We start from the raw sequence: 57671 nt of genomic DNA on the forward strand, positions 1-57671 counted from the left end.
TTGCGCATTTTTAGTATAACATGAAGTGTTTTTTGATTATCAATGTTTTTCTTGACATTCTATTAGCTGGTTTAGTTGAATAAGAAAAGAAACGCTTATTCCACAATCGCACCCTTTAACGGAATAACACATGAGCTTCTATTAGCTAGTTTTCTAATAAGAGGCTCTACTACTTGGTAGAAGGTGACTGGCAGCCATAAGAGTATGCAAGACATAGAAAACCACACTTTTCTAGGATAGGCCTACTCATTGAACTGGCGTCAACAGTAAGGAAAGGATGCCCATTTTCATATGCTTTTTTTGCACGAGTAGCTAAAAGTGCTGTATAATAACCTTTTCCTCGGAACAACGGTAGTGTTGAACCTCCCCACAAGCTGGCAAAGGAGGAGTTTTTCTCCAAGTATATCCAAGCTGCACTTACAAGCTGACCATCTTCATAAATTCCATAAAGATATAGGGATTCAGGATTATTCTGTTTATCTCTCCAAAGTCTTTCTCCCAGCTCAGCATGCGGTACATTCCAGATGGCATCTTCTAGAACAATAATGTCTTGAATGCCTTGTTCATCCGTTATTTCCTTTAAATTGAAGTGTTGGTCATTATTAAGCAAGGGATGCTGTTCATCTAACTTCATGACCATTAGTGCTTCAGGATCTTCTATTGTGAATCCTTCTTGTTCAAGAATATCTTTCAAACTATCAGGCTTGTCGTAGTTATACACCTTCCACTCAAAATCCTGCTCAAGGTTACTAAAATAGTTTAACTCGTTCTTAATAATTTCTCTTACATCGCCTTCGTTTACATTAGATGAGACAATGAACCCTTTTTCACCAAACTGTGAAACGTGACGCACGACATGCTCTGTTTCCTCTCTTATGTAACCTTTTACTTGAGCCTCTTGTCGAAGTTCTTTGTGGAATAGTGAGATTAATTCATTTTTATCCATGGGCGACCCTCCTATATTTTAAAAATTCTTTTTCTAATGAATCTTATTCCATTAATAACATATTGATTAGTACCAATTATTTCAAAAGCAGACGCTCAACTCAATCTTTTTTTTCGTAAAAAAGATACTATTTGTTCAGTAACTATATAATCTTTGTTCCACCAAATATCTGTCACTTTAGCTGGAACATACAAATAATTTACAATTGTTTCATCATCAGATTGTACAGACTTATCTCCATAGATTGCGATTTGATGAGCTGATAGTCGGTCAATTCGATATCCATTTTCTAAATCGATTGTATAATCAGCCATCTCAGCACAGCCAGTTAAAAATAACATAGCAATATTAGTATTACTTTTTTTATCAGAATCACATCCCTCTCAAATATGTAACGACATATTAGACAATGGATTTCATTTCCACCTATACCCCTTATTTAACTAAACTGCCCCGTTAATTCAATAAAAAAAAGAGCTGCCTATGCAACTCAATGAACTTCAAGTAAAGCACCCGTTAGCACAATAAGGGGACTCGTCAGACTTATGCGGATTTACAACGATAGGACTTCAATTTATACACGATTTTATTCATCAAAGACGATGGTGCAAAATCACTTCAAATACTTCAAAACCTTTGCTATGACTGACTTTTAACAAAAGCACATAAAACAACGCATAAACAATGTTCATAAGAAAAGCCACGAACGTTGATCTAACAACATTAGTGGCCTTTGAGTTCGTCTCCAAACTTTGATTTTGGAACGTTTTTTAAATGTAAATCTTATAAATATTCATTGCAGAAATTATTCTACGGATTATGTGATATAGGTTTAAAAGTTAATACTAATTTATTCTTTATTAGTAAACCATTTTTCATTTAAGTATTGAGAAAACCCGAAAATAATCGTAAAACTAATGCCAATTAAAATAAATCGTATATCATTATTAGGGAAAATTTTATTTGCTATAAAAACAGAAATAAATAAAGTAAGTGCAAATGTAATTGTAAATAATATTTTTTTCAGCATTCGTTACACCAACTTTTTCGATATATTGTTTATCATACCAATTTTCGGGTTGTTTTTTCAATAGTATTTAGCTTCCCAAAGCGTCGTTTTGTAACATTTCATAAAAGGCTGATAGTATGGCCTATAAGTTAAACAACACTCTTCAACTAAACTGCACCGTTAGTACAATAAGAAAAAAAGAGCTGTCTAAGCAGCTCAATGGTCTTCAATTAAAGCACCCGTTACTTTAAGTACATTTTCTTCACAAACTACTTTATATTATTAATAAAATAGGTATCATAAGATTCTTTAAATATATAACCCAACTTTTTGGCTAATTCGGCAGATTCTGAATTCGCTCCATCCCAACTAGGGTAATGCCCTCTATCTAGACAATATAATATCAAGGCAGAGGCTGTGATAGTTGTTAAACCTTTTCTTCTATATTGAGGATGTGTAGCAATTTCAATCTCTATGCCATCATCATATATACTAAAAGATGTCGCCGCACAAACAACTTGTCCCTCATGTATTATTGCATAACCCACACCTCTATTGACAAAATCATCAATAGAATCAAATTGACTAACGAAGTCTTCGGATAGCTCATGGAAAGACGGTAAATTTACTATATTGTTATCAACCTTCTTAATTTCATAATCTTCCGGTAATGAAGTCAATATGTTCTGTAAATGTGTTCTATTGAAATGCTCTGGATCCTTTTTAAATCTGTATCGTTCAAATTTCTCAATCGCACCATTATGGACAGTTTCTATTCTATTTTTCCATTCATCTGAATCAACAATTGCAAGTGTGAATTCGGGGAGATTATAAAGCAATTCCTCAGCTTCCTTAGTATTGGGATCGCCAGCATAAAACACAAAAATCCCCACAGTTATCTGGGCAACTGTTGGATTCTCAAGGTTATCCACCCAAGCTGTTCCCATATGGCCTTGGAGATATGAAAGAACAATAGTGCTATCAATATTTTCAAACATAGGTACTAATTTTTTTCTTACTTCGTTATTCGCTTCATAAATCATTCAATTCCTACTTTCTTAATAGTATTATTACTTTCCATTCCCACCAATATTATCATAATAACCACACAACAAAAGGGTATTATTACCTCTTTTGAAATGTAATGTTAATTTCAGTGCTGCCCCGTTAGTTCAATAAAGAAAAAAGAGCTGCATATGCCACTCAATGATCTTCAAGTAAAGCCTCTGTTAGTTTAATAAGAACTGTGACGCTTATACAACAATCGCGCCCGATTGTGTTGCTTTAAAATAAAGTTTGATCAAAAATTCTTCACAAACCAGCATTTTACGATAAAAAAAAGAATCCATTTTGAAAAAGATTGATCAAAATGGATTCTTATCCCTCAAATTTAAGATTGGTTTTTATAAAAAAGATCGATTATTTTCTACCAATAGGCTTGGATCTACAGGTTTTTCTGGTTGCTCTGGCCCTTCAGGTGTTGGCTCTATTGCTACTGGTAAGGATTTCCGTCTTTTAGAACAAAAGCAGTTTTACTTTCCACACCTGTAGCAGATATAGACTTTATACCATATGTGTATACTTTACTATTATTTGCAATAGTATCTACATAAACAGTATTACCTTGTGTGTTATAAACCACGTCTACTATATTTTTAACGTCTTCATATGATCCTTCTTTTGTTCCATCAAATCGGTATATTACATATTTCCTTGATTGAGTACTATTTTCATCTGTAATAGTAAGCTTCATGCCGAAAGACTCTTTACTCAATTTAACATCAGTTGGACATAAAGGTATTGCAGAGCCTTTCCAATAAATTGTAGGTGTTAAAGCTTTATAATTGTATAGTTGCTGATTTAGATAAGAAGCATATCCAAGAGCGTTATTGTTAATACTTCTTAGAGAAAAATGCATTTGTCCTTGAGCATTTTTATTTGCTCTGTTGGCGATTACTTGGCTGATAAGTTCCGTCTTATTATTCCATGCAGTATCAGAATCATTTCCAACTTTATGATTGGCCATGCCAATATATAAATTAACAGGATGGACTTTTGCGTACGTTTGAACTTCTCTTCCCCACCAATCTAATAAAACAGAGTAATTTGCTGCTTTATGATTTCTGGACCAATAGATTTGAGGAGCAATATAATCGATACTTCCATCTTTAATCCACTGTCTTGTATCAGCATAAAGATCATCGTAGTTACTCATTCCATTCGTGTTACTACCAGTAGAATCTTGCCCTTTGTTTCGCCAAATTCCAAACGGAGATATTCCATATTGAACATGAGGTTTAATTGCCTTAATGCTTGCATAAACCTTTTTTACTAATTGATTAACATTATTTCTGCGCCAGTCTTCAATATTATTGAATGAGCCACCATACTTTTTAAAAGTTTGTTGATCTTGAAAAGTCTCTCCTTTTATTTTATAAGGATAGAAGTAATCATCCATATGTACAGCGTCGATATCATAGTTGCTTACTAATTCTTCTATGGTTGATAATAAGTAATTTTGAACTTCCGGCAAACCAGGATCTAAATAGTATTGTTTACCGTATTTCACTACCCAATTAGAATTTTTACGGGCTACATTATCGGCAGCAAGATTAGTCAAAGATTGCGAAGGCATAGTGACCCTATATGGGTTTACCCAAGCATGAAGTTCTAATCCTCGCTTATGTGCTTCGTCCAGCATTATTTGCAATGGATCAAAACCCGGATTGGTCCCTTGTGTATTGCCTGTTATATACGATGACCATGGAGCAAGCTTAGACGGGTACAGTGCATCATTTAATGGCTTAACTTGAAAAATAACTGTATTAAAGTTATCAGCTTTTAATTTGTCTAAGGTACTTTGAACCCATTGAGTATATTGGGTTTTACTCATACCTGCCTTCATATCAATATTAGATACTGTTGCAATCCAGGCTGCACGCATTTCATTTTGAGGTAGTGAATTAGCTGTAGCCTTTTGATTTGTAAAAACAGGAATAAGTAAAAGTAAAACAAAAAAAGTTACTAAGCACTTTCCAAAAAAATTTTTAAACATAAATAATGAAATCTCTCCTTTTAATTCTCAGCTATTAAAACCTAGCTGTTACTATAACCCAAGTAAATACCATTTCAGCCTATTCTATAAAAATAGGAACTGATTTATCCTTCCAAAAAGTGTCTTACAGTAATTAGGTCTGTAGCATTTTGTCGGCAGGACCCTCTATTGGTAATTTCAATTGTTTGCGAAGCTCGTTGGAAAATTTTATTCTGTTTCTTCGCTCACTATATAATACCACAAATCCCCAATTATTCTCCCTTCACCGGTAATTTCATTTATTTAAATTCTTGACGCCAATTTTATGATAGCGTTGAATAGCAATCATTTGGTCAATTGTTAAGTTCGTATGATAAAGTGGACAGATTGTTGAATAAACAACTGTATAATGTCTACGTATTGTTCAATAAACTACATCAACAATTATGAAACTATCTTCTACTTTCTTCGTATATTAACTAAGTCAACTAATTCTCGAGGTGATAATAATGTACGAATACCATTTCGTTAAAGTGGAACTAAATGCTTGGGGTAGTAAACCAAAAGAAGATTATCAAAATATAATTCACCAATACGCATCTGACGGATGGAGATTTGTTCAAATTTTCGCTCCTTCAACTAAAGGATATGGTTCCGCAGCCTATTTTGAATTAATTTTCGAGAGACCCCTTAATTAGATATGTCAGATAATCGTATAAAGTATTGATTTTGGCCGACGGTAACTATGTATTTTTTATCTGGTGAGTATCCTTTCTCGATTTTTTTTATAGATGAATACCCTTTAAGGCTCGATATGTGGTCTATTACACTTTCAATTAACACAGTCAATCCACCTTTCTCGCAACGAATAAGAATAAAAATGATACTATACGGTCGATCGACTGTCAATGTTATGTTATTTTGGTTTTATAATCCTTTTTTTAAAAAATTACTCCTTGAAAAACGTCAGAGTATATTAAGATCATCGTTATGACATACTTCAATTCATTATCGAGAGCAATAGCATTTGAAAAAAGTTGCTGTCTGTAAAATACAGGCAGCAACTTTCAACTAGAGTAGCTGTTATGATCTGTGCAAGCTACAGCAAATAATTTAATTTTCTATTAGTCTTTTGGCATACTCATTTTTTGAAATGCTTCTTTTTTAAAAAATTTCGTAACTAATAAACAGCGAGTGGCCCATAAGGACCTTCGATAATTTCTATTTTTGTTTCGAAAATATCTGTCAAAATTTTCGAATCCATAACCTCTTCTACTGTACCAAAAGCAGCAATTTGTCCATCTTTCATAGCACAAATTCTATCGGAATATTTGGCTGCAAAATTTATATCATGCATAACAGTCAGAATTGTTCTTCCAAATTCATTAGCCGCACGTCTCAAATGCTCCATCATTTGAACAGAACGAGCAACATCAAGGTTGTTCAGAGGCTCGTCCAAAAGTACATATTCAGTCTCTTGGCACAAAACCATCGCTACATATGCCCTTTGTCTTTGACCACCAGAAAGCTCATCTAAATATCTATTCTCTAAATCAGTTAAGTCTAAAAAATCGATATATTTAGAAATAATAACCTCATCCTCTATAGTTAATCTTCCCTTTGAATAAGGAAAACGTCCAAATCCAACTAGTTGTCTAATAGTAAGCCTAGTCACAAAATGATTTTCTTGCCGCAATATAGTCAAAATTTTTGCTAAGTCTTTTGATTTGGATCCGGAAATATCCATATTTGCCACCTGAATTTGACCTTCCTCCATATCCAAAAGTCTTCCAATCATCAAAAGTGTCGTAGACTTTCCAGCGCCATTTGGTCCAATTAAAGAAGTAAAACCCGCTTTTGGTATTTCAATATCCAAAGGTCCTATTTTTACCTTATCAGTATAGAACTTTTTAACATTATCAATTTTTATCATAAAGCCCTCTTCCTTAAAACTACAGTTAAAAATATTATTCCACCAAATAATTCGATAATAACTGAAACTACACCTTGTGCATGGAATACATGATACATTAAAAAGTATGCACTCGTTAATATCAAAAATCCTATAGCAAGAGCCATTGGAAAAATATATCTATGATCATAAGTTGACGCCGCCTGATAGCTCAAAGTTGCTACTAAAAAGCCATAGAAAGTAAGTGGTCCAATCAAAGCTGTTGAAATTGACATCAAAATAGCAACTAATACAAGCGTATAAATTACACTAGATTGATATTTAACTCCAAAAGAAGTAGCAACATCCTTTCCTAGTGACAATATATTTAGATTCTTAGTATGAGCAAGAAGTAATAATGCTACAATTATTACCATAGGAATTACAATAGGAAAATAGGCTGAATCCGCATTATTAACAGAGCCAAACAATCTTGCCTGTAAAATATCAAATTCAGAAGGCGCAAGTAGTCTTCTCATGAAAGTTGACACAGAATTTAGCCCAGTGCCAATAATAATTCCAACTAAAAGCATAAGTTGTAAATTCCCGTATTTACCAGAAAGTAGCCATCCATAAAGAATCAAACTCATCAAGACCATAACAACAACTTGAAATAAAAATGATCCAATTCCACTAAAATTTATTAATGCACTAGCACCAAAGAAAAATATTGTACTAGTATGAATTGTTGAGTAAAGTGCTTCGAAACCTAAAAGTGAAGGAGTAATAATCCTATTATTCGTAATTGATTGGAAAGCAACAGTCGACAAGCTCTGACAAACTGCAGCAATAATCATTGCCACAAGAGCTACTATCCTTCTCATAACAACCGGGATAAAAGAAGGTGAATCTACTGGAACTGGATTGTTATAAACTAAAAGTCCATATGAAGAAAGAATGCCCAAAGCAATCAATGTTATTAGCAAAATCCAATAACGTCTTTCTTCCTTCTTAGAACGAAAAGCCCTAGCTGATCTATTTTCATTATGAAGGCTAGAATCGATTTCGACATTTTCTTTATTTCTATCTTCCAATGTGTTCATCGGTGCCTCCTTGGTTTTCTTTGTCTCAATAAAATGGTAATAAACACGACTGACCCCACTGTTCCAAGTATTAAAGAAACAGGTACTTCAAAAGGCATTATAATTGTTCGAGAAATTATGTCACAGGCAGTTATAGTCCCCATTCCTATCAAACATACCCAAGGTAGATTACTCCTAAGATCATCGCCTCTAAACATTGCAACAATGTTTGGGACAATTAAACCCAAGAAAGGTAAGTTTCCAATAACAGCTGCAACAATTCCAACTGCAAAAGAAATGAGAACAGTACCGAAAAGAACAATCCTGTTGTAATTAACGCCAAGGCTTGTTGCGACATCTTCTCCTAGCCCAGCTAAAGTCAATCTATTAGCATAAATAAAAATAAACAAAGTAACGATAACAATTAGCCATAAATATTCATATCTTCCCACCTGAACAGCCGCAAAAGAACCTACAAACCAAGTTTCAATACTTTGCGTCATTTGAAAAAAGAGTCCCATAAAAGTGGACACCGCAGAAATGACAGCTCCAAGCATCAATCCAATAATCGGGACAATTAAAGACGAACGAAGTTTAACTCTTCTTAAAAATAAAAAGAAAATCATAGTTCCTATAAAAGAAAAAATGATTGCACCAGTCATTCTTAGAACTAAAGTCGGGGCAGGAAATAATAAATAAACAAAAAGCAGCCCTAAACCTGACCATTCAATAGTCCCTGTAGTAGTAGGTTCAACAAAACGATTCTGTGTAATCAGTTGCATTACGAGTCCTGACATTGACATTGCAGCTCCAGTAAGCATTAATGCAACTGTTCTCGGAACGCGAGTTATGAAAAACATCTCCATTCCATCCTCTTGTCCACGTATATCATAAACTCCAGTAAACAATGATATAATGCCTAAAATAATAACAACTATCATTGTTAATATTAAAGGTCTTGTCCATATTTTATTGTAGTTATAAAACTGGGGTTGAGAATTTATCTCAACCCTAGAAGTTACATTTTTCAGCACTTTTTATACTCCTTTACACTACTTAGCTAAAGTATTTGCAAGGTTTTCAAACAACTCTATATAAGTCTGAATTGATTCATTTGTGTAAGTATCTGCAGGTGCATAAATAATATGTTTTTTAGAAACAGCAGTTGTTTTTTGAAGAGCAGGTGCGTTAGCAATAACATCCTGAGCAGGAACTGAATCTTTTTCACCAGATATTGCAGCATCACGATCTAATACGAAAAGCCAATCCGGATTACTTTGTGCAATAGCTTCAACAGAAACTTCATCACCTTTATGATCTGAAGTAGAATCGGCAACTTCTAATGCTGGTGCCCAACCGAAAATTTCATACATTGGTCCCCAAACACGTCCAGAATGAGGAGCTGCAAAACCAATATCCCCACCACCAACGATAACACTCATCACTTTATCTTTTCCGTTATAAGCAGATTTAGCATTTTCAATAACTTTATCAAAATCAGCTACCACTTGTTTAGCTTCTTCATTTTTATCGAAAATTTTCCCTAAAGCAATTGTAGAATTTTTAAGTCCATTTACTAAGTTTTCCCCAGGCGTAGCAGTTTCCTCAGAAACATCTACATTAAGATCAATAACAACTGCATTTGGCACTAACTTTTTGATTTCTTCGTAATAATCAGCAAATCTTTGACCGACGATTACAAGTTCAGGGTTTGCAGCCGCTATAATTTCAAGATTTGGTTCACGGTGATTTCCAATATTTTGAACTGATTCATCACTTACATATGGTGAATCCGCAGGCATTACATCCTTTGGAACAGCTGCTAGTTCAATTTTCCAATCAGCTAAAGTTTCAAAAGTTCTATTATCCAAAGCAACTACATTCTTTGGGTTTACAGGAACAGTAACAGTTCCGTGGGCATCAGTGATTTCAACTGAAGCAGGTTTAGCAACTTCTTTACTTCCATTATCTTCATTAGGCTTTGACTCTTGATTAGATTTATTGCTTGAATCTGAACAAGCTACTAACATCAATGTCAAAACTGCGATAATACCAACAAATTTTAAAAACATAGATTTCTTCATACACATACTCCTTATTATGTAATTTATTTTGAAAATGATGAAGTCTATAGATTGAATTGGATAGTAATTGCTAGCCATCCCAATTGCTATTGATAATCATTTTCATTTAACCGTTCTGTGAAACAGTATAGTCTTTAATTCTGTGAAAATCTTGTGAAAAATGTAAGATGATAAATAAAGTTAATTTTTCACATTAAATATTGGATACAAGAAAGTAATGCGTGAAGTATTCTTTTTATAGTTTCCTTCTCTTCATTATCTTCCAGAAACTGTTTGGTTATCAGATTTTATAGAACAAAAAAACGAGCAAAACTAGTTGAAACTGTTTTTACTCGTTTTTTCGATTATGTTTAATATTAATTACTGTGACAAACTGTACACTATTCAATCATTGAATAGCCCCTGCCATGTATTGTTTGAATATATCGGTCTTTCTTCTCGCACTTTATCTTTTTTCTTAAATACCCAATATATAAATCCACTACATTTGGATTGACTGCTACGTCATATCCCCAAACCAGATTCAAAAGCATTTCACGACTTAATATTGTATTTTTATTCTTGATTAAAAATACAAGTAAATCATACTCGCGTTTAGTAAGCGGGAGATTTTCGCCATCCTTTGTCACAATATTACGGGATGAATCAACAAGGAGATCTTTAAACCGAAAGAAATCAGTGTCTTTTGGCTGGATACCGTCCCCTCTTCTTAAAATAACTTTTATCCTCGCTACTAATTCTTCTTTCACAAATGGTTTTCTTATATAATCATCTGCTCCTGCTTGTAATCCAGCTATGCAATCCTTGCTGGACATATTGTCGGTCACAATGATTATCGGTGTCGTTTTAACAACCCGTATTTGTCTGCAAATTTCCGGTCCAGATAGACTTAACGAATCCCAATCCAATATGATAATATCCCAATCTTGCTCATATACTATATTTAAACCTTTGTTTTCATTGTGAAGTGTTAAAATGAAATAGCCTTCTTGATTTAGGCCGCTTACGATTTTCTTTGCTAAAGACCGTTCATTCTTAATGACTAACACCTGCTTCACCTACTATTCACCTCTACTTCATTTCATAAAATAATTTATCAAAAAAAATATCGGATTTATAAATCTTAAATTTCTAATAAAGCTATTATAACAATTTATCAGGACGAATTTGGTAAAATTAACAATAAATATGTATAAAATACTAAACTTCAAAGTTAAACAGAAGAATACTTCAGTTATGTAACCAAAATATCGGTGAAACTGTTGACAAGACTTTCAATATGTTCGGTTGGTGAATTTTACTTTGTAGATAGTATAAAAAAGTAACTGGAATATCGCCAACGATATATAACTGTTTAAGAGAAGTTTGCTTTACAATTAAAAAGAACTGCGAGAAGCAAAACTAAATTTAATTATTGGTGTTATACGAGCGGACTTCTCCGAGCGAATGCTCTCTAATAACAAAATGCATCTGCAAGTATGTTCTCAAAGTATACCAAAGTTAAACACAGACCATATTTGGACTTTCAGAAAAAGGAAAATATAGGTATTGTAAATCTAAGTAAAAATATAACCACCAATCCATATGATTGGTGGTCCCTAATTTTTAACTATAAATAATTAAACTAATTTATTGCTTCGCAGGAATAAACCCAGCAGCTTCTGCTTCTTCTTTCGTACAGAACATCTCCTCTGCTACTGTATTCTCATAGTCACGTTGCCCTGGCATATGAAAAATTTTGTTACCTTTGGAGTTAATATTTCCTTTGATTTTACAACTTTCCTTGTTGTTATTAGTATTCGATTTATCCTCATTTATGTTAGACTGCTTTCCTTCTTTTCTTGCAGCATAATATACATCTTTATCGTATCCACGATTCGTTACATAGTCTTCAACTGACCAAATGCCAATAGCAGCCTTTTGCGCAGTTTTTTGAATAGATTTAAACCAATCTACATGCTTCGTATTTGGATTATAAATATAGGCCACGCGAGCTAATCCATTTTTCAATAGTTGCTCTTGGACACTAATACCATCTTTAGTATAAATATATGCTAGTAATCTTTTATATTTATCACGATATGAAACGTCAAATTCTAAATAAACCTTATCTTGACCAGCTAGTAGCTGCTTTACAAATTCTTTAGCTTCTGGCCCATAAGGTTGCTCCCCTAACGTTTCGTGATTCGTTTCAGGGGTATCCACAAGAAGAAAACGTACTTTTTCTGAGCTACCCTTATATTTTATTCTTATTGTGTCGCCATCAATTATGTCTTGTAGTTCGTATTCTTCAAATTTACTCACATCATGCTTTTCAGCAGTTTCCTTCGTTGAAGCTACAATTCCTTGTATATCTTCAGTTTTGATAATATCTGTGTTAGTTTCTTCCGTACATGCACTTAAAAGCAATGTAGAAAAGAACAAAGCTAAAAAGAATTTTTTCAAATCAGTATCCTACTTTCTTAAAGATAAAATATATTATTTATTTTCCTATACCCCCTTTTTTAAGAATTCAAGTTAGACAATACTTCCGTAATAAACTGACCTTATACCTCTGTCACCGATTTCTTCCAGCTATTTATAAGTTTCAACATTGCCTTCCCATCCTACCTATTCATAAAATCAAAAATCCCCAGTTAATTATAAACTGAAGACCAGAAAATTCATTTGAAAATTAAATACAATACAACAGCCAAAATAATTGTTCCGCTAGTGATTAACGTCTTTATATCTTTGTCACTCATTTTTATACCTCTTTTCTAACCTTTATTAATCCTTTATTTAAATCTATTATAGTCCGCTACTATCAAAATAAATTTGATTTGTTGTCAGCTGAAGAATTTTTCACTAGTAATTATATAGTATTACCCTACTCATTAAAAAATCTTCAGTTGCAATAACCGAAGATCATAATAACTATATAATTCACACTTGGTTCTACATCAGTTAATATACACTTTCGTACAAATTTAATTAAACAAGATATGGCCAAAATCCCTATTTAACGAAATTTATAATGTGTACACGTATATTTTGGAGACTCACTAATGTACAGTTTTATAGTGCTAAACCATCATTGCTTTAATATACTCTACATAGCGTTTATTTCCTGTTTTTTATGGTTATTCGGGGTTGCATTAACTTTTCTTGGGCTGGTGAGCTACCAAAAGCAAGAATGTTTGCACCACTCGTAATTAACGTTTTTATATCTTGCATTTTCATGTAGTAGGTCCTCAAACTATTCATCCCAAAGAAAGCTTCTAAAAGAATCTTTTACTCATCAAAAGTCCTTAAAGTTTTCACGATGTTTCTATTGTAAAATAACAGGCTACTACATTCAAGTTATGTAGTTGCAATAGCAACCCAATGATTTGGAGATACTTCAACAAGCTGACTATTTTCTATCTCATAGTGTGTTTGTATGTCCTTATTTTCAGTATCCATATATTTTTGCTTTTCTATCGCTGGATCTGGAATTGGTATTGAGTGTAATAAAGCTTGTGTATATGGGTGCAGAGGATTAGCGTACAGCTCCTCACTTTCTGCAAGCTCTACAATTTTCCCACCATACATAACAGCTACACGATCGCTAATATGTTTAACCATAGACAAATCATGAGCAATAAATAAGTAAGTCAATCCAAGACGCTGCTGTAAATCCTTTAACAAGTCTACAATCTGCTTTTGAATAGAAACATCAAGTGCTGAAAGTGGCTCATCACAAACAATAAAATTTGGCTCCACTGCTAAAGCTCTTGCGATGCCAATACGTTGTCGTTGTCCACCTGAAAATTCATGTGGATAACGCATTGCATGTTCTTTGTTTAAGCCTACAAGTTCAAGTAATTCCTCGACACGCTGTTGACGTTCTTCATTCGTTTTAACTAGTTTATGAATATCTAGAGCTTCCCCAATAATATCTACTATTTTTTTTCTTGGATTTAACGAGGAATATGGATCTTGGAAAATAATTTGCATATGTCGACGCATTGCTTTAAGCTGTTTTTTCGTTAGTCTTGTAATTGGTACACCTTGATATAAGACTTCCCCATTAGTAGGCTGATGGAGCTGTAAAATAGTTCTGCCTGTCGTTGATTTTCCTGAGCCTGATTCGCCTACTAAACCTAATGTTTCTCCTGGGTATATATGGAACGATAAATCATTGACAGCCTTTACCCTTTTCCCATGACCTAATGCGAATTCCTTTGAAAGATGTGTCACTTCGATTAATGGTTTATTTTTATCTATCCCAAGCTGTACATTTGCAATTGGTTTAGGCTGCTTCCTCTCATGGAGCTTTGGTAAAGCATTCAATAGCTTTTTAGTATATGGATGTTGAGCATTTTCAAAGATCGCCTCTGTTGTACCTTGCTCAACAATCTCTCCCTTCTTCATAACAATAATACGATCGCACATACCAGCAACAACACCTAAATCATGTGTAATTAATATGATGGAGGTACCCATCTTTTTTTGCATATCTCGCATTAATTTTAAAATTTGCGCTTGAATAGTTACATCAAGGGCTGTAGTCGGTTCATCTGCGATTAGTAAAGACGGACGGCAAGCCAGTGCCATGGCAATCATAACACGTTGGCGCATGCCTCCAGAAAACTCATGCGGATATTGTTTATAGCGTTCTTCTGCATTTCGAATGCCTACAAGCTTTAATAATTCTATTGTTTGCTTATATGCCTCAGCTTTGGACATCGACTGATGCTTTATTAAACTTTCAGCCACTTGTTCACCAATACGAATAGTTGGATTTATGGATGTCATTGGATCTTGAAAAATCATACTAATATCTTGTCCACGAATTCCCTCCAGTTGTTTTTCGCTCAATGAAGTAATCTCTTGCCCTTTAAACAAAATATTTCCTGATTTTAGATAGGAAGGTGGTGATGGTAATAGCCGCATAATGGAACGAGCCGTTACACTTTTCCCACTACCTGACTCTCCTACAATTCCGAGTGTTTCACCTTTATTTACATGAAAATTAACGCCTTTAACGGCTTCAAATTCTGTCTCTCCCGTCATAAAAGAAACACGAAGATTGCTGATTTCTAGTAGCTTTTCACTCATTCAATCCATCCTTTTGTAATTTTTGTGATTGACTTAATCACGAGTATAATCCATACTGTACAATACTGATAGGAATTATACAATATAATAATATTTAATCTCTCATCCTGCAATTCATTTAGTAGAATCTTACTAAAAATGAGTTGGCAACTATGGTGTGCTGATATGTTTTACAATCTATTATTTTACTTACGTCTGGAGGAAATGCATGGATATTTCAAAAAGTCATTCTTCAACTAAGGAGTATGTATTCTTTTTTTCAGTTTATCAAAAGCTCATGCACCACAAGTTTTACAATGCGCTACTCATTCTTTTAAGTATTTTAGTACACCCTTTTACATACTTATCCTATAGGAGAAGAAAACATTCACACCAATACCGTCAAGCTTTTGTGCAACGCAGTCAGTATTACAAAGAAAAGGATTTCTTTACACAATGGCAAGTTAAATTTGCTGAACAAGAGTTAGCCAAAGCAAAATTCTTTCATGAATGTGTGTCAGAAAAACAATTACAGGAAACTGCTTCGAAATTAGCACAAAAAAAAATTCAGCAGTTAATAGAGCAAGATTTATTGAAAGATGGTTTAACAAACCAATCCTATTTACAATTTTTTAGTCAGCAACTTAAAAATAAAAACTTTGTGATTCTTACTTTTATACCGGCTGTGTTTTTTTATGTAGTCCTTATCTTGTTTGCGAATCCATTTCTGCAATTTGTCATTGAACGAATACTACAAAGTTTCATTGTTATTGTAGGTGTCGCGACACTGGTTTTTACAATTTTGTATTTGTCACCATTCGATCCAGCGAGAAACTTACTTGGTGTTACGGCAACGCCTGAGCAAATAACTAACTTTAATCATATTCATAACTTGGATCTGCCATATTTATCTCAGTTATGGAATGCTTTATCGGGTCTATTCACATTTGATTTAGGTACTTCCTTTGCAGGGAAAGAAAATATTACACATAGTATTGTAAACAAATTTCCAGTCACACTTGAAATAGCTATCCTATCACTTTTAATGGCTATCGCTATTGCTATTCCGGTCGGCATTATATCAGCTGTTCGTTCGAATTCATATGTGGATTATACATTTATGTTTATTGCGTTGATTGGATTATCCATTCCAAGCTTTTGGCAAGGACTTATATTTATATTAACGTTTGCATTAAAGCTACAATGGTTCCCTGCTACTTATAATCCTCAAAACTGGCTATCTTTAATAATGCCAGTCATTGTTTTAGGCACATCCATTACGGCTTCTATCGCCCGTATGACAAGATCTAGTATGCTCGAGGTGATACATGAGGATTACATTATTACAGCGAGAGCTAAAGGCTTGAATGAATTTAAAGTGATTTCAAAGCATGCTATTCGCAATGCCATGATTCCTATTATTACAGTGATTGGACTTCTATTTGGTGGGATGTTAGGTGGGGCATCTGTTACAGAAAAAGTTTTCAATATTAGTGGGATTGGTAGCTATATTGTTGACAAGCAGTTTATTCCGGACATTCCAGCTATCCTTGGTGGGGTCGTCTATATTGCTATTACAATTTCGATTGTTAATTTATTCATCGATATTTTGTATGCCTTTTTCGATCCACGCATTCGCTCGAAAATGAAGAAGTCTTAAAGGGGGATCACCTGTGAAAAACAGCTTACATGTCAAACTACTTTTGAAGATTACACAGGAATATGTCAATTCACATTTTACATTTGTCTTTTCCTTACTGTTTTCTTTATTATTTCTAGCTTATAGCTATAATTTTTCTAGTCAAAGCTGGCGACCAATCGTCCTGATCTTTTTCGTCATTTATGCAATTACCACAGCTTATGTTAGTTTCCTAACTTTACGAATTAAACAGGATTTAGCAAGCCATAGTAGCATACAAAAAAGCACTCGATTACTTGGTTATCCACTGTTATTGACAATTATTTCAGGTAATATTTTTTCTACATCTTTTGCTTTTTTGCTTATATCAAAAAGTAAGACAGCTGAATATACTTTTGCAGCTTATGCATTGATCACTCAGCTTTTTATTATCAGTATTTCAGCACTGAACTTATTTAAACCATACGTAACAGATACGTTTTTACTAGCAATGGGTCTTTTCTTACTCCTTGCACTCTTTTATAGCGTAATGTTATTTCTATGTACAAAATTTGTGACTTCCGAGGCTGCGCCAAAATGGATGCTGTTACCTGGTATTTTGTTACTTATTGCCTCTTTGACCGGCAATCTATTTGCAACATTGCTAGGGTATAGCCTTATTCAAAAAGCTCGAAAGGCGAATCCTTCTACAATTGAAAAATGGCAAAATATTTTAGGAAAGATTTCACGCAATACGATGGCCGTCTTCGGGTTATTTTTCATCGTATTTATGTTTTCTTTGTCCGTAACAAGCTCTTGGACATTTGACTATGACTTCGCTATTGAAAATAACTACGGAGCATTGTTACAAACACCTTCGTTAGAATATCCACTAGGCACCGATAATTACGGACGTGATTTATTTTCTCGCATTGTTTTCGGTGCACAAATATCGCTTATTGTCGGACTTTTCTCAACAATCATACCTGCATTAATCGGCGGTACGCTTGGAGCACTTTCAGGCTATTACGGAAGAGCGACTGACAACATAATCATGCGAAGTCTTGATATTTTATATGCCATTCCTGGAATTTTACTAGCAATTGCCATTATCGCAGCATTTGGTGCCAATACCATTAACTTAATTATCGCACTAAGTGTTGGAGCAATTCCAACATATGCTCGTACTATGCGCGCTAATGTCATGCAGCTCTCTAATTTTGAATTCGTGGAATCAGCCAGAGCGTTAGGAGCATCTGATGCAGCAATCATTTTCAAGCATATTGTTCCTAACTCATTAGCACCGATGATTGTCAAAGCAACATTAACCATTGGTGGTGCTGTGATTTCAACAAGTAGTTTAAGTTTTTTAGGGCTCGGCATTGAGCCTCACATTCCTGAATGGGGCAATATTCTTAAGGTTGGTAGTACGTACCTGGAAACACATTCCTATGTCGCTATTTTCCCAGGTCTTTGTATTATGCTTCTCGTTCTTTCCTTTAACTTCTTAGGTGATGGATTACGAGATGCTTTAGATCCAAAATCAAATTAATAACGGAGGTTCTTACATGAAAAAATTACTTGTCTTCTTATTTATTACAGTATTAGCATTAGCAGGTTGCGTACAAACAAAAACTGACGTAGAAGGTAGTAAAGATTCAAAAGGCAAAGGTAAAAAAGAAATTGAAGTTTTAGGAATGGCCGCTTCTGAGGAAGATATGAATATTGTTCGTGACCAGCTAGTTAAAAATGGCTTTGATGTTAAACTAAATATTCAACCCGATTATGGTTCATTTTCAGCACAAAAAGAGGCTGGCAATTATGATTTAGCACTTTCAAGCTGGACAACAGTAACAGGAAACCCTGATTATGCTGTTCGTGGTTTATTTAAAACGGGCGGTGACTATAGTATTGTTTCTGATTCAAAATTAGATGCTCTCATCGACGAAGCAAGTACATTAACAGGTGATGAAGCTGCTGCAAAATATAAAGAATTAGAACAGCTTTTAGTATTCAATCAAGCTTATATTGCACCGTTATATATTTCAAATAAATATCAAGGCATTTACTCCGAATTAGTAAATCCAAAAACAGTACATCTACCAAAATCCCGTGCGCAAGTGTGGGAAAGCATTGAATTCAATGACGCATCTAAAAATGCAACTGAACCATTGATTTTACATCAATCAATTAGTTCGTTAACATCGCTTGATCCTATTAAAGGAAATGATGGTTCTATTAATACATTAAATACGAATATGTATGTACGACTTGTAAACTTAACAGATACAGACGACGTCGTTTCTGATGGATCATTATCTTACAATCATGCTATTGCTGAAGGTAATCAAGAATATTATTTCATTTTACGTGATGATATTAACTTCGCTGCTGTAAAAGACGGTGCCGCTGTTGATACAGGTGAATTAGTTTCAGCAGAAGATGTTGTATTCTCATTAAATCGTGCAAGAAATCCCAAATCAGTGCCAGACCATCGCACATATAGTCTTCACGAAAATATTGAAACAGTCGAAATCGTTTCTGACTTAGCAGAATTACAAAAGAAAAAAGTTGCGGGCTCTGAGCAGTCTGTGCTCGATGCATTATCTCAACACCTCCCTGCTTCCGTAACGCAATTAGCAAAAGATAAAGGGACTGTTAATAATGGAGCTGGCGCTTACCAAGTTGTTAAAATTACAACACCAACACCATTCCCACAAGTGTTAAATTATTTAGCACACCAATCTGGTGGTATCGTTTCTAAAAAACAAGTAACAAGCATTAACACATATGATGTAGCAAGCTATGATCCAGATAAGGATATTGCCTATGGTGATCAAACTACAGTAACGGAAGGCACAGCAACATACAACAACCAACTTTATGCTAGTGGCCCTTACATTCTTGTGAAGAAAAATGATTATGAAGCACAATTTGTAAAAAATCCTGCTTACCGTGTAGGTAGTGAATATGAACCGAAGATTGCAAAAATTAATGTTCGTTTTATCGCTGATATCGATAGTGCTTTATCAGCATTGCGTAATGGTGAAATTCATATTCTCCAGTCAGTACCAGAGACGAAGCTAGACATTGTCAAATCAGATAGTAAACTAACGTTACACACTGCTGATAGTAATGCCGTATCATATCTACAATTGAATACATCTGGTCGCGCTGTATCAGATTCAGTAGACCTACGTAAAGCAATTCTTTACTCTATTAATCAGGAGGAATTTATTAACTATTATCAAGGCAATAAAAAACCTGCTGTATCCACTGTTTCACCACTAGTTAATACAGGGTTAAAGCTTGAAGCAGACAGTAAAAAGGTACAAGAATATTTAAAAGCCTATAACGATTAATTATCAAGTATACAAAACAATTCATAGCCATATTAAAGAAGCAGAGCCTCCTCATTTGGAGGGCACTGAAAAAGTCTATATCTTCTCACATCGCGAGGTATTTAACGAGTAAATCGTTGAATACCTCGCTTTTTTCATTTGGCACTGTGACTCTACTGTTGTTTTCCGAAGCATTCCGCTCGCTTTCCGCGGGCGAGCGCCGAGCCTCCTCCTACGCTTCGCTTCGTGCGGGGTCTCGTCTGTCTCGCTTTCCCGCAGGAGTCGAGCGATGCTTCTCCAAACAACGCAATGTATCACACTATTATTTTAGTCACGCTTTCCTTTATAATAAAAGAACTAATGTGCAGGTGGTGCCCCCGATGATTTCAAATCAAAAGCACGTACGGGTAAAAAAGGAACGAGTATGAGTCAAAGTCAGACATATTATTTTGACATTGAAAAATGCAAGGTATGTCCAATGAGAGATGGCTGTTATAAAGAAGGCGCAAAAAGTAAAACATATTCTGTCACAATTAAGTCGGATACACATGCCGAACAAGAGGCATTTCAAAATACGGAAGCATTTAAGCAATTAGCCGCAAATCGCTACAAAGTAGAAGCGAAGAATAGTGAATTAAAAAACGGACACGGGTACGATACGGCATCGACTGCGGGTCTATTTGGCATGGAAATTCAAGGTGCTACAACGATATTCGCTGTCAATTTAAAACGGATATTAAAGCTATTAAACGAAAATAAATAAGGAATAGAGACAGAAATAAGGCACTTCCTGTTCAAAATTGAACAAGAAGTGCCTTATTTTTATCTGAGAAAGGTTCGCTTTTATGAAAACGTAAGTTTTTCAGTGCCCTCCTCATTTGAGGGGGCTCTGTTATTTACTTTTTTAAATCTCATGATGTGATTTTGGTTTTGGTCCTAGCTCTTCGGGTTCAATATCTGCAAATGTCTCGCCCTCTTCTTCCAAGTCACGCATACGATGTGCAATACGGGATGCGGCAGAAGCTGCAATACTGCCAACTAAATCATCTAAAAACGTATTTACATGATGTCCAGGTTCTGTATCCAACTTCTTAATTATACCTATTTTTTGCTTATCTAAGTGTCCGAAAGTCGTTACTGCTATGCTACCATATGTAAAAACAGATCCAAGTGCGATTGTTTCATCCACACCAAATAAACCCTCATCGGATTCTATTATTTGCTGTAATGGTGCCGATAATAACTTTTTCTCTGCAAGTTCATCTAATTCAATCCCTACTAATAAAGCATGTTGAACTTCACGCTTTCGTAATACACGCTCGACAGAATGAACACAGTGGTCTAACGTTAAACCTTTATTATAGGATTTTTGCATTTCATAAACGATTTTTGCAATATCCTCTAACGATACACCACGACGAATAAGTGCAGCTTGAGCTGCCTTCGCTACTTCATCAGAGTGTATGCGAGTATTTTTATCATGCATAACTATCCCTCACTTCGATTTTATTGCTAGAATAGTGCTAGCCCAACCTATTATACCTTTACTTTGGGTATATGGTACAATCTCGTTACAAACACGAGAAGGAGTGTCATCATTGGATAAGGGAACTGTACAGGATTTAAAGTTCTATAGTGAAGCATTACAGGAGGAATTACAGCTCTATATTTATGTTCCTGCAAATTATTCTCCACTATATAAATATAATATTTTAATTGCATCAGACGGAAAAGATTATTTCCAACTTGGAGGTATTACAAAACTTGCCGATGAACTTATCGATGACTATGAAATCGAAAATTTAATCATTGCCTTCGTTCCTTATAAGGACATTAAGGATCGGCGCCATAAATATATTCCAAGCGGAGAGCAACATGAAGCATACCTTCGTTTTTTAGCTCATGAGCTTGTGCCGTATTTAGATGCTGAATATGCAACATATCAAATGGGAATGAGTCGAGGGGTCATTGGTGACTCAATGGCTGCAACCGCTTCTTTAATGGCCGCATTAAAATACCCAAGTATTTTTGGCAAGGTTATTTTACAATCACCGTATGTTGATGAAGATGTTTTGCAAGCTGTAGGGAATTTTAAAGATCCAGGTGCAATTTCCATTTATCATATTGTCGGTAAAGAAGAAGATAAAGTTGTCACGATGGATAAAACCATTAAAGATTTTTTAACACCAAATCGTCAGCTTCATAATCTCATGATAAACAAAGGATTTTCTACATTTTATGAAGAATTCGATGGCAATCATACTTGGAAATATTGGAAACCTGATTTACGCCGCGCATTAATTGAAAATTTTAATTAATTAAGACGATTCAAATTACGAAATCGGAAATTTCTGTTATACTTAAATTAAAATTTGTTTATTTTCGGGAGGTAATGGCCTATGAAATATGGTATTGTGGCATTTCCATCAAAAAAATTACAAGATTTAGCGAATACTTATCGAAAACGTTACGATCCTCATTATGCGAAAATTACTCCGCATATAACATTAAAGGACAGCTTCGAGGCTACGGATGAAGATATTCAATCTGTCGTAAAACAATTAGATGGGCTGGCTGCCAAATATGCACCTTTAAACATTCATGCATTACGCATAAGTTCATTTTTCCCAACAACAAATGCGATTTATTTCCGTATTGAACCAACTGAACAATTAACAACATTATACCAAGCTCTAGAAGAAAAAGTACCTTTTGGTGAGTCAAAACACGTATTTGTACCACATATTACTATTGCTCAAAAAATGACAGATTCCGAGCACGATGATATTTTTGGACAATTACGTATGACAGGTGTTGACGAAAAAGATACAATTGATCGCATTCATCTTTTATATCAATTGGAAGACGGCTCGTGGACAACATATGAAACTTTCCGATTGACTGGAGCTGAGTAATCTGTATAACGTAAAGATTGTTGAAACAACAAAAGAACATGAGGATGCGTTTGCAGTCCGCAAGCAAGTTTTTGTTGAAGAGCAAGGTGTGCCGCTTCATCTAGAATGTGATGCTGGGGATGCATCTGCAACGCATTTCATTATGTATGAAGACAATGCCCCTGTAGGTGCTGCACGTTTACGTAGTATCGAGGACGATGCCGCAAAAATTGAACGTGTTTGTATTTTACAAGATCAACGCGGCAAAAAACTAGGTGCTTTAATAATGAAGGAAATGGAGAAGCACGCCATTTTAATTAATAAGAAAAAACTAAAACTTCATGCACAAAGCTATGCTATTCCGTTTTATGAAAAGCTTGGCTATACGGTAACATCTCCTGAATTTATGGATGCTGGTATCCCACATCGTGCTATGGAAAAAATAATTTAACTTTTTTCGGTAAATATTTCTTGTTACAAAAAACAAAGCGTCAGCTACTGATTCTCCACCTCTATATGTGGTGGGATGAATGCGGGTTTAAGCTTGTTTTCACCAGGTGTCCAAACATCCGCTGAAATAGCGGAAATCATTCTATGAACGGACGCAATTATGCCGAGGCATATTTGATCAAATAGGGTGTTACGAAAATGCTGAAGCATTCGTAACACCCTTTTTATTGCACTACAATGCTTTAAAGGTTGATTTATAAATGAAAATCCATTTAAATCAACCTTTTAGATATATTACTTTGCCTAATAGATTCATGTTATTTCATCATTTTTGTAATTTTATCTAAATCTAGTGAATTACCATCTTGAATAATTGATTGTACTAACTTATCTTCAAGTTCTTGTGTAATTTGTCTTTTGGACATTTTACTTACGCGTCGTACGATTTTTCTTACTTGTTTTTCATTTTTAAAATCAGCATGTTGAATTTCATTTGCTAGAGCAAAGATTTCATCCATTGATACTCCAGTTTTTTGTTCAATTGAATTAAAAAGTGAGCGATTCATGTTCCCCCTCCTATCAGTTAAAATTCAAATTTAATCCTACTGTTGTTCTCATGCACGAAACATATGACAACTAGTGAAGGCTTTAAACTTTATTCAGAAAATGGAGCACTCTGAAGAAAAGCTAAAGCCTCTATCTACTGTCACAATCAATTCGCCTCGGCATAATTGCGTTCGGAATCTGCTTTGTGCTTAGGCCTGCACGATGCAGGTCAGTTAGCCGTTATCGCATGGATACGATGATTTTAGGCTAACATCCTAAGTGAACTTCTTTCAGCAAATGTTTGGACATTCGCTGAAAAATAGCTAAACCCGCATTCATCTCACCACCTATAATGGTGGAAGACTTCTGCTGAAAGAAGTTAATCAAATTATATGCAAGCAGCACCTACAATGATCAGAAGAATGAATAGGACAACAATTAAGATAAATGTTGAACTATGTCCGTGTCCGTAACCATAGTAACCGCCATAGCAACCGTCATGGTGACCGCCATAGTAACCTCCATAATCTCCTCCGTAACAACCATCAGCATGCCCTCCATACGGATGCGCACCCCAGCCTTGATATCCCATAAAAATACCCCTCCCTTCTACAACCTATCATATGTTAGCGTTGTAAAAATGGGTGGGGTATTCGTCTAATCAACATTTCCTTTAGGTTTAAATATTAATGCTCCGATAAAGCCAAAAACAACTGCAGAACTGATTCCTGAGCTTGTCACCTCAAACATCCCAGTTAACACACCTACAAGCCCATGTTTTTCCGCTTCAACAATCGCACCTTGCGTTAAGGAATTTCCAAAAGATGTAATAGGAACAGTTGCTCCGGCACCAGCAAAATTAATGAGTGGTTCATACAAACCCATTCCGGCAAGAATTGCACCAGCTACGACTAGAGTACTCAATGTATGTCCAGGTGTTAATTTACCAAAATCCATTAATAATTGACCTATGGCGCAAATAATGCCACCTACAAAAAATGCAAACACAAATGTCATAACCATAGTTTTCGCCTCATTTCATTGTAATTTCAATCGCATGCGCCGTACATGGGATTGTCTCGCCCTGTTGAAATGAAAGCGGAGACAATAATGCTCCTGTCGCCACAAGAAGTACTCGTTTATAGGTACCTGCTCGCATCTGTTGAATCACATAACTAAAAAAAACAGCTGCCGAACAACCTGCGCCACTTGCACCGGATTGGAATGTTTCATCCTGTCCATAAAACTCTGCACCTGCATCACGTAAAGGTTGTAACTCCTCACTCTTTATGCCACTTTCAAGAAACATACCTTTTAGAAGTTTTAAGCCAAGTTGACCTAAATCACCTGTTAAAATTAAATCATAGTGGTAAATTTTTTGATTGCGCTGTTCTAAATGTGATTGAATCGTCTGAAAAGCAGCTGGTGCCATCGCTGCGCCCATGTGAAATGGATCATCCATACCGTAATCAACCGATTTTCCAACAGTTGCTGCTTCAATAGAAGGGTATTCTTCATGATGTTTACCAATTAGAGCATATCCAGCAGCCGTTACCGTCCATTGAGCTGTTTGGGGCTTTTGTGAGCCATAATTGATTGGATAGCGGAATTGTCGCTCAACCGCATTGTGTTGACTAGATGCACCGGCTAACGCTAATTTGGAGGCACCTACTTCTGTTAAAAGGCTCGCAACAATTAATGAAGATATAGAGGTGGCACACGCTGAGAATAATCCGATAAAAGGAATGTCTAAATCTCTGGCCGCAAAATTGGTTGGTGTCATTTGATTAATTAAATCGCCGCCCATAAAATACTCAATGTCTGCACTTTTCACGCCTGCTTTTTTCATGGCGAATTCACAGGCTTCTTCGACCATTTTTCGATGCCCTTGTTCATTTGTTTTCATTTGCCAACGTTCATCATCGAAGGTCGCATCAAAATATTGACTAAATATACTGCGTTTCTCTAGTGGACCAGCTACCACACCACCTGCTATTAAGGAAGGCTTCGATTGAAAGACAATTACCATGAAACCACTCCTATCGTCACAAGAATGAATTTAATAAGTGCTATAAAAAAGGCGGAGACAACACCAAATAATACAACTGATCCAGCTAATTTAAATAGATTTCCACCGATACCAAGTACTAATCCTTCAGTTCTATGCTCAATGGCTGCAGAAACAACAGCATTACCAAACCCTGTTACAGGCACAGCGGATCCAGCTCCAGCAAATTGACCAATTTTTTTATATAAGCCAAACCCTGTTAATATCATGGCGAAAAATATCATTGTTGCAACTGTTGGATTACCGACTGTCGCTTCGGTAAAATCAAAGAATATCATATAAAAAAGGGATACGGCCTGTCCGATTGTACAAATAAGTCCACCTACTAGAAACGCCTTTGCAACATTTTTAAAATAAGGCGGTTTCGGCGTGACATTTTTCTCTAATTGCTGGTATTGTTCTTTTTCCACTATGTTTCCTCCTTTGCAAGCTTTTTCAATTTCTTAATTTTATCTTTCAGTTTATTATCTTCAACTTGTTCCCTTTTTATTTTATTGGCTTCATAAAATATTTTATAATCAGCTGAGACAAAAACATCTTTGTTTGGATATTTTTCATCAAATTTCTTTTGCAACTTTTTCTCTAATTTAGTCTTTTTCCACTTATCCCACGGTTTAATTTGCACAGCCACAAGCATACTATTGTCATATTGAATAACCGTTGTTTTGTCTACAAATTTCTGTTCTTTTAAAATGGCTTCAACTTCCTTTTCATTTTCTGGTGAACCATAGACAATAAATTTTTCTTTTTCACCGCAACCACTTAAAAGCGATAAACTGACTAATAGAGGTAACATTATTCCTAACAGCTTCAAGCTTTTACCCTCCTTTTCTTTAAAGTTTCTCCAACCATAAAAAAACTATTCATTTAACTATATATACGAATGCCCGAGTCCATTTTTCAGAAGCACATATTGTAGAAGTAGTAACAAGGAAAGGAGGTGACAATATGGGTTGTGGTAAGCCAACAAATCCTATTGGACCAATCCATTCAGCAGGCTGCGTTTGTGACGTAGTACGCGCTATTTTAGACATTCAGAATCAAGCGGTGAGAGATGAATGTCAACCATGTACAGCTAACTGTTTCTTAGAACCACTTGGAGGCATTGTAAGTCCTGCACGCTCTCATGCAGATACACGTGTATTCATGTTAATTACAAAAGACGGTACTCCTTTTAAAGCATTTTTCAGTTCACCAACAGCAGATCCATGTATATGTACATCCGTATTTTTCCGTGTAGAAGATATGTTCGATGAGTGCTGCGCTACTTTGCGTGTTTTAGAGCCTTTATGTTCATTTGACTCCAGCGAAAGTACAGTAGATCTATTAAGTCGAGATGGCTGCTGTGTCAACATGAAAAAAATATGTAAAGTAGATGATTGGAATTCAACTGAGAGCTGTATCACTGTAGATTTATCATGCTTCTGCGCTGTACAATGTATTGCTGATGTTGACTTAGGGATTTGTGAATAGTCTCTTCACCTTTGACACACTACACATAAAAAAAGTGTACAGCATCCTCTGCTGTACACTTTTCTCATAAGGTAGGTAATTGTTTACCTCGCCATAATACTTGATCTATGTCCTCAAAATAGATAATCTCTTGCGTCTTTAATTCGAAAGAAGTAAGCATCAATGAATCGGTCTGTACATCAGATGCACTACCACGTAATTCTCTACCATCCTTTAAACATATAAGTAACGGTTGATACGCTTTTTGTCGAAAAGGCTTCTCTAAAAATTGCAGCTGCTTTAGTAAATACGGATCTATTTGTACTTTTTCAACTACTTCTTCTTTTTTTTCAAAAGTTTGCTCATTGAAACAGCCGTCCTTTATATACACTGACGTACTTTCATCCAATTCAAGCTCATGTAGCATCTTAGAAATATTTAGAAAATATGATGGTGACTTTATAAACAAGCGTGGCTCTTGACCCACATTACTCACTTCCCTTTTTTTCATACAATATGCAAAAGGAAGAAGTTTGGTTCTCAACCTATTTGACTTAAAAATACTGTCGCTAAACCTAAGTAAATTAAAATACTTGTAATATCATTTAATGTTGTAATGAATGGACCTGATGCGACAGCCGGATCAATCTTCATGCGATGCATTAGTAGTGGAATAAAAGAACCTGCAAGTGTGGCTACTAAAATAGAACCACAAAGCGCTGCTCCTACCAGCATTCCAAGAATCAACTCTTGTTTCCAAACATAGATGATGCCGATCACAATCAACCCACAAACAACTCCAGACATTAAACCTGTACCGGCTTCACGTAGTAGTAATTTTAGCTTGCTATGTTCTTCGACATCGCCTGTTGCAATACCTCGAATAGCTACCGCTAGTGCCTGTGTTCCACTATTTCCTGAAGTACCTGAAATGAGAGGGATAAACACTGCGAGTAACGCAACCTGTTCTAACGTTGCCTCAAACTGTCCCATCAAATTTGCTGTCAACATCCCTAAAAATAATAATATGACAAGCCATGGTAAACGCTTTTTAGCCGCTTGAAACGAGGTTGTATCAAATTTATCCATATCGGAAATACCCGCTAATTTAGAGTAATCCTCCGATGCTTCCTCATCAATAACGTCGATAATATCATCGACTGTAATAATCCCTAGTAATTCACCTTTATCGTCAATAACTGGTGTCGCTAAGAAATTATAGTCCTTCATAATTTGGGCAACCTCTTCTTGGTCATCCCCTGCGTGCACCATCACAACACGTTCATTCATAATCGAACGTATGAGGGTATCTTCATCAGCAATAATTAAATCACGAAGTGTAATAACACCTGTTAATCGATGTGCTTCATCAATGACAAATATATAATAAATGGTTTCGGCATCTGGCGCCTCTTTCCGTAAAATCGCCATCGCTGAACGAACAGTAGAATTTTCTGGTATCGCTACATATTCAGTCGTCATGATAGAACCCGCTGTACCTTCGTCATAGCTTAATAACTCATTTATCTCTTCAGCTATTTCCTCATCCATCATGCCTAAATAGCTTTCACGTTGTTTCATATCCAACTCATTTAAAACGTCTGCAGCATCATCTGCATACATGTGAGAAAGCATTTCTGCACCATATGACGGATCCATCTCAGCTAGATACGCTGTGTATTCATCATCATCTATTTCGATTGCCTCAAAAATATCAGCCATTTCCGTCGGAGACAAGTACGAATAGATGATCTTCCTTATATCAGGTTCCACCTTCTCATAAAACGTTGCCTGATCATATGGATGAAGCTCTAAAAACTCATCGCGGAATGCATTAATATCATGTTCTTCGAGCATTTCTCGCAATCGTGCCTCGTCGAACTGCACATCATCCTTTTCATTTCTTTCCTCTATCATGCTTGTCCCCTCCTTCCGAGCATTAAATCATTGATACGGGCAATGCCGTAAATCTACCTTATATATAATAGAATGTATTGTGCCTTTTCTGCAAACCCTTTTTTTACTACATAGCAACCTACATCATTACCCTATCTAATTGGATAAATCTAAAGGTAAATGTTTCTATTTTTCACCCGTTACCATAAAGTGTGGTTGATTTTCGTTCCGACTGTGCGCTTTGTGGCTGCCGCTTCGCTTTCGCACAGAAACTAGCGGTACCAAGCCAAATAACCCTCTACATTACTATATCCTACAAACACTTTCTTTTCTGTTAACGTGCTGTTAAGAAAAGACTATACTTTTACTGAGCTATAAAATGATAAAGAGATGCCCGTTTGTGCGAACATCTCCTTACTTATATAACATATTCAGTAATAGTTTTCACTCTTAGTGAACTAATGAAGTCTTCGTTCATAGATAGGTTTTGTGTCGAGCTTCAAACTAAGGAGTCATTCAATAATCTCTGCATATCTACATTTAAGTTACTTTTAAATTGTAAACGCTCATCTGTCAAAGGGTGAAGCATCTTTAAGGATACACAGTGTAGGGCTTGTCTTTTTATATGATCGCGACTTCCACCATAAAGTTCATCTCCAACAAGTGGATGTCCTATATAGGCCATATGCACACGAATTTGATGTGTACGCCCTGTGTGCAACTTTAGCTGTATATGTGTCATCGGTTCATCCTGTAAATAAAAGTGCCTTAAAATGGTCACGTCTGTATGTGCAAATTGACCATCCTCACGTACCTCTCGTTCAATGATACTCGTCTCCTTGCGTCCAATAGGAGCAATAATTGATTGTACATCTTGTGCCACATGTCCATGTACAATGGCTTCATATTGTCTAGAAATTTCTCCATTGCGCTGTGCAAGTCCCGTTAAATGATGAATATGAGCATGTTTGGCAATGCACAGCAAACCAGAAGTATCACGATCAAGTCTCGTTACGATATGAGCAGTTGATGCTAGACCCTGTTGCTGAAAATGACCACAAACTAAATTAGCTACGCTATATGTTGGATGCTCACGCGAAGGAATCGTGCTCTGATGTGCTGGCTTATTAAGCACTAAAATCGATTCATCTTCATAAATAATAGAAAGTTCTCCATGTTCAACAGCGAGCCCCTCACTTTTTTCTTCAAGAGGAAATTTAACTTCAACTCGGTCCCCAACGCGAAGAGGATGTCGAACATTGCGTTCAACATCATTCACGGTTAGTAAGCCTCCATCAAATTTAATTGCCGTTAAAGCTCGCTTGGAGATGCGCCATTCAGTTAAGGCTTCCCTTAGTAGCTGGCCTTCCTTTTCCGCTATAAAATGCAGTGTAAATCTTGTATCCATTTTACTCATTTGCCACGAATGACTCATGTACACGTTCCCAGAATGGGAATGGACGGAAACGAGCAAAACGTACTCTTTCAGTTGCTACATTAAAAGCAATCGACTTCACATCGCCTTGCGTAACTTGTAAATGATCAACAGTCATATTAAAGTTTTGTTCATTTACTGGACGTAAAACACAGTGATGGTGTGCTGGTAAAATGAGTGGAGAACCAACTGTACGGAAGACACGGTTATTAATAGATGCTATCTCAGTAATTTGGAGTGCCGCTAAAGTTGGGTGAATAATTGCTCCACCGAGGGCTTTATTATAAGCTGTACTACCAGAAGGAGTTGACACACAAAGACCGTCTCCACGGAAACGTTCAAACTGATTACCATTTAACTCAACATCCATAACAAGCGTGACATCAGGTGATTTTATAGTTGCTTCATTTAACGCTAAATACGTATTGGATTCTGCATTATGATGTTCCACCTTTACCTCTAGTAGTGGATACTCCACAACGTTAAAGTCCTTTTTGGCAATGGACAAAACAAGCTTTTCTAATTCAGATGGCTTCCAATCCGCATAAAATCCTAGATGTCCCGTATGGATACCTACGAAGGCAACCTGATGTAGCATATGAGCATATCGATGAAAGGCATGGAGTAAAGTGCCATCTCCTCCAATAGAGATGACAATCTCAGGAGCTTCTTCATCATAAGTTAACCCAAAGTCCTGCAAATACGTTTTAGCTAGCTCCATTAATTCGTTCGACTGTGCATCTCTACGTGATTGAATGGAAAACTTCATTTTGTGTCACGCTCCTTCTCCGATAATAAATTAGGATTCGATGCCTCTTTGTATTCACTAAAATAGGCCTGCGCTTCTTGTATCTCACTACGAATGGACGACATTTCCTCATCCAATCGGAAGGCGGCCTCTGCTGCACTTTGAAGGCGATTTTTAATTTCCTCGGGGAACATGCCTTTATATTTATAATTTAAAGAATGCTCAATAGATGCCCAGAAATTCATAGCTAGTGTTCTTATTTGAATTTCAGCTAATACCACTTTTTTCCCTTGTATCGTTTCAACAGGATATTCGACAATCATATGATATGATCGGTAGCCACTTGGCTTATTATGTGTAATATAGTCACGCTCTTCCACTACACGCATATCTTTACGTTGACGTATTAGTTCCGTAACTGTTGAAATATCATCTACAAATTGACACATAATACGTAAACCTGCGATATCCCCTAACTCATCACCTAGCTGTTTAGAAGGTTCAAATGCGAGTCCTTTTTCTAATGATTTATCGTATATACTTGCTAAAGGTTTTACACGTCCCGTTACAAATTCAATTGGTGAATTTGCATTAACAATGCCAAACTGTGAACGCATACCCTTTAATTTTACTTTTAACTCATCTACTGCTTGTTTATAAGGACTTAAAAATATTTCCCATTGTCCCATCGCAAAAACCTCCCGACAATCGGTATCGAACAAAACCAACACCGTCTGTTCGTTTTGTCTTTTTATTCAGCAAGAATTGTCTTGAAGTGGTGTTCCACCTCTTGGACAAATTCTGCCCCATAATTGTAATTTCCTTCAATATTATACACGAGCATTTCTAGTTCATCGTAAAAATTAATAAGCTCAATAACTTCCGTACCTAGTTGTAGCTTTGGATTTTGCTTTTTTTGCAAAATATGTACAAGTTCATCCCAACTACTCGGTGGAAAACGCAAGTAATGATAATTCTCTCCTGCATCAAGTAAATAAATGAATGCAAAGTCATCAGAGTCTGCTATTAATTGTGCAGCAGGTTTTAACTGTAAATTTGCTTCAATGTCGTTTAAACTAAAATGAAGTTGCTCGTTTTCAAAATTCAATGTTTCTATTGTATAAATTTTACGCACATGCGGTTCCCCTTTTCGTCGTACTCTTCCTCTTATTTTAGCATAGAGGGTAAATAGTTGCAGTGTGTAAATATTAAATCAATGAAATAACGAACGAAACTTTTTATTATAGCGTGTAGTTGATTTCCGTTCCGTCTGGGCGACTTCCTTGGAGATCAGCAATAGAGGAATAAAGGCTAAAACATCACATCCTATGATAACAACCTCGTGACCAACATTGATGCTCTATTACTGCTATAAAGCGCCCAGCCGGAAAGGAAATCAACCCCATGCTATGCTGATGAACCTTTCTACTAATCAACACACGAAAAAAATAAAATAAACAGGTGATCATAATGGTACAAGAACTTGAAATAGAATTTAAAAATCTTTTAACAAAGCAACAATACGAACATTTATTGCAAGCGTTTAACATTCCCGAAAGTGCTATTCATCGCCAAACAAATCATTATTTCGACACACCTTCCCAAGCTATTCGAAAACTACAAAGTGGGCTCCGTATTCGACAAATCGGCGAATATTTTGAATGTACTTTAAAAGAAAAAAATGCAGAGCATGCTCATTTAGAAACAACTGACGAACTAACTGCTGAGCAAGCTAAGAAAATGCTTGTTGGAGAAGGTTTTTATGCCCAAGAGGTAGCAAAAAGACTAGCTCTCTTCAACATTCCTTTAAAAAATTTAGCAATATTTGGTTCACTTACAACCGATCGTGTCGAAATTCCTTATAGGGATGGTCTTCTAGTATTCGATCATTCTTTCTATTTGCAGTGCGACGATTATGAGGTAGAATATGAATCAAAAGATGCAATAAAAGGAAATGCAATCTTCGACGAATTTCTACAGCAATATGGTATTGAAAAACGGGCTACAGATAAAAAAATCGCACGTTTCATGAAAGCATTACAAATGAATAAATAACAGTAGCTTAACTAGTATACAAGAAAGGGTGACAACTCCTTGGATATCCAATCACTCAGAACTTTATTTGAGATTCAAGCATTACAAACACTAGGATCTTCAGAAAATTCATCGTCAAACAATCTTACAGACAGCAATGCTATTTTTTCTGATATGATTAGCGAATTGCTAGGCGACTCAACTACTACTAATAGTGCAAAATTATCTAGCTTGCTCGGGGGTGTATCAAGCGCTTCGTCATTGATGAACCAGTTTAGTAGTTTAAATGGGTTAGCTGAAAACATGCAAAATAGTGCGTATCAATCATTACTTTATAGGGGTTCTAATGACGTCTTTATACCTTCTGCTGTACAGGCGGCATTAGCAAATACACAATCTAGTACAAAGCTCGACTCCTATGTTGCGGACAATGTAATTGGTTCAACAGCGTATGCCAATTCACTAACAGGTGCGAACAAATACGCTTCGATTATTCAAAAGGCAGCAACTACATATAATGTACCAGAGAAGCTCATCGCTGCAGTGATTAAGCAAGAGTCTAATTTTAATTCAAGCGTGGTTAGTCATGCTGGAGCACAAGGATTAATGCAATTAATGCCAAAAACAGCGCAATATTTAGGGGTTACAAACGCCTTTGATCCTGAGCAAAATATTATGGCAGGTGCAAAATATTTACGTCAATTGCTAGATAAATTTGATAATGACCCTACATTAGCGTTAGCTGCTTATAACGCAGGATCTTCACGCGTTACAAAGTATGGTGGCATTCCTCCTTTCAAAGAAACACAGAATTATGTCAAAAAAGTGATGAATTACTACACAGCTTAATCGTTTAAACATTGTTAATACAGTCTTTTTCGGCAAATTTCACCCGCGTGGTGAAATTTGTGCTTTTTTAGCGAAAAACATTTCGGAAGAGCGCTTTGTTTGTGTTAACGAAAAGACGTTGATAGAATGAAGGTAGTCACAAGAAATTCACATTTGTAAAGATGACCAAGTATAAAAATATACTTTACGATATAAAGAATTAAAGGGGCATTTAATTATGAATCGAAAATACACTGTTCCTTATGAGGAGCTGGGGGCTGAAAAGCTTTCAGAGCTAATCCATGCATTCTATAAAAGAGTTGCTCAGCATCCTGATCTAATTCCAATCTTTCCGAAAGATTTAACAGAGACAGCACGCAAGCAAATTCAATTTCAAACACAGTATTTAGGTGGACCAAATCTTTTTACTGAGGAGCATGGACACCCAATGATGCGTGCACGCCATATGAATTTTCCGATTACACCTGATCGTGCCCAAGCTTGGCTTGAATGTATGTCCGAAGCGATGGATGAAGTGGGGTTGGAAGGGAAGTTCCGAGAAACATATTATCAACGTTTAGTATTAACAGCTCATCACATGATTAATACACCAAATGACGATGAGGGGGAATTGTTACGTGAATAATATTCAAATGCTGCAGAAGCCAACTCTTGAGATTTCTACTGCTAATAAGCCTATTGAATTGTATATTTTCGTAGATCCACTTTATCCAGAAGCTTATAATATGCAAGCCATTCTTCGTAAGTTACATTTAGAGTACAATCATTACTTTACATGGCGCTTTGTGCTAAGCACAGAGCTTGCCTCTTTGAATTGTTTAAGTAAACGTGTAAAAGGTTGTTTATCGGGTATTGAACTCGACATTAATCATCCTGTCTTACCATCTATTGCTATTAAAGCGGCAGAGTTACAGGGCAAACGTGTCGGTGCACGCTATTTGTCGAAACTACAAGAATATGTATTACTAAACCAACAAGATGTCAATTCTTATGCTACGCTGTTAAAAATTGCGGAAGATGTTCAATTAGACATGAATGAATTTTCTGCAGACTTTGGTTCAAAGGAAGCAGCACGTGCCTTCCAATGCGATTTATACATTAAACGTGAAATGGAAGTTGATGAAGTGCCTAGCATTGTATTTTTCAATGAATGTATTGAAGATGAGGGTCTAAAAGTTAGTGGTAGCTATTCCTATGAAGTTTATGAACATATTTTACAAGAAATGATGGATGAACAGCTTGTGCGTCAACCATTGCCAACAATGGAAGAGTTATTTACAAAATTCCATACACTTTCAACAAATGAAGTAGCTTTCATCTACTCATTAACAGAACAAACAGCTGAACGCGAATTAAAAAAGCGTATGCTGCAACAAAAGATTGAACGAATTCAGACAAATCACGCTACACTGTGGCGTATTAAATAAAGCAATTATACTATTATTCTAAGCTCCTAATAATAAAAGCAAGTGAAGAAAAAAACTTCACTTGCTTTTATTTGTCTTTTTAGCCTCATCATTAACTTTCTTTCGGATTAAACAAACTTAAAGTAAATAAATGCACAACCTCATCTATCATCTCATCAATATCCGGATTAATATGTTCATTTATATAAGGTAATGTCAATTGAAAAACTAAAATTGACGACAGCAGAGAATAGAAAAAATTCGCAGTATATTTAAAGTTCCCTTTTGGAATTTTCCCTTGCTCATGTAATTTAATTAAATAATTTTCTAAATGTTGAAATAACTTATTCGGGTACTCAAAAAACATTTTTTCAAATTCTTTATCTTGGTGAATCTCACGCATAAGTACCCAAATAGTTTCCTTGACAGGAATGTTTTCTTCAAAATAAGCTTGTGCCAAGATTTTAAGATCTTGCTCTATATCACCTGTAAACGCCTCTTCTATTTTAGGAAAATAATCTCTGTCTGTTTTATGTGAAATAACACTCTCACGAAACAAATTCTCCTTATTTCCAAAGTGTCTAAAAAGTGTAATGTGATTCACACCGGCACGTTCAGCAATTTCACGTGTAGAAGTTCCAGCAAACCCTTTTTCTCCAAAAAGCGTCAATGCAGCATTAAGAATTTTTTCTCTTGTCTTCAGCTTTGCCATTATGCCCTCTTTCCTCCTCCGACCATAATTTGCTCAATATTATATCGGAATTAAAAAGTGATAGCAATCAGTTGCATTCAGTTTAAGCAATTATGCCTCGGCATAATTGCTGCTGTCGCTTCGCTTTCGCGCAGAAAACATTTGCTGCTGTCGCTTCGCCTTCGCACAGAAAACATTTGCTGCCGTCGCTTCGCTTTCGTACAAATAAACAATGCGTCCGGAATCGGCTTTGTGCTTTGGCCTGCACGAGGGCTGATATTGGTCATTTCAGTAATGCCACAGGTCGTGGCGTTATTAGATTGAGTTCCTTTATTTATTTCGAATGTTTGAACATCAGCTCAAAAAAGTTAACATTTCTTAACAGCTTCAAAATTTCGTTCTCTTATATATTTCTTCATTCTTCTTGCGCTTATGCCATTTAAATAAGCGAAAACGGCACCAATTAACATGACAATTGCTCCAAATCTAAAAACTGCTTTATATGCTAAAGAAATATGATCCTTCATTATTTTTTCTAACGCTGGATAAATATTTATTATTTCCTTTCTTTCAATAGCGAATCTTTCCTTAATTTCAGCATGTACTTTATCTGGTGAAGATTTTAGTACTTTTTCCTCTTCGTCCGTTAACTTATGTAAAACGTCTTGTAGTGACGATTTATTTTCTGTTAGCTCATTTTTACTTTTTTCGAATTGAAGCTTTAGCTTTTCCTTCGTATTATCACTAAATTTACTTATCTCAACCTTTTCGATCATTTCATTTTTTGCTGCTTTCATTTCGTTTTGCATCATATGCTGTAGCATCACGACTAAAATTGCCACGCCAACCGCAGCCCCAATGACACGACTTACTTGAAATAACCCTGATGCAATCCCAGCCTTTTCTTCGGGAACCTGCAAAATGAGTGCTATTGATAATGGGCTAAAGATTAAACCCGATCCTAAACCAACAATCATTAAAACTCCTACAATAACCCAAACCGATTGATCTGATGAAATAAAACCTAACAAGTAGGTTCCTATACTAAATAGTACATAACCAATGACACCAAACCATAATGTCCCCCATTTATTTGCTTTAGCTGCAAGAGGTGTAATGAGCATTGTCGCTATAGAAGATGAGCTAAGTATTAAACCCGCCTGTATCTGAGAAATTCCGTTTACTGTTGTTAAATAAAATGCCATTAAAAAGTAGACACACATCATCCCGATTCCTAGACATAACAGTGCGATATTCCCGCATGCAAATTGATAGTTTTTAAACAACTGAACTGGAAGCATTGGATCTTTATTTTTTGATTCAAACTTTATAAATAATAATAAGCCTATAACACTGCCAATTAAACAACATATTACAAGTGGTGATGACCACCCAACTTCCTTCACTTGTAAAAGACCGTATATGAGTGCAAACAATGAAATACTAATTGTTATCATACCCATCCAGTCGATCTTCTTAGAGGCAGTAGGATCATACGATTCATGTACAAAATAATGAATTAAACTCACTGCTAAAATCCCTATCGGTACATTAATATAAAATATCCACTGCCATGGAAAGTTCTCTGAGATTACTCCTCCAATTGTCGGTCCCAATGCAGTTGATACCCCAGCCATTATTCCAAATAGTGCCGTTACAACACCAACCTTTTCAGCTGGAGTATGAACAAGTACTAAAGGGACACATACTGGAACAATCATTGCTGCCGCCAAACCTTGAATCGACCGAAATAAAATTAATAACCCAATAGATTGTGATAATCCACATAGAACTGACGCAATTACAAACAAAATAAGCCCTATTTGAAATATTTTCTTTCTACCAAATTGATCCGCAAATCTTACCGCCGTTAGCAAAACAACACCAAAGGCAATGTTGTAGCTATCAATCACCCAAGAAATTTGATCAATTGTCGTTTCATAGTATGCTGTTATTTTCGGCAAAGAAACATTCACAATTGTGGTGTCCAATAAAGCCATAAAAAAACCAAGAGCCGCAGCAATTACCGGCATCATATAACTTTGTTTACTCTTCACTTTCTAACCTCTTTTCACAAAATGTAATCACTTGATTGCATTATAAAGAAAAAATAAAATGAACGCAACTGGTTGCATTCATTTTATCTATAGATTAGCTCTATTTATTTATCGGAACATTTTCTAAAAATAAAAGAAGCGCCACTATCCTCGACAGATAGTGACGCTTCTTTTTCACAAAGGGGATGGGAGAAATGTTCACGTTCAAACAAAGGGGTGTATGTTTGTTTTGTGATTTATTTCACATGAATCAATTTATCATGGAATAGTAAATATAGCAACAAGTCCGATGATAGATTCACAAATTTGTCAAATAGAAAGCGATTACAAACAGTATTTTTTCAAGATACACCTTTTAAACCATTTAGAAATCAAAAAAAATCATTATTCCTTAAATTTTTATTATTTAATTAATCATAGAAAAAAGGCTGTAGTGAAATACCTACAGCCTTCGAAATTAATTATTCAACAATAATTTTTCTAACTCATTTAAACGTTCTTCAAATACTTTACATGCATCATCAATCGGTTTAGCAACGTTCATATCAACACCTGCTGCCTTCAATACCTCAATCGGGAAATCAGAGCAACCTGCTTTTAAGAAGTTATTAATATAACGTTCTACAGCTGGTGTACCCTCTTCTAAAATCTGTTTACTTAATGCTGTTGCAGCTGATTTACCTGTAGCATATTGATACACATAGTAATTATAGTAGAAGTGTGGAATACGAGCCCATTCTAAGCCGATTTCCTCATCTACAACAATATCCTCGCCGAAGTATTGTTTATTTAAATTATAGTAAACCTCTGTTAAACGCTCCGCTGTTAAAGATTCACCATTCTTATCCATTTGGTGGATTAGGTGTTCAAATTCAGCAAACATTGTTTGTCTGAAAACAGTACTTCTGAAGCCATCTAACCAATGATTTAATAAATAAATTTTCTGTTGTGGATCTTCAATTGTGTTCAGTAAATAATCATTTAACAGTTCTTCATTACATGTCGAAGCTACTTCAGCCACAAAAATAGAATAATCACCATAAACAAACGGCTGACTTTTACGTGAATAATAACTGTGTACACTATGACCAAATTCATGAGCTAGTGTGAACAGATTATTAATATTGTCTTGCCAGTTCATTAAAATATATGGATTCGTTCCATAAGCACCTGAAGAGTACGCACCACTGCGTTTCCCTTTGTTTTCTAAGACATCCACCCAACGATTTTCAAGACCACCCTGAACAATGCCTTGATATTCCTCACCTAGTGGCGCTAAAGCCTTTACTAAAATATCCTTCGCTTCGTCGTAAGTGACTTTCATATCGACTTCTTTAACGAGTGGGGCAAATAAATCCCACATATGCAGTTCGTCCACACCTAAAAGTTTCTTACGTAATGAAATATAGCGCTGCATAGCTGGTAAATGCTTATGGATTGTTTCTACTAATTGGTCATAAACACTTTCTGGAATGAAGTTGTTAGACATTGCTGCGTGGCGTGCAGAATCATAATTACGGATACGCGCGTTTACATTATGCTTTTTAACATTGCCAGTTATTGTAGTCGAAAACGTATTTTTAAAGTTACCGTAAGTTTCATACATTGCTTTAAAGGCATTTTCACGAACAGTGCGATCTTTACTTTCTAGAAACTTAATATAGTTACCGTGTGTTAGTTGCACTTCTTCTCCATCTTCATTTTTCACTTTAGGGAAGACTATATCTGCGTTGTTTAACATACTAAATGTATTGGAAGGAGTACCTGTAACCTCAGACATTTGTGCAAGTAATGCTTCCTGTTCTGCTGGTAAAACGTGCGGACGTGCCATCGTTATTTCTTTTAAAGATTGCTTGTACAGTTGTAAGTCTTTGTTTTCTGCTAAGTAATGTTCTATTGTTTCTTCACTCAATGATAAAATCTCAGGTGTTAAAAACGATAGAGCAGCTGAGATACTAGTCGCTAATGTTTGAATACGACTATTCATATCCTGGTAGAAGCTATTTGTCGTATCTTGGTCATAACGCATATGAGCATACGTATAAAGCTTCATTGTACGTTGGTAAATATCATCGTGATAAGTTAGAACTGTTAATAATGCATCTGCTCCATTTTTTAAAGTACCAGCATAGCTAGATGCCTTTTTTGCTATTTCTCCAACTTCTTTATACTCTTCTTCCCAAAGTGCGTCAGTTGCAAATATATCCTCCAAGCGCCAAGTTAACTCTTCTGGAACTTCGTTTCTTACTAAAATTTGATTACTAGCCATGTGCCAGCCCCCTTAATATGTTATCTTTTCCTATACTCTCATATTTTCTCAGTATATTGTGGCAATTGCAAATAAATGTGCGTACATTTGCTCACAAATATCAGAAAAACGATTTTCTTCATAACTTTCCGCCAGCACCATTCCGTAATTTTTGATTGCTTGTACCGCTTGATTTGTTACCTCTACATTTTGTTCGATTAAAAACGATCGAATAGTTCTCCCGTCTAGTTCATGAGGTTCTATTTGTAATCGACGACAAAAATAAAGGAAAATCGTTTGCCACTCAATAGAAAACATCGGTATCGCTTCTGCATTTTTTACCGGAACACCTACGTAATCAGGCATTGCAGTTAAAGTAAAGCGTAACTCATAATTACTTCGTAAAAATGAATCTTGTACCCCATTTTTACGAAGTAATAATCGTTGGTATACGAATTGTTTACAATGCTTTTTATAAAGCTGCCAATAAAGTTGAAATTCTTCTTTCGTAATTGGCTTAGGCTCATAAAAAGGGAAATATTGCTTGTTAATCGTCAGTTCCTGTACTTTGCCTATAAAAGTATGCCCCTGAACATGAAGAAGATTCGTCCAATAAATAAACCTCGAAGTGTTTGCATCATAGGTCACCAAATAAGCCAAGCCTTGTGCTGTGACATTTATTATCTTTTGCATAATTGGAGAAATAGAAATTTTTTGAATACCTTGTGTAGATTGTTTTTGAGGTGTTTGAAAAAGCCACAATGGCTGTATAGAATTTTTCTCATATCCAGATGTACGCAATTGCCACTTTTCATGTGAAATTGTGCTACATTGAAATTCAATAGCAATTTGCTGTCTCTCCTTTATTAAAAGCATATCTGGCCTCTGTGCAAGTTTCTGTAAATAAGGCTCAAGCTTTACTGTATGCCCGAGTTTTTTCAGCCATTCAAATAATTGTACTTTTCCTTGTAAATGAAGTTTTGATTCACCCTCAGCAAATAACCGCTCACAGCTACTATTAGCAATATGAGCGAAATGAGGGATATTATATTGGCCAATCTTTAATTGGACAGGCTGTTGGCATTGGGGACAATAAAATTTCATCTGCCGCCTATATCGTTGTAATGCTTCCCTTGAATACTCGTATGGGAGGAAAATCTGCTGAAGCTCGTTATAGGCCATAAGCATAAAATCATCTCCTTTTCGATTAATTGTAAAGGAGTGTTTTAAAAGCAACAAATAAAGAACGGCTTTTTCTTGAAATTTAAAAATTGCTATCTTTTTAATTCTAAATAAAAAGACTGTAAACAAACTTGATAATCACCAAGTTTGTTTACAGTCAAGTCACTCCAATTCAAGTACTCAATACTTTAAATAAAATATTTTCGTACTGTTTCAAAGCAATTAATCTCCATAATTTTTTCGCCATATTCCTCTAAGCGATGGATTGTGAAATTTGATGGTATTAAAAATTCTTTAATAACGGCATTTCTATCGTGATGATTTAGTTCTTCATTTGTGTTTGTGAAGTCAACTACCAGATAGTACCAATTTTCATATTTAAATAATGAGGAATCCACTAATTCATCTGTCATGCGTTTCGCTACAGGGATTAACTCATCAATATCTTTAAATTTATAAACATAAATATCTGTATCCATAAATAACTCTGACTCATCTAAGTCACCAAACTGAGTTAGTTGACTGAGAAGATCCTCTCCAACGTCCTCAAATGGGGCAAACATCTCTTTATGTTCGCCAAATTGCGAAGAACCATCTAAGGTTTCACCGTCTTTTAAAATATGTGCACGTGTGACAATGATTTCTAAGCCTACTTCAGACGCATTGATATGAATCCAAATAGGACCTTCTACATCAAAGTAATCCTCAGTGTTTACTTCATCAATCATATCCCAAAAAAGTTGTTCACCCTTTGCTCGATTGTACCAAATTTCTTCACGACTATAGCCGCGATCCTCTATATCATTGTACGTAATAAAGAGCTTGAGTGTATTTTCGTTTACACGTTCGATGTCCACTAGACCTCATCTCCCTTCACTGTCATTTGTCGAAAAACAGTTTTGTTTCATTAGTATGCTTTTATTCATTGTTTTTAACCTCATACTCCGTTTTTGTTTTTCAACCTTTGACCACACTACAGTAAAACCGTTGAGCAACCGAAATCAAAATTTTATTGTCCACAGTTGTCTCTAATTATATTGTATGCTGTTCTGTCATAAAATGAAAAGGATATACACCGTTTCAACAGAAGATATTTGAATTATTGAAATTGTAGTAAACTATTAAGTTAAAATCAAGTTTAACATACTTTACGGAAATATATGACTTTTCCCTACTATTTATTATACTTTATATAGAAGGTTTTACATAAGTAAAACACAAAAAAATAGATGTCACAATATGCTTGATGCATATGTAACATCTAATACTTATTCTGTGTAGAATATGGAGATATTAGTTCACCATACGCTGTGCTTCTTGTAATTGATACGCACGAACTTTACGAGGTAGAAAACGACGAATTTCATCCTCATTGTAGCCAACTTGTAAACGTTTCTCATCTAAAATGATTGGACGACGTAATAAACCTGGATACTCTTGAATTAACTCATATAAACGTTGTAATGGTAAGCTTTCAACATCAACATTCAGCTTTTGGAAAATCTTTGATCGAGTTGAAATAATTTCATCCGTACCATCCTCTGTCATACGTAAAATTTCTTTAATTTCACTAATGCTTAATGGTTCGGAAAATATATTACGTTCTGTATACGGGATTTCATGCTCCTCTAACCATGCTTTCGCTTTTCGGCAAGACGTACAACTTGGTGATGTAAATAAAGTTACTATCATACTGACACATCCTTTCCTTTTAATCATTATCTATAAACCAGTGTAATTAAATTAGAATTAATGTAATGTAATCTACCTACCATTATACAGTACTCTGTGATGTTTGAATATAGTTCCAATAAAAAAAAGAATAACCCTATCCCACGAAATTTTCTGTCTTTTTATATAACTTTTTAAAGCAGTTACTTCTTGGTATATCTAATGAACTACTAATAATATTCCCATTCGTAGCACATTTTAAACACTCATATCCGATTATTTTTGTTCTCATTTAAAAAATTTAAACGAGAATATTGTCAGTTCAGTGCGTACAATATAGACGTATATTTACTAATATTGGTTGCATTTTCAAATAAATAGCCCATCACCATAACGTTTGTTTGATTTCCATTCCAACTGGCGCTTTCCAGGGATGCTGAATAGATAAAAAAACCAGCGATAATAGCATATAATTTTTTTTCAATAATGAACACCGCCAAAAGTCTGACTTTACGCACTTGCATTTCACTGAGCCTTTATAATATAATTTTTTGCAATCAATCAATTATGTCTTTGGTGAGTTCACCTCATCTATACAGATGGAAGACGGTTATTGAACTAAATAAAAAACGCTGACGAAGAGTAGTACATTTGCATTTTACACGTTTAGAGAGTCTGTGGTTGCTGCAAACAGATCGTGTAAGCATTTGGAATGGACTTCCGAGTTAGCTTTGTGAACGGCTTAGTTTCCTTACCGAAGTCTATTAGCAGAGCTCGTCCCCTTCACGTTACGAAGTAGAGTGGCCTGTTTAGGCAAGCTGGGTGGTACCGCGGATTCAAACATCATTCGTCCCTTCATTAGAGAACTAATGAGGACGCATGATGTTTTTTATTTTGGATAGGTCTTATGTAAAGACTAACGAAGGAGGAAATGACAATGACAACTATTTTTTCAGGCGTACAGCCAACAGGTATTGTAACTCTAGGAAATTATTTAGGTGCGTTTAAGCAATTCCCTGCATTACAAGATGAAGGTGATGCTGTTTATTGTATCGTCGATCAGCATGCAATAACAGTGGCACAAGATCCAAAGGAATTACGTCAAAATATTCGCAACCTAGCAGCTACGTATATCGCTACTGGCATCGATCCTAAAAAATCTACATTATTTATTCAATCAGAAGTGCCAGCACATGCACAGGCAGGCTGGATGCTACAATGTGTCGCATCGATTGGAGAGCTTGAACGTATGACACAGTTCAAGGATAAATCTCACGGTAAGGAAAGCGTATCTGCCGCTCTACTAACATATCCACCATTAATGGCAGCAGACATCCTTTTGTATAATACAAACATTGTCCCTGTCGGTGATGATCAAAAGCAGCATATAGAGCTTACTCGTGATCTAGCAGAGCGCTTTAACAAACGTTACGGTGACGTTTTAACAATTCCTGAAATTCAATTACCAAAAGCAGGGGCTCGTATCAAATCACTACAAGAACCAATTAAGAAAATGAGTAAATCTGATCCAAATACAAAAGCGACAATTAAGCTTTTAGATTCAGCGAAAGATATTGAGAAAAAAATTAAGTCGGCTGTTACTGACTCTGATGGTTTTGTGGCATTTGATGTGGAAAATAAACCTGGTGTTTCTAATTTACTAACAATCGAATCTGCGATTTCAGGCGTATCTATTGACGATCTTGTAAAAAAATACGAAGGCGTTGGCTATGGTGGTTTCAAACAAGGTGTGGCAGCAACGGTTATTGATCACCTAACACCAATTCAAGAGAAGTTCTATAATTTGGTAGAATCCTCAGAATTAGATATTATTTTAGATGCAGGTGCTGAAAAGGCAAATGCAATTGCAAGTGCTACATTAAAACGCATGGAAGAAGCAATGGGCCTTGGTCGTGCACGTCGCTAAAAAGAAGACTTTATCATAAAGATGATTGTAAGAGCTTGGCCAAAAAGAGAGTAACTTAAGCGTTACATCTTATCTTTTTCAATTATAGTTTTATCATAACCAAGATCAAGCACAACAGCGCATAACACAACGGCTGATCCAATGGCCATATAAAATGCTGATGTTTGTGCCATGAACTTAAAAACTACTAGCCAGGAATATCCGAGCGTCCGATAATTCAAATACAAAATGAGATTCCCTACTGAGAGAATCAATAAGCCATAGCTCATTAAAAATAAAAAGAGTCGGAACAAGATAAGGGCATCCTTTCTATTTCTTCTTAATTATCATCTATTCACAAAACTATAAAAAAAGACGTCAGCCATGTAAATTAGGCTGACGTTTTTTATGTTGATCATATCAAATAACGTAAGGTTCTTCTGCAAAACGAGGGGTTGATTTCCGTTCCGGCTAGGCGCTTTGCAGCTGCCGCTTCGCTTTCGCACAGAGCAAAGCTTCCTAGGGGCGTTCGTTGAGCCCCAAAGGGTCGCCTAGCCTCCGCTCCAATCAACCACTTTACATAGCGTGTATCTTTTGACATGACACTCTAATTTTTAATAATAAAAAAAGTAGGGATGATGAAATCCCCACTGATTATAGTTTTACTTAATTATTCCTCAATTTTTTTGAATAGTAGACTAGCGTTGTGTCCACCAAATCCAAGTGAGTTACTCATAGCATATTTAATCTCTGCTTTTCGAGCTTCATTCGGTACATAATCTAAATCACAATCTGGATCTGGATCTGTTAAATTAATAGTCGGTGGTAAAATGCCTTCTTTAAGTGCTAGCGCTGTGAAAATAGCTTCAACACCACCAGCTGCACCTAATAAGTGACCTGTCATTGATTTTGTAGAACTCATTGCAAGATTATAGGCATGTTCACCAAAGACTGTTTTTACTGCCTGTGTTTCAAATAAATCGTTATATGGTGTACTTGTTCCATGTGCGTTAATATAGTCTACTTGTGAAGCTTCTACGCCTCCATCAGTTAAAGCTTGCATCATTGCACGAGAAGCACCTTCTCCTTCTGGAGCTGGAGCGGTAATATGATGCGCATCCCCTGTTGCACCATAGCCAAGAACTTCTGCGTAGATTTTTGCACCGCGTGCTTTTGCGTGCTCGTACTCTTCCAAAATAACAATACCCGCACCTTCACCGATGATGAAACCATCGCGATTCTTATCGAATGGACGGCAAGCTGTTGCTGGATCTGTATTTAAAGATAATGCAGTATTTGCGCAGAAGCCTGCTACTGCCATCGTAACGATTGGCGACTCTGCACCACCAGAAATCATAACATCTGCGTCGCCACGCTCAATTACTTTAAAAGCATCCCCAATGGAGTTTGTACCTGAAGCACAAGCAGTTACTGAACAAGAATTAATGCCCTTTGCCCCAAAGTGTATCGACACTTGGCCTGAAGCCATATCTGGAATCATCATTGGAATAAAGAATGGACTTACACGTCTTGCTCCGCGCTCTTGGAATGTTAAAAATTGTTGTTCGTATGTTTCCATACCACCGATTCCAGAGCCAATCCAGACACCTGCTCGTGGTGCTAGTTCTTCATCGATTGTTAATTGTGCATCTTCCATCGCCATGATAGACGCTGCTAAGGCATACTGTGTAAAGCGATCCATTTTACGAGCTTCTTTACGTTCAATATACTTTTCAATATTGAAGTCTTTCACTTCAGCGGCAATTTTCGCTGCGAAAAGATCTTTATTTAAACGTGTTAACTCGCCAACGCCAGATTTCCCTGCTTTAATGTTAGTCCATGTTTCTTCGATGCTATTCCCTAGTGGTGTAACTGCGCCAATTCCTGTAATTACTACTCGTCGTTTACTCATTGTCTTACTCCCCTCAAGCATTTTTCGTTTTTTATTTTCCCCATCTAATTGTAACGGCACCCCATGTTAAGCCACCGCCAAATCCAACAAGTACTAATAAATCATCATCTTTAATCTTACCTGCCTCAAGCTCATCTACCAAGGAAATACCAATAGACGCTGCCGATGTATTACCATATTTACGAATCGTTTTCGACATTTTTTCCGGTGGTAGTTCTAGACGCTCACGAGCAGATTCCATAATTCGAATATTCGCCTGATGCGGCACTAAAAAATCTACGTCGTCTTTTGTTAAACCTGCTTTTTCTAAAACGTTTACAGCAGATTCACCCATTTGACGAACTGCAAACTTAAATACTTCACGGCCATTCATAGCGATTGTATCCTGCTGTGTTAAATACAAATTCTTTCCACCTGTACCGTCAGCTCCAAGCTCAAATGATAAAATACCTCTACCTTCTGATACTGGACCAACAATTGCTGCACTTGCACCGTCACCGAATAACACAGCGGTATTTCGGTCTTCCCAATCAAGTACCTTCGACAGCTTTTCAACACCTACTACTAAGACATATTTATAAGCATTTGATTCTACAAATTGCTTTGCTGTCACTAAACTATATATAAACCCTGCACAAGCAGCTGCTTGGTCCATCGCAGCTGCATTGACTGCTCCAATTTGCTCCTGAACCATACATGCTACACTTGGAAAATTTTGATCTTGTGTTACTGTTGCTACAAGTATTAAGCCTATTTCCTCTGCTGTAATACCTGCTTTTGCAATAGCCTCTTTTGCAGCAGCTACTGCTAAATCTGAAGTTTCTTGGTCATCTGCTGCAAAATGGCGTTCTTCAATCCCTGTGCGAGTTCGAATCCATTCATCCGAAGTGTCCATCATTTTTTCTAAATCAAAATTTGTAACGACCTTCTCCGGAACGTATTTGCCAATTCCTATAATACCAGCGTTCATTTAGCAACCCCTCTGCTTTCTTACTATCAATTATTAGTAACTGGTCTTAATTATAACTCATAACGAAGGAGAGGTGCAAGATGAATTAAATTTAACGTTCCTCATTACTAACGTGGGGTTGATTTCCGTTCCGACTTGGGGCATCCGATAAATCCTAAGGAATCACCCATCTGGAACGTAAATCAACTTATATACATTGCATACGATTTAACAAATGTCATCTCCAACTTTTAGAGCTGATGCAAGAAAAAGCAAACTTTTGAGGATAAGTGAAGCTGAAAAATTTAAAAATGGCGGTTAATGAAAAAAAGCTGCAATAAATCTGCAGCTTTAGCTTTGTTCATATATAAATTATCAACAACGTAAAAGTCGATAGCGTAAAAAGATGAAAGGTGGCTCTCGCATGAATCTGCGTATGTCCAATCTATTCTCTAATAGGTCGTTAAGGATCATATTCTCTTTGGAACATTTAATGCTCTGAAGAAATCGCTTGATGTGTTGCAGTACAGAAGGTTTCAAACGACGTGTTGTACATTTCTTTTTGTTAGGTTTGCTACCGTAGTTGTATCAACGTAATGGCTGACGCTTTAATGGTCTGGTGTTGCGGTGGTGCTTTCGGTTCAATAAACAACGTTGAGTAATACGCATCCGCAATGGTAATTAAGTAAATCACAAAAAGTAATTGTTTCATTCAATGGTTCAAAATTTCATTTCTCCCTTTTTTCAGTTCTATCAATTCGAATTGTCTAGTTATAATACGAATGATATGTAAAAAAGTTTCAAATCAAAAATGACCAACGCACAGATGACCCAATTCGGTATGAGATACGTTAGAACTCAACATTAGTTTGAATAAAAGATAACCATATGCTAGCCCTTTTCACCATAAAATAAAATTGCAGTGAGTATGAACTCTAATACTACAACCTTTTCTTCACTAGTTCTTTTTCTCTATAACTTCTTCACTCATTAAAACAATGATAATAATTATACATGCCAACAATAATGAAAAAATCATGTTCTACATTAATGTAGAATCTAAGAAAAGATACACTTCGTGCAACTGGAAATCGAAAGTAGGCATGAACCAATCGATTATTTTTCCAGATTCAAACAACCACGGACACTCTAGCAATCAGCATTTACGACGTCTTCGAATTTCGCCGATACCAATGAAATTACATGAAGTACAAAAGTAGGATTATCGTTGTGACAAATTCGCCATGTTTCACAGAAAAGGTTCTTTTTTTTTCGATTTATGTTATGATATGATAATGATATAAAAAAGTTCGGTTGAGGTGAAATTAATGCAATATATCGTAACATTCATATGGTCATTCCTACTAGTTTCAATGTTAAACTACGTAGTAAGTTCTGTACTTGGTGTAGATTTTTATTTCCCAACTGCTGTTGTCACATCAGTTGTATTTACAATTCTTATTTTCATCATCGGTGCAGTTATTCCAAACGAGTCAACTCCAGAAGCTGCAGACAATCATTAATTCAACTAGAAAAAACCTGTTTCGCTCAATGCGTAACAGGTTTTTTTGTTATTTTTCAACTATGCAATGGCCATCATGCATTCTAATGTGCAATGTTTCACCTGGTAATACTTCACCTCGAAGCAATTCTTTTGCAACCGCAGTTTCAATATAGCGTTGCACGAAGCGTTTTAGTGGTCTAGCGCCAAACTGAGCATCTGCTCCTTGTTCTACAACCCAGTCAATTACATTTTGTTCTACTTGTAAAGTAATGTCTTGCTCTGCAACTCGTTTGACAAGCTGTTCGACATATTTCCAAGCAATCGCTGTGAAGTGGACATCCGATAACGCATGGAACATAATGATATCATCCATACGATTTAACAGCTCTGGTTTAAAGTGTTGACGCAGTGCAGCCATCACTAAATCCTCAACTGCAACATCGTCTTCCTTCTCTTCCATTAAATAGCTTGAGCCAATGTTAGAAGTTAAAATGACCACTGCGTTCGTAAAGTTGACCATACGACCTTGGCTATCCGTAATGCGTCCATCATCTAATATTTGCAGTAAAATATTTGCAACATCAGGGTGGGCTTTTTCAATTTCATCTAATAACACTACTGAATATGGATTTCGGCGAACAGCTTCTGTTAATTGACCACCTTCTTCATAGCCAATATAGCCTGGAGGTGCCCCTACAAGACGTGATACACTATGTTTTTCCATATATTCACTCATATCAATGCGAATAAAATGATCCTCAGAATCAAACAGCTGTGCCGCTAGTGCCTTCGCAAGCTCTGTTTTACCAACACCTGTTGGCCCTAAAAATAAAAAGCTACCAATTGGTCGATGCGGGTCTTTAATACCAGCTCTAGCACGCCATACCGCTTCTGTAACAAGTTGTACAGCATTATCTTGTCCGACTACACGCTCATGCAATGTATCTTTTAAGCGCAATAATTTTTCACGCTCACCTTCTACTAATTTCGTCACCGGTATCCCTGTCCATCGTGAAACGATAGATGCAATTTCATCAGCTGTTACCTCTTCACGTAAAATACGTGATTCTGTACCATTCTCAAATTGTTTTTCCATCTCTTGAATTTCCTTTTCAAGCGTAGGAATTTTCCCATGACGTAGTTCGGCTGCTTTATTTAAATCATATTTACTTTCTGCTTCATCTAAATCACGGCGGTATTTATCAAGTTTTTCACGTTTTTTCTGAATGCCATGTAACACTTCTTTTTCGGTTTCCCATTGTTTCAGCATGCCCTCAGAAGATTCTTTCAGCTTTTTTAATTCCTCACTGAGTTGTTCTAATCGCTTTTTACTCGCCTCGTCCTTTTCTTTACGTAGTGCTTGTTCCTCAATCTCAAGCTGCATAATACGGCGTTTTACTGCATCCAATTCCTGTGGCATGGAATCAATTTCTGTTCGAATCATCGCACATGCTTCATCGATTAAATCGATAGCCTTATCTGGCAGGAAACGCTCTGTAATATAGCGATCTGAAAGGCCTGCTGCTGCTACAATCGCACGGTCATGAATGCGTACTGCATGATGTAATTCAAAGCGCTCTTTCAAGCCGCGTAAAATGGAAACGGTATCTTCAATAGATGGCTCACGTACAAGTACTTGTTGAAAACGACGCTCTAAAGCGGGATCCTTTTCAATATACATACGGTATTCATCTAATGTTGTAGCCCCGATACAATGTAGCTCACCTCGTGCAAGCATTGGCTTCAGCATATTCCCAGCGTCCATCGCACCATCCGTTTTACCTGCACCAACAATCGTATGAATTTCATCTATAAATAAAATGATGCGCCCCTCTGAGTCTTTTACCTCTTTTAAAACACCTTTTAAGCGCTCTTCAAATTGTCCACGATAACTAGCACCTGCTATCAAAGCACTCATATCTAACTCATACAGTATGCAATCCTTTAACCCCTCAGGCACATCGCCCTTTACGATACGTTGGGCTAACCCTTCTACAATTGCTGTTTTACCAACCCCCGGCTCACCTATTAAAACAGGATTATTTTTCGTTTTACGTGTTAAAATACGAATAACATTCCGAATTTCTTCATCACGGCCGATTACCGGGTCCATTTTTCCATTTTTTACTTCTTCAATTAAATTACGTCCAAATTGTTCTAATGGTTTTTTGTCATTAGTTTGTTGAAATTGCATATTTAGCACTCCTTTTCAATAATGTTAAGCGGAATCCCGTTCGCCATTCTGTTTCACAAAAAAATGTTTGACCTTTTTTGACTAACTTTATTTTACAACACACGACAAACCTCCGCAAAGAATTAGCCCTAAAATTTCTCCCCTTATAACTGGAAAATTACGTTATAATAAAAGTATGTTTCTTAGATTTAGTATCGAAATTGTTCACCATCCTTTTGTAATAATTAACATTTTTTACAAAAAGAAAGCGATGTGTTGGAAATATGGTTATAATGGATAATATACAAGAAAAATTTCACGATCTTTTTCAAAAGCACGGTGTTTTTATTAAAGTAAATAAGGATAGTAAAATTTTTTTAGAGGGCGAACGTGCGCAAGAAATTTATTATATAAAAACAGGAGCTATCTCGATTAGCCAGGAAACGGAGAATGGGAAGGAATTAACCATTCGTATTTGTGGTCCTGATAGTATTATTGGAGAAGGCTCATTATTTTGTAACTTTACGTATAATTCCATGACTGCTAAAGTTTTAGAACCCTCTAGTTTATATGTTCTAAGCCTTGAATCATTGGAACTTTTACTAGTAGAACAACCTAATTTAATGGTGGAATATATGAAGTGGTTGCAAACAGAAAATTTAAAACATCAAAGTCGTTTGCGCGATTTAGTTTTAAATGGTAAAAAGGGCGCTTTATTTTCAACACTCATCCGCCTTTCAAATACTTATGGTAAGCCTTTAGAAAATGACACTATTTATATTGACCTCCCATTAACAAATACAGAAATTGCTAATTTATGTGCGACGAGTCGCGAAATGATTAATCGCATGCTTAATGACTTAAAGAAGCATAATATCGTCTCCTTCGAAAAAGGTTATATAACTATTCACGATCTACAATTTTTAAAGGATGAAATTGCCTGTGAAAATTGTCCGTTACAAATATGTCGTATCGATTAAATGTTACACGCAAAATCCCCGCTTACTGTTGCAAGCGGGGATTTTTTATCGTGCTTTAAGTGGACTTAGCGTACACCTAATGCCATTTTTGCATAGCGTGACATTTTATCTTTTGACCAAGGTGGATTCCATACAATGTTGACATTTGTACTTTTTACCTCTGGAAGCTCACCTAAAGCTGTATTCACTTGATCAACAATAACAGGTCCAAGCGGGCAACCCATAGAAGTTAATGTCATTGTAACAGTTGCTACACCTTCTTCATCTAACTCCACATCATATACTAAACCTAAGTTGACGATATCAATACCAAGCTCAGGGTCAATTACATTTTCTAATGCACCTAACATGCTGTCTTTCATATCTTGATCCATCTGTATTTCTCCTTCCGTCACAGTGTTAACTTAATCATAGCAGATGCATCTTATTATGCCAAATGCTGTGCAAGCCATTCAGTTGCTGCTAACATACCGTCTCGAGACACAGCATGACCCGCTCTTTTATTTGCTAAGAATTTTAAGTCTTCTGGACTTTTTTCATAGTATTTGCGTAAAGATAAATAAAAATTATACGTTTCATTAAAAGGAACGGTTTTATCTAATTCCCCATGCCAAAATAACACAGGTCTTCCTGCGAATTTTTCTGGTGTTAGACTGACATCATATTTAGCAAGAAGCTCATTCGTTTGTTGTACTTCTTCTTCGGTCATTGGCCAATTCACACCGCTTTTAGCGAATTGCTGTAATTGATACTCCGCTAATTTAAGAAACCCTGGCGCACCCATACATACTGCTGCTGTATTAATCCAGTCATAACGCTTTAAACAGCCTGATGTTACAATTCCACCCATCGATGTACCAGCAACGCCAATTTTATCATTCAATAATAATTTTTTATTCTTTAATTCATTATATAATTGTTCAACTTCATGAATAGAATTTAAAACGATATCCCAAAAATGTAAGCTCATTTTCATCTCAGATAGACCTTCATTACGGTCGCCATGTAATTTTGCATCTGGTAATAGGACACGCACCCCCCTGCCTACTAATTGGTATGCATAATGTAAGTTATGTTCTTTTGCACTCATAAAGCCATGTAAAAAAATCACAACCGGGGTTTCTTCATTCATATTTTCCGTATGTATATGTAATAAAGGAATATTTCCCCACAATTCTTTTTCAACAATCATCTTTGTCACTCCCAATTTTTGTCTCATCTTTATGTTAGCAAACTTTTCTCACTGTGACAAAATTTTGACGAATGGTTTACAAAGAGATACTATTCAAATTATAGGAAAGGGGCAATAAGCTATGAAACCGCATTTAATCGTTTTGGACTTAGATGGTACGTTATTAACAGACCAACAACAAATTTCAGCAAAAACTAAAAAAACATTATTGCAGGCAAAAGAACATGGCCATCAAGTGATGATTGCTACAGGTCGTCCTTATCGTGCGAGTGATATTTACTATCACGAGCTTGGCCTTACAACGCCCATCGTGAATTTTAATGGTGCTTACGTCCACCACCCAAAAAATGCTGCTTGGCAAACTATGCATACTCCTATTGATTTAGGCGTAGTGCATGATGTCGTCGATTCCATCAATAGCTATGAATACGAAAATATCATTGCTGAGATTAAGGACGATATTTATGTGCATACAGAAGATGAACGGATATTAAATATTTTTAATATGGGGAATCCAAAAATTACTCTTGGAGATCTCTATACTCATTTACTTGATGACCCAACTAGTTTACTAATTCAAGCGAATGAAGTAAATTCCATGATTATTCGTGATCATTTACAGGCTGTTCATGCAGAGGTTATTGAACATCGCCGTTGGGGTGCACCACTTCACATTATTGAGATTGTTCACCGTGGCTTAAATAAAGCAGTAGGAATCGCTCATGTAGCAAAAGATTTAGGAATCCCACGCGAGCGTATTATTGCATTCGGTGATGAAGATAACGATTTAGAAATGATCGATTATGCAGGTATCGGTGTAGCAATGGGCAACGGTATTCCTTCTTTAAAAAATATTGCCAATGAAATTACTACAACCAATAATGACGATGGCATCGCTAAAATACTCATCGATCGCTTGAAATTAACCTAGTTAAGTAGTAATTTGAAAATAAATACCCCATTTTTTTCTGTTTAACTTTATTCAAGAGTACTCTTTATTCGATGGGTACTTATTGAATAAAGTTAAACATCTTAGGTTGCAATTATATTGAAACTCGATATGATAATATATCTATATAATATTTCATTCGAAATAGTTTTGAGAAACATAGAGTGGAAAGTGAAAGCTCGACACTTGTTCACCTGTTATGTAGTATAGGTATTTGAAAACTTCTCATATAGAATATTAAATTAGGGGGACAAATGATGAAAATTTTTACTGATAGTGGATGCGATTTACCAAAGTCTTACTATGAAGAAAACAATGTTGAACTTCTTCCACTACGAGTGCAATTGAACAATAATGAATATGATGATGTCATTTCAATTGATTCCAAAGAAATTTACGATGCTATTCGTCAAGGTGCTCGCCCAAAAACATCCCAAGTATCACCAGAGATTTTTCTCAACCATTTCGAAAATCTAGCAAAGAATGAAGAGGAAGGGATTTATATTGCCTTTTCATCGGAATTATCAGGCACCTATAATACGGCGGTCATGATTCGCAATCAAGTGCAGGAGCAATATCCCTCCCTTAAATTAGCTATTATCGATTCTAAATGTGCTTCACTTGGTTTTGGCCTAGTAGTCGAAGAAACGGTTCGACTTCGAAATACAGGTGCTTCATTGGAAGAAATCGAAGCAAAAATCACAGCTCTTACCCCACAAATGGAACACTTATTTACAGTTGAGGATTTAGATTACCTTGCTAAAGGTGGGCGTGTATCAAAGGCAAGCGCATTTCTTGGAGGGCTCCTAAGCATTAAACCAATTTTAAATGTAGAGGACGGTAAGCTTGTGCCGATTGAAAAATCTCGCGGGCGCAAAAAAGCCATCGCTCGGATGTTAGATTTAATGCAAGAACGCGGCGATGATTTTTCTGATAAAATTGTTGGTATTAGTCATAGTGATGATGTGGACTTTGCCAACGAAGTAAAGGCTTCTATCCAAAAAAGATTTTCGCCAAAAGCCATTCAAGTAACAATGATTGGCTCAGCAATCGGCTCACACGTTGGACCAGGTACAATTGCTATCTTCTTTACGAATAAAAGCTATCAAGCTTAACAAAAAACCCCCTCCGCACTTAAAAAGTGTTGAGGGGGTCTATCATTTTATCTTGTATTAACTACCTGTAAAATCATTAAGGGGTGAAGCACCCTTTATGATTGAGCATCTTGCTCATTACGACGTACTTTACCTCGTCTAATAATAACAACTACGAATCCGATGAATATAACCCATACTAATCCTAGCGCTACCATATAAGGTACATTTAATCCTTCATCATCTCTAACTTGATAAATCTCTACCATTTCACGATTTAAAATAACCGGATACACGTCTTTTTCATTAATACGAACTTTTTCTTGATGGATAATACCATTTAACATTTTACCTTCCCCAAGCTGAGCAGGTGTTAAATCAACGCGTTGTGTTTTACTAGTGTTGTTAACCATGATGACCCATTTTTCTTTATCGGATGTACGTGTAAATACAAGCAGGCCATTTTCATTGGTAATAACGTCAAAATCACCGTTGCGTAATGTCTCAGATTTATTACGTAACGATTGAACATTTTTAATATATTCGATTAATTCATCATCTGTTTTAAAGTTAAAAATTTGATGTGTATCGGGCTTGGTTTCCCCGTTCATCGCAATTTCTGTACCATATTGCACAACTGGAATTCCTGGCATCATAAATAAAGCACCCATCGCCATTTTCAAACGCGTTGGTGGGAACATATTTTCTGTTGCAGAATCAAATGTGAAACGACGCGTTTCTAGGGAATCCACCATAATTTGAGTTGGCTTTTCACCCGTAAAAGGTTCCATCAACTTAGAAGAATCCATATCAACATTTTTAAATATATTACGATAAATATCAGCCGTAGCCGGTGAAATACTTGCATCAAAGTTTGCATCACTTTCTTCATTAGAAATCACATAGAGCGATTTTTTTGAATCTTTTACTGCTTTAATCACTTCATTGATAAATCCTGTATCGACACCAGCAATATTTGTTAAACGCACCCCACCAACATTATATGTAGAGACAAAATCTGTTGCTGATTTAATAAGTGCTTCTTGTACATCTTTGTTTGTTAAGTCCCACTGTACTTGTCCATTATTTGTTGAAGCAATCCAATCCTTTTTCGCTGGATCTTTTGCCCACTCATGATTCGGACTTACGTTGTTTAGCGGGAAATCAACCATGATCGATACATTTTTAGCTTTATAGGCCTCAATGACGCTTTGGAATTCCTCAGATGTACCAAAATGACGCTCAATTGTAGAGTAGCTCGTCGGCATCGATCCATCATATTTCTCAGTGGTAAAAATCGGACCAATAGAAACGATTGT

53 protein-coding genes, 1 pseudogene and 1 other annotated feature (1 of these 55 running past the window's edge) are annotated in these 57671 nt (G+C 36.0%); of the genes and pseudogenes, 18 read left to right on the forward strand and 36 right to left on the reverse strand.

All coding sequences use genetic code 11. From position 1 onward, the window contains the following. Positions 1–169: 169 nt before the first annotated feature. From C7Y47_RS19275 to C7Y47_RS19290, 4 genes are all read right to left on the reverse strand, one after another. A complete protein-coding gene (locus tag C7Y47_RS19275) occupies positions 170–946 on the reverse strand; it encodes a GNAT family N-acetyltransferase (RefSeq protein WP_142510236.1) in 777 nt (258 codons plus the stop codon). 95 nt (positions 947–1041) lie between these two features. Beyond that, positions 1042–1260 carry a hypothetical protein gene (locus C7Y47_RS19280; protein ID WP_142510237.1) on the reverse strand — a complete coding sequence of 73 codons (219 nt, stop codon included), beginning with the start codon at positions 1258–1260 and terminating at the stop codon, positions 1042–1044. Positions 1261–2224: 964 nt separating this feature from the next. Further along, complete coding sequence (locus tag C7Y47_RS19285; RefSeq protein ID WP_142510238.1) at positions 2225–2998, reverse strand: GNAT family N-acetyltransferase; 774 nt, start codon at positions 2996–2998, stop codon at positions 2225–2227. A 449-nt stretch (positions 2999–3447) separates the two neighbouring features. Further along, on the reverse strand, positions 3448–5010 hold the full coding sequence (locus C7Y47_RS19290; protein ID WP_142510239.1) for a glycoside hydrolase family 10 protein: 1563 nt from the start codon (positions 5008–5010) through the stop codon (positions 3448–3450). 488 nt (positions 5011–5498) lie between these two features. Between C7Y47_RS19290 and C7Y47_RS19295 the strand changes: the two genes are divergently transcribed. Continuing rightward, positions 5499–5687, forward strand: a complete 189-nt coding sequence (locus tag C7Y47_RS19295; RefSeq protein ID WP_054770066.1) for a DUF4177 domain-containing protein — start codon at positions 5499–5501, stop codon at positions 5685–5687. A gap of 482 nt (positions 5688–6169) precedes the next feature. Here the strand turns inward: C7Y47_RS19295 and C7Y47_RS19305 are convergent, their stop codons facing one another. The 7 genes from C7Y47_RS19305 to C7Y47_RS25995 form a co-directional block, all read right to left on the reverse strand. Next, positions 6170–6922, reverse strand: coding sequence for an iron ABC transporter ATP-binding protein (locus C7Y47_RS19305; protein WP_132363875.1), 753 nt, complete (start codon positions 6920–6922; stop codon positions 6170–6172). Beyond that, positions 6919–7983 (reverse strand): iron chelate uptake ABC transporter family permease subunit, encoded by a 1065-nt coding sequence (locus tag C7Y47_RS19310; protein WP_142510240.1) that lies wholly within the window; start codon positions 7981–7983, stop codon positions 6919–6921. The genes C7Y47_RS19305 and C7Y47_RS19310 overlap by 4 nt, the downstream gene beginning before the upstream one ends. Further along, the gene (locus C7Y47_RS19315) at positions 7980–8996 is read right to left on the reverse strand and encodes an ABC transporter permease (protein WP_142510241.1); all 1017 of its coding nucleotides are present in this window, start codon (positions 8994–8996) and stop codon (positions 7980–7982) included. The genes C7Y47_RS19310 and C7Y47_RS19315 overlap by 4 nt, the downstream gene beginning before the upstream one ends. 18 nt (positions 8997–9014) lie before the next feature. After that, positions 9015–10046 (reverse strand): siderophore ABC transporter substrate-binding protein, encoded by a 1032-nt coding sequence (locus C7Y47_RS19320; protein ID WP_142510242.1) that lies wholly within the window; start codon positions 10044–10046, stop codon positions 9015–9017. 380 nt (positions 10047–10426) lie between these two features. Then, positions 10427–11104, reverse strand: a complete 678-nt coding sequence (locus tag C7Y47_RS19325) for a response regulator transcription factor (protein WP_142510243.1) — start codon at positions 11102–11104, stop codon at positions 10427–10429. Between the two features lie 571 nt (positions 11105–11675). Beyond that, complete coding sequence (locus tag C7Y47_RS19330; protein ID WP_142510244.1) at positions 11676–12491, reverse strand: thermonuclease family protein; 816 nt, start codon at positions 12489–12491, stop codon at positions 11676–11678. An 897-nt stretch (positions 12492–13388) separates the two neighbouring features. Next, positions 13389–15128, reverse strand: a complete 1740-nt coding sequence (locus C7Y47_RS25995) for an ABC transporter ATP-binding protein (protein WP_142510245.1) — start codon at positions 15126–15128, stop codon at positions 13389–13391. Between the two features lie 208 nt (positions 15129–15336). On the opposite strand from C7Y47_RS25995, the gene C7Y47_RS19345 reads away from it, so the two are divergent. From C7Y47_RS19345 to C7Y47_RS19365, 4 genes and pseudogenes are all read left to right on the forward strand, one after another. Beyond that, positions 15337–16767 carry an ABC transporter permease gene (locus tag C7Y47_RS19345; RefSeq protein ID WP_142510246.1) on the forward strand — a complete coding sequence of 477 codons (1431 nt, stop codon included), beginning with the start codon at positions 15337–15339 and terminating at the stop codon, positions 16765–16767. Positions 16768–16780: 13 nt separating this feature from the next. Next, positions 16781–18277 (forward strand): ABC transporter permease, encoded by a 1497-nt coding sequence (locus C7Y47_RS19350; RefSeq protein WP_142510247.1) that lies wholly within the window; start codon positions 16781–16783, stop codon positions 18275–18277. A 16-nt stretch (positions 18278–18293) separates the two neighbouring features. Then, a complete protein-coding gene (locus tag C7Y47_RS19355) occupies positions 18294–20087 on the forward strand; it encodes an ABC transporter substrate-binding protein (RefSeq protein WP_142510248.1) in 1794 nt (597 codons plus the stop codon). A 373-nt stretch (positions 20088–20460) separates the two neighbouring features. Next, positions 20461–20829: pseudogene (locus C7Y47_RS19365) on the forward strand (transposase); the annotation flags it as partial. Between the two features lie 141 nt (positions 20830–20970). Here the strand turns inward: C7Y47_RS19365 and C7Y47_RS19370 are convergent. Then, on the reverse strand, positions 20971–21552 hold the full coding sequence (locus tag C7Y47_RS19370) for a phosphatidylglycerophosphatase A family protein (RefSeq protein WP_142510249.1): 582 nt from the start codon (positions 21550–21552) through the stop codon (positions 20971–20973). Positions 21553–21664: 112 nt separating this feature from the next. Here C7Y47_RS19370 and C7Y47_RS19375 point away from each other — a divergent pair, with 112 nt between their 5' ends. The 3 genes from C7Y47_RS19375 to C7Y47_RS19385 all read left to right on the forward strand — a co-directional run bounded on the left by C7Y47_RS19375 (position 21665) and on the right by C7Y47_RS19385 (position 23411). Beyond that, positions 21665–22384, forward strand: a complete 720-nt coding sequence (locus C7Y47_RS19375) for an alpha/beta hydrolase (RefSeq protein ID WP_142510250.1) — start codon at positions 21665–21667, stop codon at positions 22382–22384. Between the two features lie 81 nt (positions 22385–22465). Continuing rightward, positions 22466–22981, forward strand: coding sequence for a YjcG family protein (locus tag C7Y47_RS19380; protein WP_142510251.1), 516 nt, complete (start codon positions 22466–22468; stop codon positions 22979–22981). A 1-nt stretch (position 22982) separates the two neighbouring features. Further along, positions 22983–23411 carry a GNAT family N-acetyltransferase gene (locus tag C7Y47_RS19385; protein WP_142510252.1) on the forward strand — a complete coding sequence of 143 codons (429 nt, stop codon included), beginning with the start codon at positions 22983–22985 and terminating at the stop codon, positions 23409–23411. Positions 23412–23727: 316 nt separating this feature from the next. Here the strand turns inward: C7Y47_RS19385 and C7Y47_RS19390 are convergent, their stop codons facing one another. The 6 genes from C7Y47_RS19390 to C7Y47_RS19415 form a co-directional block, all read right to left on the reverse strand. Beyond that, entirely contained in the window at positions 23728–23976 is a 249-nt protein-coding gene (locus C7Y47_RS19390; protein WP_132363905.1) for a stage VI sporulation protein F, read from the reverse strand. 368 nt (positions 23977–24344) lie between these two features. Beyond that, positions 24345–24548 carry a YjcZ family sporulation protein gene (locus C7Y47_RS26000; RefSeq protein ID WP_142510253.1) on the reverse strand — a complete coding sequence of 68 codons (204 nt, stop codon included), beginning with the start codon at positions 24546–24548 and terminating at the stop codon, positions 24345–24347. 65 nt (positions 24549–24613) lie between these two features. Next, complete coding sequence (gene spoVAE, locus C7Y47_RS19400) at positions 24614–24973, reverse strand: stage V sporulation protein AE (RefSeq protein ID WP_402882377.1); 360 nt, start codon at positions 24971–24973, stop codon at positions 24614–24616. Between the two features lie 16 nt (positions 24974–24989). Further along, a complete protein-coding gene (locus C7Y47_RS19405; RefSeq protein ID WP_142510255.1) occupies positions 24990–25985 on the reverse strand; it encodes a stage V sporulation protein AD in 996 nt (331 codons plus the stop codon). Beyond that, entirely contained in the window at positions 25979–26434 is a 456-nt protein-coding gene (spoVAC, locus tag C7Y47_RS19410) for a stage V sporulation protein AC (RefSeq protein WP_142510256.1), read from the reverse strand. Before spoVAC ends, C7Y47_RS19405 begins: the two co-directional genes overlap by 7 nt. Further along, the gene (locus tag C7Y47_RS19415) at positions 26434–26838 is read right to left on the reverse strand and encodes a YhcN/YlaJ family sporulation lipoprotein (protein WP_255505270.1); all 405 of its coding nucleotides are present in this window, start codon (positions 26836–26838) and stop codon (positions 26434–26436) included. Before C7Y47_RS19415 ends, spoVAC begins: the two co-directional genes overlap by 1 nt. A gap of 134 nt (positions 26839–26972) precedes the next feature. Between C7Y47_RS19415 and C7Y47_RS19420 the strand changes: the two genes are divergently transcribed. Beyond that, positions 26973–27497: a CotY/CotZ family spore coat protein gene (locus tag C7Y47_RS19420; RefSeq protein WP_132363913.1), complete on the forward strand. Its 525-nt coding sequence runs from the start codon at positions 26973–26975 to the stop codon at positions 27495–27497. A 64-nt stretch (positions 27498–27561) separates the two neighbouring features. On the opposite strand, the gene C7Y47_RS19425 is transcribed toward C7Y47_RS19420, so the two are convergent. From C7Y47_RS19425 to C7Y47_RS19450, 6 genes are all read right to left on the reverse strand, one after another. Beyond that, positions 27562–27963 carry a hypothetical protein gene (locus C7Y47_RS19425; RefSeq protein ID WP_255505271.1) on the reverse strand — a complete coding sequence of 134 codons (402 nt, stop codon included), beginning with the start codon at positions 27961–27963 and terminating at the stop codon, positions 27562–27564. A 53-nt stretch (positions 27964–28016) separates the two neighbouring features. Next, positions 28017–29393 (reverse strand): magnesium transporter, encoded by a 1377-nt coding sequence (gene mgtE, locus C7Y47_RS19430; RefSeq protein ID WP_142510258.1) that lies wholly within the window; start codon positions 29391–29393, stop codon positions 28017–28019. Positions 29394–29871: 478 nt separating this feature from the next. Continuing rightward, positions 29872–30780 carry an RluA family pseudouridine synthase gene (locus C7Y47_RS19435; protein WP_305067662.1) on the reverse strand — a complete coding sequence of 303 codons (909 nt, stop codon included), beginning with the start codon at positions 30778–30780 and terminating at the stop codon, positions 29872–29874. Position 30781: 1 nt separating this feature from the next. After that, the gene (locus tag C7Y47_RS19440) at positions 30782–31576 is read right to left on the reverse strand and encodes an NAD kinase (RefSeq protein WP_132363921.1); all 795 of its coding nucleotides are present in this window, start codon (positions 31574–31576) and stop codon (positions 30782–30784) included. Then, the gene (locus C7Y47_RS19445; protein ID WP_132363923.1) at positions 31573–32244 is read right to left on the reverse strand and encodes a GTP pyrophosphokinase; all 672 of its coding nucleotides are present in this window, start codon (positions 32242–32244) and stop codon (positions 31573–31575) included. The genes C7Y47_RS19440 and C7Y47_RS19445 overlap by 4 nt, the downstream gene beginning before the upstream one ends. Before the next feature lie 62 nt (positions 32245–32306). Then, on the reverse strand, positions 32307–32690 hold the full coding sequence (locus C7Y47_RS19450; protein ID WP_142510260.1) for a hypothetical protein: 384 nt from the start codon (positions 32688–32690) through the stop codon (positions 32307–32309). Positions 32691–33025: 335 nt separating this feature from the next. Between C7Y47_RS19450 and C7Y47_RS19455 the strand changes: the two genes are divergently transcribed. The 4 genes from C7Y47_RS19455 (at position 33026) to C7Y47_RS19470 (ending at position 35865) form a co-directional block, all read left to right on the forward strand. Next, positions 33026–33610, forward strand: coding sequence for a CYTH domain-containing protein (locus C7Y47_RS19455; RefSeq protein ID WP_142510261.1), 585 nt, complete (start codon positions 33026–33028; stop codon positions 33608–33610). Positions 33611–33649: 39 nt separating this feature from the next. Then, the gene (locus C7Y47_RS26005; protein ID WP_142510262.1) at positions 33650–34438 is read left to right on the forward strand and encodes a lytic transglycosylase domain-containing protein; all 789 of its coding nucleotides are present in this window, start codon (positions 33650–33652) and stop codon (positions 34436–34438) included. Positions 34439–34655: 217 nt separating this feature from the next. After that, a complete protein-coding gene (locus C7Y47_RS19465; protein ID WP_132363931.1) occupies positions 34656–35063 on the forward strand; it encodes a globin in 408 nt (135 codons plus the stop codon). Then, positions 35056–35865, forward strand: a complete 810-nt coding sequence (locus tag C7Y47_RS19470; protein ID WP_142510263.1) for a DsbA family protein — start codon at positions 35056–35058, stop codon at positions 35863–35865. Before C7Y47_RS19465 ends, C7Y47_RS19470 begins: the two co-directional genes overlap by 8 nt. A gap of 91 nt (positions 35866–35956) precedes the next feature. Here the strand turns inward: C7Y47_RS19470 and C7Y47_RS19475 are convergent, their stop codons facing one another. The 6 genes from C7Y47_RS19475 to spxA form a co-directional block, all read right to left on the reverse strand. Then, complete coding sequence (locus C7Y47_RS19475) at positions 35957–36556, reverse strand: TetR/AcrR family transcriptional regulator (protein ID WP_142510264.1); 600 nt, start codon at positions 36554–36556, stop codon at positions 35957–35959. A gap of 347 nt (positions 36557–36903) precedes the next feature. Continuing rightward, entirely contained in the window at positions 36904–38592 is a 1689-nt protein-coding gene (locus tag C7Y47_RS19480) for an MFS transporter (protein WP_142510265.1), read from the reverse strand. A 457-nt stretch (positions 38593–39049) separates the two neighbouring features. Continuing rightward, complete coding sequence (gene pepF, locus C7Y47_RS19485; protein ID WP_142510266.1) at positions 39050–40861, reverse strand: oligoendopeptidase F; 1812 nt, start codon at positions 40859–40861, stop codon at positions 39050–39052. Positions 40862–40909: 48 nt separating this feature from the next. Further along, complete coding sequence (locus C7Y47_RS19490; RefSeq protein WP_142510267.1) at positions 40910–42028, reverse strand: competence protein CoiA; 1119 nt, start codon at positions 42026–42028, stop codon at positions 40910–40912. 182 nt (positions 42029–42210) lie between these two features. Continuing rightward, positions 42211–42879 (reverse strand): adaptor protein MecA, encoded by a 669-nt coding sequence (mecA, locus tag C7Y47_RS19495; RefSeq protein WP_142510268.1) that lies wholly within the window; start codon positions 42877–42879, stop codon positions 42211–42213. Between the two features lie 436 nt (positions 42880–43315). After that, a complete protein-coding gene (gene spxA, locus C7Y47_RS19500) occupies positions 43316–43711 on the reverse strand; it encodes a transcriptional regulator SpxA (RefSeq protein ID WP_024362527.1) in 396 nt (131 codons plus the stop codon). A 605-nt stretch (positions 43712–44316) separates the two neighbouring features. Next, positions 44317–44551, forward strand: a binding site (T-box leader). 79 nt (positions 44552–44630) lie between these two features. Between spxA and trpS the strand changes: the two genes are divergently transcribed. Beyond that, the gene (trpS, locus tag C7Y47_RS19505) at positions 44631–45620 is read left to right on the forward strand and encodes a tryptophan--tRNA ligase (protein ID WP_142510269.1); all 990 of its coding nucleotides are present in this window, start codon (positions 44631–44633) and stop codon (positions 45618–45620) included. A gap of 649 nt (positions 45621–46269) precedes the next feature. On the opposite strand, the gene fabF is transcribed toward trpS, so the two are convergent. Together fabF and C7Y47_RS19520 are read right to left on the reverse strand one after the other, a co-directional pair. After that, a complete protein-coding gene (gene fabF, locus C7Y47_RS19515; RefSeq protein ID WP_142510271.1) occupies positions 46270–47511 on the reverse strand; it encodes a beta-ketoacyl-ACP synthase II in 1242 nt (413 codons plus the stop codon). Positions 47512–47542: 31 nt separating this feature from the next. Beyond that, a complete protein-coding gene (locus tag C7Y47_RS19520; protein WP_142510272.1) occupies positions 47543–48481 on the reverse strand; it encodes a beta-ketoacyl-ACP synthase III in 939 nt (312 codons plus the stop codon). 1307 nt (positions 48482–49788) lie between these two features. Here C7Y47_RS19520 and C7Y47_RS19525 point away from each other — a divergent pair. Beyond that, entirely contained in the window at positions 49789–49983 is a 195-nt protein-coding gene (locus C7Y47_RS19525) for a YjzD family protein (protein WP_142510273.1), read from the forward strand. A gap of 48 nt (positions 49984–50031) precedes the next feature. Here the strand turns inward: C7Y47_RS19525 and C7Y47_RS19530 are convergent, their stop codons facing one another. Beyond that, entirely contained in the window at positions 50032–52158 is a 2127-nt protein-coding gene (locus tag C7Y47_RS19530; RefSeq protein WP_142510274.1) for an ATP-dependent Clp protease ATP-binding subunit, read from the reverse strand. Between the two features lie 272 nt (positions 52159–52430). On the opposite strand from C7Y47_RS19530, the gene C7Y47_RS19535 reads away from it, so the two are divergent. Beyond that, positions 52431–53117, forward strand: coding sequence for a Crp/Fnr family transcriptional regulator (locus tag C7Y47_RS19535; protein ID WP_142510275.1), 687 nt, complete (start codon positions 52431–52433; stop codon positions 53115–53117). Positions 53118–53182: 65 nt separating this feature from the next. Here C7Y47_RS19535 and C7Y47_RS19540 read toward each other — a convergent pair whose 3' ends face one another. Both C7Y47_RS19540 and C7Y47_RS19545 read right to left on the reverse strand, forming a co-directional pair. Then, positions 53183–53491 carry a metal-sulfur cluster assembly factor gene (locus C7Y47_RS19540; RefSeq protein WP_100545611.1) on the reverse strand — a complete coding sequence of 103 codons (309 nt, stop codon included), beginning with the start codon at positions 53489–53491 and terminating at the stop codon, positions 53183–53185. 53 nt (positions 53492–53544) lie between these two features. Then, positions 53545–54309 carry a prolyl oligopeptidase family serine peptidase gene (locus tag C7Y47_RS19545; protein WP_142510276.1) on the reverse strand — a complete coding sequence of 255 codons (765 nt, stop codon included), beginning with the start codon at positions 54307–54309 and terminating at the stop codon, positions 53545–53547. Between the two features lie 121 nt (positions 54310–54430). On the opposite strand from C7Y47_RS19545, the gene C7Y47_RS19550 reads away from it, so the two are divergent. Next, on the forward strand, positions 54431–55240 hold the full coding sequence (locus C7Y47_RS19550) for a Cof-type HAD-IIB family hydrolase (RefSeq protein ID WP_142510277.1): 810 nt from the start codon (positions 54431–54433) through the stop codon (positions 55238–55240). Between the two features lie 275 nt (positions 55241–55515). Beyond that, positions 55516–56373 (forward strand): DegV family protein, encoded by an 858-nt coding sequence (locus C7Y47_RS19555; protein WP_142510292.1) that lies wholly within the window; start codon positions 55516–55518, stop codon positions 56371–56373. 95 nt (positions 56374–56468) lie between these two features. Here C7Y47_RS19555 and C7Y47_RS19560 read toward each other — a convergent pair whose 3' ends face one another. After that, on the reverse strand, positions 56469–57671 hold the 3' portion of the coding sequence (locus C7Y47_RS19560; protein WP_142510278.1) for an alpha-amylase family glycosyl hydrolase. The gene runs 267 nt beyond the window's last position; the window shows 1203 of its 1470 coding nt (coding positions 268–1470); the start codon falls outside the window, past its right edge; the stop codon is at positions 56469–56471.

It is taken from the genome of Lysinibacillus sphaericus (genome assembly GCF_006864135.1).
In the GTDB taxonomy this organism is placed as follows: Bacteria; Bacillota; Bacilli; order Bacillales_A; family Planococcaceae; genus Lysinibacillus.

What these genes read in the sequence shown, in the direction of transcription:
- C7Y47_RS19275 (WP_142510236.1), bottom strand. Translation starts at nt 946, where the DNA reads ATGGATAAAAATGAATTAATCTCACTATTCCACAAAGAACTTCGACAA.
- C7Y47_RS19280 (WP_142510237.1), bottom strand. Translation starts at nt 1,260, where the DNA reads ATGGCTGATTATACAATCGATTTAGAAAATGGATATCGAATTGACCGA.
- C7Y47_RS19285 (WP_142510238.1), bottom strand. Translation starts at nt 2,998, where the DNA reads ATGATTTATGAAGCGAATAACGAAGTAAGAAAAAAATTAGTACCTATG.
- C7Y47_RS19290 (WP_142510239.1), bottom strand. Translation starts at nt 5,010, where the DNA reads ATGTTTAAAAATTTTTTTGGAAAGTGCTTAGTAACTTTTTTTGTTTTA.
- C7Y47_RS19295 (WP_054770066.1), top strand. Translation starts at nt 5,499, where the DNA reads ATGTACGAATACCATTTCGTTAAAGTGGAACTAAATGCTTGGGGTAGT.
- C7Y47_RS19305 (WP_132363875.1), bottom strand. Translation starts at nt 6,922, where the DNA reads ATGATAAAAATTGATAATGTTAAAAAGTTCTATACTGATAAGGTAAAA.
- C7Y47_RS19310 (WP_142510240.1), bottom strand. Translation starts at nt 7,983, where the DNA reads ATGAACACATTGGAAGATAGAAATAAAGAAAATGTCGAAATCGATTCT.
- C7Y47_RS19320 (WP_142510242.1), bottom strand. Translation starts at nt 10,046, where the DNA reads ATGAAGAAATCTATGTTTTTAAAATTTGTTGGTATTATCGCAGTTTTG.
- C7Y47_RS25995 (WP_142510245.1), bottom strand. Translation starts at nt 15,128, where the DNA reads ATGAGTGAAAAGCTACTAGAAATCAGCAATCTTCGTGTTTCTTTTATG.
- C7Y47_RS19345 (WP_142510246.1), top strand. Translation starts at nt 15,337, where the DNA reads ATGGATATTTCAAAAAGTCATTCTTCAACTAAGGAGTATGTATTCTTT.
- C7Y47_RS19355 (WP_142510248.1), top strand. Translation starts at nt 18,294, where the DNA reads ATGAAAAAATTACTTGTCTTCTTATTTATTACAGTATTAGCATTAGCA.
- C7Y47_RS19370 (WP_142510249.1), bottom strand. Translation starts at nt 21,552, where the DNA reads ATGCATGATAAAAATACTCGCATACACTCTGATGAAGTAGCGAAGGCA.
- C7Y47_RS19380 (WP_142510251.1), top strand. Translation starts at nt 22,466, where the DNA reads ATGAAATATGGTATTGTGGCATTTCCATCAAAAAAATTACAAGATTTA.
- C7Y47_RS19390 (WP_132363905.1), bottom strand. Translation starts at nt 23,976, where the DNA reads ATGAATCGCTCACTTTTTAATTCAATTGAACAAAAAACTGGAGTATCA.
- C7Y47_RS26000 (WP_142510253.1), bottom strand. Translation starts at nt 24,548, where the DNA reads ATGGGATATCAAGGCTGGGGTGCGCATCCGTATGGAGGGCATGCTGAT.
- spoVAE (WP_402882377.1), bottom strand. Translation starts at nt 24,973, where the DNA reads ATGACATTTGTGTTTGCATTTTTTGTAGGTGGCATTATTTGCGCCATA.
- C7Y47_RS19405 (WP_142510255.1), bottom strand. Translation starts at nt 25,985, where the DNA reads ATGGTAATTGTCTTTCAATCGAAGCCTTCCTTAATAGCAGGTGGTGTG.
- C7Y47_RS19420 (WP_132363913.1), top strand. Translation starts at nt 26,973, where the DNA reads ATGGGTTGTGGTAAGCCAACAAATCCTATTGGACCAATCCATTCAGCA.
- mgtE (WP_142510258.1), bottom strand. Translation starts at nt 29,393, where the DNA reads ATGATAGAGGAAAGAAATGAAAAGGATGATGTGCAGTTCGACGAGGCA.
- C7Y47_RS19435 (WP_305067662.1), bottom strand. Translation starts at nt 30,780, where the DNA reads ATGGATACAAGATTTACACTGCATTTTATAGCGGAAAAGGAAGGCCAG.
- C7Y47_RS19440 (WP_132363921.1), bottom strand. Translation starts at nt 31,576, where the DNA reads ATGAAGTTTTCCATTCAATCACGTAGAGATGCACAGTCGAACGAATTA.
- C7Y47_RS19445 (WP_132363923.1), bottom strand. Translation starts at nt 32,244, where the DNA reads ATGGGACAATGGGAAATATTTTTAAGTCCTTATAAACAAGCAGTAGAT.
- C7Y47_RS19455 (WP_142510261.1), top strand. Translation starts at nt 33,026, where the DNA reads ATGGTACAAGAACTTGAAATAGAATTTAAAAATCTTTTAACAAAGCAA.
- C7Y47_RS19465 (WP_132363931.1), top strand. Translation starts at nt 34,656, where the DNA reads ATGAATCGAAAATACACTGTTCCTTATGAGGAGCTGGGGGCTGAAAAG.
- C7Y47_RS19475 (WP_142510264.1), bottom strand. Translation starts at nt 36,556, where the DNA reads ATGGCAAAGCTGAAGACAAGAGAAAAAATTCTTAATGCTGCATTGACG.
- pepF (WP_142510266.1), bottom strand. Translation starts at nt 40,861, where the DNA reads ATGGCTAGTAATCAAATTTTAGTAAGAAACGAAGTTCCAGAAGAGTTA.
- C7Y47_RS19490 (WP_142510267.1), bottom strand. Translation starts at nt 42,028, where the DNA reads ATGCTTATGGCCTATAACGAGCTTCAGCAGATTTTCCTCCCATACGAG.
- trpS (WP_142510269.1), top strand. Translation starts at nt 44,631, where the DNA reads ATGACAACTATTTTTTCAGGCGTACAGCCAACAGGTATTGTAACTCTA.
- fabF (WP_142510271.1), bottom strand. Translation starts at nt 47,511, where the DNA reads ATGAGTAAACGACGAGTAGTAATTACAGGAATTGGCGCAGTTACACCA.
- C7Y47_RS19520 (WP_142510272.1), bottom strand. Translation starts at nt 48,481, where the DNA reads ATGAACGCTGGTATTATAGGAATTGGCAAATACGTTCCGGAGAAGGTC.
- C7Y47_RS19525 (WP_142510273.1), top strand. Translation starts at nt 49,789, where the DNA reads ATGCAATATATCGTAACATTCATATGGTCATTCCTACTAGTTTCAATG.
- C7Y47_RS19530 (WP_142510274.1), bottom strand. Translation starts at nt 52,158, where the DNA reads ATGCAATTTCAACAAACTAATGACAAAAAACCATTAGAACAATTTGGA.
- C7Y47_RS19535 (WP_142510275.1), top strand. Translation starts at nt 52,431, where the DNA reads ATGGATAATATACAAGAAAAATTTCACGATCTTTTTCAAAAGCACGGT.
- C7Y47_RS19540 (WP_100545611.1), bottom strand. Translation starts at nt 53,491, where the DNA reads ATGGATCAAGATATGAAAGACAGCATGTTAGGTGCATTAGAAAATGTA.
- C7Y47_RS19545 (WP_142510276.1), bottom strand. Translation starts at nt 54,309, where the DNA reads ATGATTGTTGAAAAAGAATTGTGGGGAAATATTCCTTTATTACATATA.
- C7Y47_RS19550 (WP_142510277.1), top strand. Translation starts at nt 54,431, where the DNA reads ATGAAACCGCATTTAATCGTTTTGGACTTAGATGGTACGTTATTAACA.
- C7Y47_RS19555 (WP_142510292.1), top strand. Translation starts at nt 55,516, where the DNA reads ATGAAAATTTTTACTGATAGTGGATGCGATTTACCAAAGTCTTACTAT.